Raw genomic sequence first — 56,156 nt, forward strand, 5'->3', positions numbered from 1 at the left:
GCGGGCGGCTGTCGTACGTCGGATCGCCGCCCACCCGGCGCTGGCCGCGCTGGCCGAGCCGCCCGCGTACCCCGAGGTGTTCGCGCCCTGGCTGGCGCTGACGCCGCGGGTCGGTCACGCGCTGGAGCACCTGCTCGGCGCGACCCCGATGCCCGGCGTGGACATCGCCGCGCTGGTGGGCGCGGCCGCCGAGGAGGTCGCCGACGCGGCAGCCCGGCAGGTGCCCTGGGGGGACCTGCACCGGCTGGCGCCGTGGCGGGCCCTGCCCGGCCCGGACACCGGGCCCGGCCCCCGGCTCGACGGTGACCACGACTGTGTGTTGGCCACCTCCAGCGTGCCCGGGGTCACCCACTGGTGCTTCCGGGGGCCGGCGGCGCGCTTCGTCTGGGACCTGGCCCGCCGCTCGGACAGCCGCTGGGTGGTCCCCCTGGGCACGTGCGGGGTGCCCGGCGACAGGCACCACGACGACCAGAGCGCCGCCTGGCTGGCCGGCGACCTGCTGCCGGTCATCACGGACTGGGACCAGCTCGCCGAGGAACGGGGCTGACGGCGCCGGCCGCCGCCGGGGTGCGCGAGGCACCCCGAGCGACGGCCGGCCGCAGTGCTGTCAGCGCAGGCCGAACGCCCGGCTGATGCTCTGACTCACGGTGTTGCCGGCGTTGTCCCGCGCCGTGGCGCGCAGGCTCACGAAACCGGCCTTCGCCGGCGCGGCCAGCGAGGTACGCCAGCCGTCGCCGTGCCGGGTCAGCCGCTGCTTCTGCCAGGTCGCCCCGTCGTCGTAGGACACCTCGACGGTCACCGCGTTGATGGTGCCGGTGACGCCGGGCAGGTGGGAGGCGACAACTGTCAGCGGCGCCCGCCGCGACGCAGTGCCGGCGGAGTCGATGGCCACCTGGTAGTCCAGCTGGATCATCGGCAGCGCCTCGGCCGACTCCTCCCCGGTGACCGCCGAGTGGAAACCCCACTCGGTGCGGGTCTGCCGGGAGTACGGGTTGGTCCACGCGGCCCTGTCGTTCTCCACCACCAGCCGGTACGGCAGTCGCTGAGACGCCAGCCCGGAGACCTGGAGGTACTCGGCGTTGCCCCAGTTCAGCTCCTTGTCGCCCTGGTAGAGGGTGGTCCGGTTGACCATGTCGTAGTTCGCGTACGCCTCACCGATGTGTCCGCCCCCGTCGCCCCACCCGGGCGCGGGCAGGTAGACGGTGTCCAGGTACCGGACCGGCACGTAGCTGCCGCCCATCCGGGGTCGCTGGATCGGCCCGAACCAGGTGACGGTGCTCGGCTTGCCGGCGGGGTACGTGGTCGCCGCCATCAGGTGCTGACCGGTCTCGCCGGCGATGAACGCGTCGTCGATCCACAGTTGGTCGGCGCTCACCCAGTCGGTGCGCCGGCCCTGCGCCGGGGCCGGTTCCTGGTTGCTCGACGCCCAGCCGCGCCAGACGTCGGTGCGGAACTCCAGCGCCTTGCCCTGCCGGTAGTTGCGGAACTCCACGTCGACCCGGGCCAACTCCCGCTTCGTGGGCCGGTAGGTGGGGTCGGCCGGCACCGTGCCGGTCCAGTGGTGCGCCACGTCGTACAGGTAGTCGGTCTGCGGGTGCGACTCGACGGTGAGCCGCACCGCGCCCCGCTCCAGCGCGGCGATGAGCTGCCCACCCTCGTCGGCACCGAGGGTGGCGACGGTAACCGGGGCCGGGCTCTCCGGGCTCCACGCGAACTCGTCCCAGGGCTGGAGCCGCCCGACGCCGTCGTTAACCACGAGCAGCAGCTTCGCTCCGGCCGCCGCGGCGACCTGCGCCTGGGTGGCGATGTCCACACTGTCACTGCGGCGCACCACCACGGCCCGGTCCCGGACCGGACGCTTGGCCAGCCCCGCCGCCGAGGCGTCGGCGACGTAGACCGCGTCGAGCTGGCGACGACCGGCCGGCAACGCCGGGGTCGCCCGCTTCACCAACAGATCGTCGTACGAGCGACCGCCAGCCGAAACGGTCAGGGCCGGCTGCTCCAGCCGCCACCGGGCACCGAACTCGAACTCGCCGTCGGTCACCGGACGGCTCGTCGGCAACGCCCACATGCTGTCGTACGAGTCGTCGGGCAGCACCTGACTCTCGGTGAGACCGTTCTTCGTGGACCGGTGGATGTCCATCCGCAGCGCGCTGGCGGTGGCCTCCTGCGGCATCCGGGCCTGCACCTGTCGGGCGGCGCGCGCGTCCAGGGTGACGGTGCGGTCGCGGTCCAGGTTCACGTCGGTGAAGCTGAGCATCGCCATGCCCTTGGAGTGCGGCCCGTGCGCGCCGCGCACGTCCGCGGAGATCCAACCGTTCCAGCTTCCCACCGGTAGCCGCAGCGTGGCGGTGCCGCTCTCGGGCAGGTCCACGGCGGTGAAGAGGGTGTCGGCGGTGAGGATGACCTTGCCGACGAGCGGCTTGCCGTCCCGGTCCTTGGCGACAAGCGTCAGGTTCTGCCGCTGACCCTCCTTGCCGGCCCCGATCAGGGTGCGGCCACGCACCGCACCGGTGTCGTCGGTGGCGACGACCATGCCGCTGACCTGCTTCTCCACCGGCAGCTTGTCGTACTCGGCGGTCACCGTCACGGTGGCGGTGCCGCCCGCGGGCACTGTGACCCGGTCGGCGGAGAGCGCGAACAGTCCGGCCGGCGCGGTGGCCGCGTCGACTGCCAGCTTCAGGGCCACCGACGTGCTGCCGATGTTGGTGTAGGTGACAGTACGGTCGACGGTAGCGCCCGGCTGCTGCGGCCACGCCTGGAAACCGGAGTAGGCACTCGGGGTGGCGAAGACCGTGGCGTGCGCGGCGGCGACCGCGTCGACCCGACCGGCACCCGCCTGGTACGGGGTGTACTCGGGGGTGGCCTTGACCGTGCTGACCAGCGCTTCCTTGATCCGCTGACCGGTCCAGTCCGGGTGCGCGGCGGCGACCAGCGCGGCAGTGCCGGCAACGTGCGGGGTGGCCATCGACGTGCCGCTCATCAGCGTGTAGTCGCCGGAGCCCCGCACGAGGTGCGAGCGGGCCGCCAGGATGTCCACGCCCGGGGCGGTGACCTCGGGCTTGAGCCCGCCGTCGCCGGCGCGTGGCCCCTGGCTGGAGAAGTCGGCGAGGTGGTCGGTGCTGTCGACGGCACCGACGGTGAGCGCGGAGTTGGCCGCACCCGGGCTGCCGATGCTCGCCGGGCCGCTGTTGCCGGCGGCGATCACGAAGAGGGCACCGGTCTCGGCGCTGAGCCGGTCGACCGCCTGGCTCATCGGGTCGCTGCCGTCGGTGGACTCGCCGCCCAGGCTCATGCTGACCACCCGGGCCTTCTGCTCCCGGGCCGCCCACTCCATGCCGGCGATGATCCAGGAGTCCTGCCCGCTGCCCTCGCTGTTGAGCACCTTGCCGATGTGCAGCCGGGCACCCGGGGCGACGCCCCGCTCGGCGCCACCAGACGCGGCGCCGGTGCCCGCGATCGTCGAGGCGACATGCGTGCCGTGGCCCTTGTAGTCGAGGATGTCGGGCTCCTCGGGCACGAAGCTGCTGGACTCGGCGATCTGACCGACGAGATCAGGGTGTTCGGCGTCCGCACCCGAGTCGAGCACCGCGACGTCGACACCGGAGGCGGTGTTGCCCTCGGCCCACAGCTTCGGCGCGCCGATCTGCGCTGTCGACTCGGCCAGGTCGGCGTGCACCCGACCGTCCAACCAGACCTTGGCGATGCCGCCTGCCAGGGTCGGGGCGTCACCCGTACGCCGGGTCGAACCGGCGGTCAGCGCGGTCCAGAACCGGTCGGCGGTGGCCCGCTGGCGGGTCAGCGCCGCGCCCTGCACGCTGTCCAACTGGCGGACCAGTTTGGCGCCGTCCACGGCAGGACGGGTGCGGTTGCGGGCCGCCGCGTCGGTCATCGTGACAATCAACGGAAGCGCGTCGGTGTGCGCGTCGTCGTAACCGTCGGCGATGAGGTCGGTGACGTTGAACAGTTGCCGGTCCAGCACGCCGCTGGTCACATAGGACAGCGCGGCGTCCGGGTAGACGTAGGTGTCGCCGTCGCGCACGGTGCGGTGGAAGCTCGGGGTGCTGCCGTCCGGCCGGCGCACCGTCGACACCGTGCTGCCGTCCGCCGCTGTGGTGACGGTGACCGTGTCACCGGTGATCAGGGTGACGGTGGACGCGCGCCCGGCGGCGGCCGGGGGTTGACCCGCCGGGCGGTCGGGGTTGTTCGGCGGGGCGGCGCCCGCTCCCGTGCCGGGTGGTGTGAACCCGGCCGCCAGGGTGAGGGCGGCGCCGAGGGCGATCAGCCCGGATCGGCGACGCCGGTGAGACAGAGCCACGATGACCTCTTTGTGTCGAGAAGTGGTACGCACCACAGCATCGACGCAGACCCCACCCCAACCCCGCCCCCAACCCCGACGCACTTACGCCATGGCACAACCCCGCCACGACCCCGCCCCCTCCCCGCGCGCCACCACCCCACCTCGCGCGCCGATCTTGCACTTTGTGTCGCGACCAACGTGGCGAATCAGGACGTATCGGCGACCGTAAGTGCAAGATCGGCGCGGCGGGGGGGCCGGGGCGGGGCGGGTTAGAGGGTGGGGCGGGTTAGCTTGGCTAGGGCGTCGAGTTGGGTGGGGTCGGAGAGGGCGGATCCGACGGCCACCACACGTACGCCTGCTTGCAGGAACGCGTCGGCGTTGCCGGCGTCGAGGCCGCCGGTGGCGACGAAGCGCAACTGCGGCAACGGGCCGGCGACGGCCTTGAACCAGGCCGGCCCGAGCGAGATCGCGGGGAACGCCTTGAGCCAGGTAAGGCCGTGCCGCAACGCCTGCTGGGCCTCGGTCGGGGTGGCCACACCGGGCAGGTGCGGCAGGCCACGCGCGGCGGCGGCGTCGGCGACCGCGAGGTCCAGGCCGGGCGCGACGGTGAACCGGGCGCCCGCGTCGGCCGCCGCGGCGACCTGTTCGACATCGAGCACGGTGCCGGCGCCGACGATCCGGTCGCGCTCGGCGCCTGCCTCGACGGCGGCCCGCAGCGCCGGCACCGCGTCGGCGGTGGCCACCGGCACCTCCACCACGTCGATGCCGAGATCCCAGGCACGCTCGGCGAGCCGAACGGTTTCGGCGACCGGCAGGCCGCGCAGGATCGCCATCACCCGGGCGCCGCCGAAGATGTGGTCGAAGTCCGGTGTGGTCATGGTGCACTCCATCCGAGGTCGCGGTGGGGACTGTTGCTGCTCATCGGGTCGCAACCCGAGGACCCGACTCAGGTCGTCGCCCCCGGGCCGGTCAGGTCGAGTGGCGACCAGGCGTCGGCGGGGGCGTCGATGAGTTTCTCGAACCAGGCCCACTGCGGGACCGGGGCGTTGTCGCCGCTGCTGGTCAACGCCTGCGCCGCGACGAGGTGACCGAGGCGCAACCGCCGCACCGGGTCGAGGCCGCGCAGCAGCCCGGCCAGGTAGCCGGCGGCGAAGGCGTCTCCGGCGCCGACCGGCTCCACCACGGTCACCCGGGGCGCGGGCACGAAGACCGGTTCGGCGTCGCGGACCAGTGCGGTGGCGCCCACCGCGCCGTCCTTGACCACAACCGTCTCCGGATCGGGCAACAGCTCGCGTACGGCCGCCGGGTCGGTGGTGCCCCACAGGGTCTCCGCCTCGTCCTGCCCGACGAAGACGAGGTCACAGCGGTTGGCGAGGTCGCGCAGCACCGGCGCGGCCTGCTCGGCGGGCCACAGCCGGGCCCGGTGGTTGACGTCGAAACTGACCAACGCCTGCGCCAGCGGCCGGTCGGTCACCGCGTGCTCGACCAGCGCCCGGCAGGACGCGGACAGCGCGGGGGTGATTCCGGACAGGTGCAGCACGTGGGCACCGGCCAGCGCCGGGTCGGCCAGCGTAGCGGGGTCCATCCGGGCGGCCGCCGACCCGGCCCGGTAGTAGTGCACGGCGGTCCCCTCCGGGCCCGGGTCCTTGACGTACAGGCCGGTGGGGGCGGCCGGGTCCACGCACACCTGGTCGACGCGGACGCCGGCGGCGGCGACGTGCCGGATGACGGCCCGACCGAAGGGGTCGTCGCCGACCCGGCTCACCCAGGTCGTCAGGTGTCCCAGGCGGGCCAGGTAGCCGGCCACGTTGGACTCGGCCCCACCGACCGAGACGGCGACCCGTTCGGCGTGCTCCAGCGGCTCACCCGGCGCGGGGCAGAGCACCACCATCGTCTCCCCCACGGCGGCCACCTCGATCGACGGGAGGCCTGCCGGAACACTCGGCCGGTCAGGTCGGGGGGCGGTCGGCATCGGGCACACGTCCTCGCGGCGGGGGTGCTGGGCGTCGCCGAGCCTAGGTGTCCCGCGCGGGACGGGCAACCCGTCGCACGTCACACCTCTACGCTCAGGGCAACGTCAGCCCGTACGCGGCCAGCACCTCAGCGATCGGCTGGTAGTAGGTGGTGCCGCCGGCGGTGCAGTTGCCGGTGCCACCGGAGAGGATGCCGAGGATCCTGCCGGTGGAGGCCACGTAGAGCGGTCCGCCGCTGTCCCCGGGCTCGGCGCAGATGTTGGTGCGGATCAGGCCGTAGATCACCCCGGTGGCGTAGTTGACCGTCTGGTTGAGGCCGGTGACGGTGCCGCAGCGCACGCCGGTGGTGCTGCCGCTGCGGCACACCGCCTGACCGATGTACGCGTTGCCGGGGCCATTGATGGTCAGCAGACCGGGGTGGGTGTAGACCGCGCTCGGATGGGCGATCAGGCCGCTGTAGCGGATCAGCCCGTAGTCGTTGGTGGGGTAGCTGGTGGCGGTGCGGGTGCCGAGCACTGTGGTCTGGGCGCTGTCGGCGTACCAGGTGGTGGCGGCGGCGGTGCAGTGCCCGGCGGTGATCACGTAGTAGGTGCTGCCGCTGCGGGCGTTCGCGCCGAGCGAGCAGCGCGCGCCACCGCCACCGTAGATGCTCTGCCCGCCGGCGATCAGGGGGCGCAGCGTTCCGGGTTCGCGGCGCAGCAGCACGCCGGCCCGGTCGGTCACCGCCCGCAGTGCGGCCAGTTCGCTGGAGGTCACGGTGTCGTCGACGGTGAGGGTCATCCGGCCGGTGGCGGGGTCCAGACCCCAGGCGGTGCCCGTGGTGCGTACCCCGCTCAGCGTGGCCGTCGGGTCCGCGGCGGGCGCGGCGGCCCGGTCGGGGACGGCGGCCTGCGCCGCGCCGGGCGCGACGAGCAGCAGGGTGCTCAGGACGAGGGCGGCCAGCGGGGAGCGGCGCATCCGAACCTCCAGGGAGATCGAAATTGATGGATGCAAAAAAGCATCGCCCGGTGCCCGACGTCGTGGCAACCTCCGGCCGCCCTCTTCCCCGACCGGCGGGAATCGCCGATCCGGGGACGGGCCGCGCCGGCACCGCCGATAATCCTCGGAGACACGGCGGGAGGCCGGGCATGACCACCGGAGGAACCGCGGCACTGGTACGCCGGCCGGACGGTTCCACGCGGGCCACGCTGCTGGAGTTGCTCTTCGACGTGGTCTTCGTGGCCTCGCTCGCGCTGACCTCGACCCTGCTCGCGGAGGTCCACAACTGGTCCGCCGCGGCGATGGTCCTGCTGATGCTGACGGCGATCTGGTGGACCTGGTCGGTCACCTCCACCACCACCGAGTTCTACGACCCGCAGCAGCGCCCCATCCAGACCATCCTGATGGTCGCCATGGTCGGTTCGGTGGGGATGGCGGCATCGTTGCCGATGGTCTCCAGCGGGCACGCGATGGTCTTCGCGATCTCCTACGTCGGCACGCACGTGATCCGCGGCGTCATCCTGGTCACGACGTTGTACCGGAAGCGACACCGGTTGGCCATGGTCCGGGCCACCCGGTTCTTCTTCTGGTTCGTGGTGTCCGGTGTCTTCTGGATCACCGGCGCGGTGTCCGGCACTGTGAACTGGGCCCTCTGGACCATCGCCATCACGATCGACCTGATCTCCGCGGCGGCCCGCTACCCCACGCCCTGGCTGGGCCGGGTGCCCTCCGAACAGTACGAGCGAACCACAGCACATCTGGGCGAGCGGTACCAGCAGTTCATCATCCTGGCCCTCGGCGACATCATCCTGGTTCCCACGCTGCAGGTCAGCCGGGGCCCGCTGGCCGGGCTCCGGGTCACCGCGCTGTTCTGCGCGTTCGCCATCATGCTGCTGCTCTGGCAGGTCTACGTCTTCCGGGCCGGCGAGCTGCTGGAGGCCGGGGCCGGGCCGAAGTCGGGCAAGCCGGCGCGAGTGGCTCCGTACACCCATCTGGTGATGCTCGCCGGGGTGGTCGCCACTGCGGCCTCGTTCGACCTGGTCGTCACCCGGCCGACCGGCACCACGCCGGTGGGGTGGCTGTTACTGATCCTGGGCGGCCCGGCGCTGTTCGTGATCGGCCGCGTCCTGTTCACCCTGCTGGTGTCCAGGCTCGTGCCGTGGCGGCGAATGCTCTGCCTCCCCCTGCCGCTGCTGACGCTGCCGTGGGCCGGCCGATGGCCGCCGCTGCTGGTCACCACAGTCGTGGCGCTCACGTTGGCGGCGCACATCCTGGTTCCCGGAGCGGTCCGGGAGACCACACCGGGCCTGCGGCTGCGGCAACCCGACGACTGACCCGCCGCGCTCAGCCGAAGTGTCGACCGGCCCAGTCGGCCAGGTCCCGGGCGCACGCGTCCACCGACTCCTGCCAGGTCCGGGCCGCGCCCTCCCCCGCCTCGTCGCTGACCTGCTTGATCAGCCGGCACGGCACGCCGGCCTGCGCCGCGGCCCAGGCCACCGCGTACCCCTCCATGTCGACCAGGTCGGCGCGCTGCGCCAACCGGTCCCGCTCCGCGTCGTCGGCCACGAAGGTGTCACCGGTGGCCAGCACCGCGCCCTCGGCGGCCAGCGACAGCGGCGCCCCGTAGGTCTCGCCGGTGAGCGTGCGCAGCAGGTCGGTGTCCAGGTCGTGCTGGAAAACCGTGGCGACCTCGTGGATGCCGGCCCAGCCGGGACGCAACGCGCCCGCCGTACCCAGGTTGAGCAGCAGGGTGGGGCGCGGCCCGGCGGCCAGCACCGCTGCCACCGCGCTGGCGGCGTTCACCTTGCCCATGCCGGTGAGCAGGACCGGCAGCTCGGGCGGCAGGTAGCGGGCCTCCTCCCCAACGGCAAGAACCACCAACGGACGATCGGCGCGGACCGTACCTCGAAGATTCACCGGAGCATCGTACGAGCCGACCGGTGGGCCGTTGACGTCAGTCGTCGGAGAAGCGGTACAGCACGAAGTCCTTGTCCGCGCCGCAGGCGATCACGTGGGTGTTCCACGAGCAGGACGAGCTGCGCACGTCCTTCAGCTCACCCAACTCGTCGACCTCCCCGGACTCGGCCCACACCCCGGCCAGCACCCGGTTGTCAGCGACCACGCTGGGCGCCTTGGCGAAGACCAGCAGGTTGCCGGCGTCCAGACGGACAGCCACCCCGCCCCGGTCCCGCAGCACCGGCTTGCCGGCGGCGTCGAAGACGGTGACGGTCGGCTCCGGCAACTCCCGCTGGGCGAGCACCTGCTCACCCAACGGGACCAGGCCGGTCACGCCCGGTGCCGACCACCTGATCATGCGCTCGCCCTCGGTGGCCGCGACCACCTCGGTGCGCGCGACGTCATTGTCCGGAACCTGCAACAGGCAGGCCCGCCGCTCACCGCAGGCGACCAGCTCCTTCGGGCGGAACGCGTCGTTGCCGGAACGGTGCAGCACCACCGGCTCGGCGTCGGAGCCCAGGTCGTACGAGAGCAGCTGGTAACCACCCTCGTTGGCTGCCACGTACAGGCGGTCCTCGTGGGCGACCACCAGGTCGTCGAGGTCGGCGACGCTGCCCCACTGGCGCAGCACCACGCCGGACGCCATGTCGAGCAGCCGCACCGACCGGTCCGCACCCACCTGCACCAGTCGCCGCCCCTTGCTCACCCACGGGTTGCGGGGCGTGCCGTCGAGGAAGGCCGGCCCGCCCGCCGCCGCGTCGGTGCCGACCGGCCGGACCACGGTACGGCCACCGGCGTACTGGCCGCGGGGGTTGGGCTGCTTCCACTTCGCCGAGCCGTTGGTCAGGCGCAGGCCGACCAGTTCGTCAGCGGCCCGGTCCACCACCACCGCGGTGTCGTCGGTGAAGTAGACGTCGTCGTCACCACGCAGAGCGCGTTGCCAGCGCTGCTCGCCGCTACGACCGTCGAGGACGGCCAGCGGTCGGGGGGTGCTGTCGCCCGGCGCGTCGGCGAGGACCGCCACCGCCCCGGGGACGGCGATGATCGCCTCCCAGTCGTCGGCCCGCACGTCGGTCTGCTCGCGCCACACCTCGCGGCCGTTGCCCGCGTCGACGGCCACCACCTCGAGCCGGTCGTCGGGCAGCGGAAACGCCAGGTAGGCCCGGTCGTCGAGCACAGCAGTCCACATGCCGACCGGCCGTTCGGCGCCGGCCGACAGCCGGGACAGCTCGCGCAGCGAGGCGAACTCCAGATCCGGGTAGCGGTCCCGGGTCAGGTAGAGCGTCGCCGCGGTGGCCACCCCGCCCAGGGCCAGCACCGCGCCGAGCACCACCCAGCGCGCCCTCCGCCAGTGGGTCGCGCCGACAGGTGGCGTCGGGCTGGCGCCAGCCAGGCCCGGCCCGGGGGGCGGACCCGCCGGTGGGGTGGGTCCCGGCCAGGGCTGCGACGGTACGACCGGCGCGGGCGCTCCGGCCGGGGCGGGCGGGCTGACCGGAGCAGGCGAGGGTGGTGCGAGCGACGGTCCCGCGTACGCCGGGACGGGCAGCGGCAGGTCGGTCAGGGCGCCCTCGGCCACCGGCAATTCGGGCTGGTCCAGCACCGTCGGCGCGATCCCCAGCTCGGCGTGCAGCATGCGGGCCACCAGCGGGATCCGCGACGACCCGCCCACGAGGAACAGCCCGTCGAGCTGATCGGGGCGCAGCCCGGCGGCGGCGATGACCTCCCGGGCCCGCTGCACCGCCCGGCGCAGCAGCGGTGTGGCCACCCGCTCGACGTCCGCCCGGGTCAGCTGGATCGTCTCGGTGACTCCCGGCACCGCGACCGGGGCGACAGCAGACCGGGACAGGGTCTCCTTCGCACCCCGTACCTCGTCCCAGAGCCGGACCTGGTCGCGGCGCTGCGCCGGATCCACCGGCCGGGTGAGCCGGGCCCACTGCGCGGCGTGCCGCTCACCGACCAACTCACCGACCCGCCGCACCAACGCGGCGTCGAGGTCCAGGCCGCCCAGGTCGGGCAGGCCACCGTCGGCTACCACGCTGAAGCCGGAGTCCCCCCAGGGGTCGGCGCCCTCGTTGCGCAGCACCGCGACGTCGAGCGTCCCGCCACCGAAGTCGAAGACCGCTATCGCCCCGCCGACCGGCACCGGACGGTGCAACACCTGCGTGTAGTAGCGGGCGGCGGCCACCGGCTCCCGCAACAGCCGGGTGCCCGGCGGCGTCGGCCCGGCCAGTGTGTGCTCGGCCGCCTGCGGCCAGCCCGCCCGCAGCAGCGCGTCGGCGAGGACCTGTCGCCGCGTCGCGTCCCAGGCGGCCGGGTAGGTCACCACGGCGGGCGGCAGGAAACCCACAGCGCCCACGGCCGCGCGGCCGACCGTCGCCAGCACCGCGGCGAGCAGGTCGGCCGGCGGGTACGCGCGGTCGCCGAGCTGCACCGTCGGCTCGTCCACCCGACGCTTCGGGTTCGCCTCGAACCGGGCCGGGTCGGCCTGCGCCAACCGGCGCGCGTCCCAGCCGGTGTGCAGGGTGCCGTCCGCGTCGGCGTAGACGGCGGACGGACTGAGCGGTTGACCGTCCATCAGCAGCGGACGGGTCCGCCCGTCCGGCCAGCGCAGCACCGCGACCGTGTTGGACGTACCGAGGTCGACGCCGAGAGCGAAACCCTCGTGCTGGCCTGCCATTGCCCGATACCTCCGCCGCGACGAGGGGAACTCGACCCCGCATCGTACGCAGGCCCCGCCGCACTGCTGATCACTCGGTCCGGGGTGGTCGACGGCGTCCGATCAGTGGGTGGAGTGCTCGCCCACCACCTCGTCCTCGCTGGTCTCCCCGGTCAGCCGGAACCCGAGCTTCAGGTAGAACCGCTCCGGGCCGTCCGGCCCCGGCTTCCACGTGGTGTAGACGCGGTAGTGCCCACGTCGGCGGGCCTCGTCGCGGACGGCCTGCACCGCGAAGCGGCCGTATCCCCGCCCCTGGTGCTCGGCGGCGATGTTCAGCCGCCACAGCCCCGAGCGCCTGTCGTCCGGGTGGGCGGGATCCCACACGATGTCGAAGAAGCCCATCAGGAAGCCGACGATCTCGTCATCCTCGACGATCAGACGCGGCCACGCGATGTCGGGCTGCACGTACGCCTCGGCGAGGGACCAGGCGACCGGAGACGCGAACTTCTCCTGGTCGGGCCGCACGCTCACCCGGCACGCGGCATCCACATTGTCTTGAGTGACCTTCACCAGTCGCGGCACGCCGGCAACCCTACCGAGACGGGCCGCGCAACAGGCCGTCGAGCAGCCCGCGCAGGCCGAACTGGAACCACGTGTCCAGGTCGGTGTCGGGTCTGGTCTGCCCGGCCGCGACCAGCCACTGTCGGTTGCGGGTACGACCGGTCCGTTCCAGCCGGGTCAGGGTCGCCGACCACCAGGCGTGGTAGGTGCTGTCGACGGGATCGCGCCGGATGAGCAGGGCCATGCCCTGGATGTAGCCGCTGAGCGCCAGGTAGGCGCGGAACGCCTCGGCCGGGTCGTATCCGGCGCTGCCGAACGCCGCGACCACCCGGTCGACCATGGCGAGTACCGCCGGTCCGGTCGGCGGTCGGTCGGTGGCGAGGATGGCCAGCAGCCAGGGATGGCGGCGGTACATCGCCCACTCGTCCTCGGCCAGCCGTTCGAGCCGTTGTCGAGAATCAGGCGGTAGTGGCGCGGCGCCGGGCGGGCGGGTGGCGGTGATCCGCTCGGCCATGGCGGCGAGGAGGTCGGCCCGGTTCCGGACGTGCCGGTACACGGCGTGGGCGGGCAGGCCGGCGCGTTGGGCGAGGACCCGCAGGGAGACGGCGTCCAGGCCGCCGGCGTCCGCCAGCTCGACAGCGAGGGCGACAAACCGGTGGCGCGGGTCGCCGCCGGTCGGCGCGGGCAGGTCCGGCAATCGACGCGGCGTGCTGGTGGGGCCGTGCTCACGACGCCTGCGGTACGCGCGGGCCTGGCAGCGCCGGGAGCAGTAGCGGCGCGGGCGTCCCCGGCCGGCGCCGGCCGGCAACTCCGCCTCGCACTCGACACACCGGACACTGAGCACGCCGCCTCCAGTTCCTCACGGCACCGCCTGTGCCGAAAGTACTACCGGCGAGCAGCCGGGCCACCCCGATCGGTCCATGCGGCGCGGAGCAGTCGGAGCTGGCCGATCTCCGCGACGTTCTTCATCAGCTCCGAGTTGACCCAACCGACGGTGTGCGTGACGGTGTGGTCGGTCCCGTCCGGCCAGGGGAACGTCGCGATGCGGTCGAGGTCGCTGTCACCGAGCTGGTCGAGCAGACCCAGCCACTCGGTGCGCAGGCCCCGCAGCCAGGCGACACTCGGCTCGCCCGGGCCGGGCCAGACAACAGCCGTGCGCTGCCGGGCTGATCCACCCCGGAGATGGTCCATCGCCACTGTCCACCACCAGCCGACATGCCAGCTGAGCCAGCCGATCGTCGGCACCGGGACCGGGTCGGGTTCGGTGTCGGCCCAGTCCGGGGTCCACCTGCCGTCGGCGCTCTGCCGCACCGACCAGCAGTGGTCGGCCGGCTCCCAGAGGAAGTCAGCGGGATCGAGTCGCTCAAGGTGGTACTCGAACAGCGACCACGTCAGGTCGAACTGCGAGCGCAGGATGGCCAGGGGCGCTACGGACATCCGGAGATTCTGTCGGGGTACCGCACTGCCGTCCACGAAATAACCCCACCCACCCCACCCGTCGGCGTGATCCTGGGTCGGCGGGTTCCGCGGAAATCGGATCACCCGCCAACCCATTATCAACCGAGAGGGCGGGCAGGCTCGGCCGGGCAGCGGGTGGAGAGGGCGTAACGGAGCAGGACCACGTCACCGATCTGGCGGGCCTCGGCCAGGCGGGCGCGGCGGCCCGGGTGCCAGGGGAAGCGACCCTCACCGACGAACCGGGGCGCCCGGCCGTCGCCGACGAAGAACGGGGCGACCACCAGGTGCAGTTCGTCGGCGAGACCGGCGGCGAGGAACTGGGCGTGCACCGTCCCGCCGCCCTCCACCATCAACCGCTGAACACCCCGCGCGGCGAGGTCGGTCAGCATCCACCCCGGGTCGACGGGCTCACCCGCGTCGACCACTGTGGCCAGTCGGCCGACCCGCTCCTCGGTCTTCTCCAGCGCGCCCGTGGCGCAGTACACGAGCCGGGCCGAATCACCGGCGGTGAAGAAGCGGGCGGTCGAATCGAGGTCACCCTGGGCGGTCAGGGTGACCTTGGTGGGCGAGGCCGGCCGACCGGCCGCCACCCGCTCGGCCCGTCGGCTCGGGGAGCGCACCAGCAGCCGAGGGTCGTCTCGTCGGACGGTGCCGGCGCCGACCAGGATGGCATCGCAGCTGGCCCGGACCGCGTCGACGCGGTCCAGGTCCTCCTCGTTGGACAGCAGTAACCGCTGCTCGGAGGCGTCGTCGATGTACCCGTCGATGGAGGCGGCACAACTCAGCAGCACGTACGGCCGCGCCGGCCCCGGCCGCCAACTCATCGGGACACGGGCCGCTCAGGAGCACGACCCGCGAGCACATCCGCCGCCTCGACCGCCTCGGCCGCCTCGACCTCCGCCGCCTTGGCCGCCTTGGCCGCCAGGTAGTCGGCGTTGGCCGGCGAGAGGAAGACGCTGGTGAGCACCCGTTCGACAACGTCCACGCCCAGCCGGGTCAACTGCTCGGCCTTGTCCGGGTTGCTGCTCAGCAGCCGGACCCGCGGCACGCCCAACGTGGCCAGCATCTGCGCGGCGGCCGTGTAGTCCCGCTCGTCCTCGCCCCGGCCCAGCGCGACGTTGGCCTGGTAGGTGTCCAACCCGGCGTCCTGCAACGCGTACGCGTCGAGTTTGGCGTACAGGCCGATGCCACGGCCCTCCTGTCGCAGGTAGAGCAGGAAACCGCCGGTCTCGGCGATCCGCTGCACCGCCTCGCGCAGTTGCGGCCCGCAGTCGCAGCGCTGGCTGCCGAACACGTCGCCGGTCAGGCACTCGCTGTGCGGACGGACCAGCGGGGCTGCTCCCCCGGCGGCCAGCCGGTCCAGGGCGCCCGCCCAGTCGCCGAGGCCGAGGGCCAGGTGCTCCCGACCGTCCACCAGGCCCTTGAAGGTGAACACCCGGGCGGTGGTGGTGTAGCCATCCGGAAACGCCAGCGGCACCGTGACCTGCGTGCGGATCGTGGCAACCGGCAATGCTTCGGGCATGGGACTCCTTCGTCCGGCGTCACCGTCGTCCGGCGACGCGTACCGTCTCACAACCGACTCAACATCCGCCGCCGGAGGCGGCTTCCCGAGCGGCGGCCGGAATTCGACGCCGACGGGCCAGCAACACGGCGGCCCCGGGCAGGCTGGCCACCAGCACCAGTGCACCGTAGACGGTGGCGGTGGCGACGCCCTCGGCCGCGCTGAGGCCGGCCGCACCGAACACCCATGCCGCCACCCCCTCGCGAGGACCGAAGCCGGCCACGTTCAGCGGGAGGCCCATGGCGAGCAGAGCGAGCAGCGTCAACGGCAGCAGTCGGGACAGCGGGGCGTCCGACCCGGCGGTGCGCGCCGCCACCAGGAAGGTGGCCAGGTGACCGGCGACCATCACGGCCGAGGCGACCAACACACCGAACCAGGTGCGCCGGGCCAGCAGCCCCGACCGCACGTCCGCCACGGCGGTACGCAGTGCCGTCGCCCAGCGCGACCCGCCACCGTTGGGAAGGATCCGGGCCACCAGCACGACGACCAACCCGCCGGCGACGAGAAGCGCGGCGGCGACCGGCAGGTACCGCCGTACCGGGGACGGGAAGGCGGCGAGCACCACCAGCGCGACCCCGACCAGGACCACCTGGCCGGCGGCACGCTCCCAGACCACAGCCCGGATGCCCCGGCTCACATCACCGGCGTCGCGGCCGTGGCGAACCGCCCGGTGCACGTCGCCGAGCATCCCGCCGGGCAGTGTGGCGTTGAGGAACACGGCCCGGTAGCAGTGCGCCACAGCGGTCGCCAGTGGCAGGCGTACGCCGAGGCCGCCGGCGACCAGGCTCCACCGCCACGCCGCGCAGACGGTGGTGAGCACCCCGATGACCAGCGCCGCGGCCAACGCCGGCGCGTCGATCAGTCGTACTCCGGCGAGGAACGGGCCGCTGCCCACCTGCCACAGCAGGACGGCGAGCAGACCCACCCCGCCGACCACTCGTGCCCAGGCCCAGAACATCGGCGCCGGCCTCCCCTTTGAAGATCGTCCACTTGCCCTAGTGCACGTACCCAGGGGGTGAACGGTTCATCCACCGGCGAGGAGGTCAGTGTGTTCGACAAGCACTGTGAGTCGGCCGGCCGCCGCGTCAGCCAACCGACGGCGGGCGTACGCCTGGGCGGGATCGGCCAGGTCGGGGCGCTGCTCGCAGGCCGCCGCGAGCCACCCTCGGAACCATTCGGCGGTCAGCTCGGCCTGCTCCGGGCCGAGACGCCACGGGCTGGGCCGTTCCCGCACGTCGACGCCGCGCCGGGCGAACGCGGCGGCGGTGGCGGCGGCGGCATCCGGGCCGAGCAGCCGCCGGCCCTCGACGGTACGCCGCTGGTGGTCGTTGAACGCGGCCTCGACCGCCTCGTCGAGCGGGTCGGCCGGGGTGAACCGGACCCGACCGGTCACCGAGATGGCGAACAGGGCGGGCCGGCCGACGCAGGCGTCCGCCACCCGTTCGACCTCCTCCGCGGTGAGCATGTCCAGCAGCGCGGACGCGGTGACCAGGGAGCCGTCGGCGAAATCGGCGGCGGTCAGCCGGGTGAGGTCGCCGCAGCGGGTGTGGACGGTGACCGGGGCGCCGTCGGCGGCGGTCACCCCCTTCATGCCCTCGGCGGCACGAGCCAGCAGGTCGGCGTCCCGGTCGTGCAGCACCCAGTGCTGTGGTCCGGTCAGCCGGGCGGCCAGCCAACGACTCATCGACCCGGTGCCGCTGCCCAGGTCGTGGATCACCGTCGGGCCCTCCCCGGTCAGCCGGGCCCGGACGGCATCCAGCAGTTCCTCGGCGCGTGCCGCCGCGTCGGCCGGCTCACGCAACCGCAGCCAGTCGGCGAACGGCAGGGTCTCCTCGGCGGTCATTCCGCCACCTCCTTCAGCACGCCGGCCAGTAACGCGGTGGTCACCGGCCAGTCGGTCAGGGTGTCGCGCCGGGCGAGAGCGGCACGCCGCAGCCGGGCGCGCAGCGCGTCGTCGTCCAGCCAGCGGATCAGCGCGGCGGCCAGCGCCGCCGGGTCATCGGGTGGGACCAGCAGTCCCGGGCGCTCACCGCCGAGCGCGTGACCCAGCGCCTCCGGCAGCCCGCCCACAGCGGTGGTCAACACCGGCAGGCCGCGGGCCAGCGCCTCGGTGACGACCATGCCGTACGTCTCGCCTCTCGACGGCAGCACCAGCAGGTCGGCGGCGGCGTACGCGTCGTCCAACGCGGTGCCGGTCAGCGGGCCGACCAGCCGCACCCGCTCGGTGAGGCCCGCTGCGGTCAACCGGTCGCGCAGCCGGTGCACAAGGTCCGGTTCCCGGGCCAGGGTGCCCGCACAGACCATCGTCCACTGCCGGCCGACCAGCGTGGCCATCGCGTCGACCAGCACGTCGTACCCCTTGTGGTGGGTGACAGCCGCGACGCAGAGCAACCGGTCGCCGGCCAGCGAGCCGGCCACTGGCGGCGCGGGCCGCACCCCGGGCGGCGCGGCCCGGACCCGGCCGGCGAGGGCCGGGTGGCGGGCCAGCAGTGCCCGGCATGTCCAAACGCTGGTGGTGACGACGGCCCGGGCGGTGGCCAGGGCCCGGGCCTCCGGCTCGTCGTCGAGCGGCAGGTGCACCAGGATCACCAGGCGCAGCCGGCTGGCGTGCGGGGCGAGCAGGTCCGGCACCGCCGAGGCGACCAGGCCGTCGATCAGCACCACGGCGTCGTCGGGGACGGCGGCGAGCACCCCGCCCAGCGTCGCCCGGTCGGCCGGGCCGGGGTGCGGCCACGCGCCGGGCACCTGGTGCTCGTGCACCGACCACCCGCGCTCGCCCAGCCCCGCGCAGATCCGCCGGTCGTAGGCGTTGCCGCCGCTGGGCGTGGCCGGGTCGTCGATGTCACCGGGCAGGACGACGTGCACCGCCCGGCCCGCATCGGTCACAACGACCGCTCGTAGCTCGCCCAGGCGATGTGCGACTCGTGCAGGGTGACAGTGATGCCGGTCAGGTCGCGCGCCCCCGCGCCCAGCTCACCGGCGTGCACCCGCTCGACCAGCCGGTCCGCGACCGTACGGGCCAGCACCTCAGTGGTGGTGTTCACCCCGGCGAAGGCCGCCTCGTCGTCGAGGTTGCGGTAGGTCAGCTCGCTCAGCACGGCCCGCAGCTGCTCGGTGGCCAGGCCGATGTCCACCACGATCCCGTCGCCGTCCAGGTCCGGCCGGCGGAACGTCGCGTCCACCACGAACGTCGCGCCGTGCAGCCGTTGGGCGGGCCCGAACACCTCGCCTCGGAAACTGTGGGCGATCATCATGTGGTCCCGAACTGTCACGCTGAACACTGTCACTCTCCGTCTTCGTAGGTGATGAGGTGGCAGAGCGCGGGCAGGTCGCCCGAGGTCAGTCTGTCGAGCACGTCGGGCAGCTCCGCGAAGCGCGACGCGCCGGTGATCAACGCGTCGAAGGCCGGGTCGTCGAGCAGGTCCAGGGCGAGCGCCAGTCGGTCGGTGTAACTGCGCCGTCCCCGTCGGGCGGGTGCCACCATGCCGACCTGGCTGCTGCGCACGCTGAGTCGACCGGAGTGGAACGCGCCGCCCAGTGACACCTGCACCGGGCGGTCGCCGTACCAGCTCAGCTCGATGACGGTGCCCTCCGGAGCGAGCAGGTCCAGCGACTGTTGCAGGCCGGCGGCGGTGGCGCTGGCGTGCACGACCAGATCCCGGTCACCACTGGCGTCGGCCGGGTTGGCGAAGTCGACGCCGAGGGCCCCGGCGACGCCGGCCCTGCGCGCGTCGGTGTCGACCAGCTCGACGTGCACGCCGGGGAACCGGGCCAGAAGCGCCGCGACGCAGCAGCCCACCATGCCCGCGCCGATCACTGTGACCCGGTCGCCGACCAGCGGCGCCGCGTCCCACAGCGCGTTGACGGCGGTCTCCACAGTGCCGGCGAGCACCGCTCGGGCGGCCGGCACCCCCTCCGGCACCGGCACCACGGCACTCACCGGCACGACGTACGCGCTCTGGTGCGGGTGCAGACAGAACACCGTCCGTCCGAGCAGCTCCGGCGGGCCGTGCTCAACCACGCCGACGCTCAGGTAGCCGTACTTCACCGGGCCGGGGAACTCGCCCTCCTGAAACGGCGCGCGCATGGTGGCGTACTGGTCGGCGGGCACCCGGCCGGCGAAGACCAGCGTCTCGGTGCCCCGGCTGACCCCTGAGTAGCGGGTCCGGACCAGCACCTCGTCGGGGCCCGGGGCGGCCAGCGACACCGGCTGGATGTCGGCCACCCCGGGTTCGCGCACCCAGCAGGCGTACGCCTCGCGGATCACCGTCGCGCACCTCAGCTCTGCTCCGGGCCGCATCGATCGGCCAGGTCGGATCCCCGGTCGGGGGTTGTCGATCATAAACACGGAAGTTCGGTGCGCACAGTTCGAAGCTCGCCCGGCAGGACCCACCATTGCGGCCTGCCTCGTTCCGAGGTCATCCGGTCGGGCCACGGTGCGGCGGACCGCCGGTGGGACGCTGCGGACGGGCGTCCGTCGGACAGCTACCTCATTGATACGTTGGGTCACGAAGGGCGGGCCGCTGCGGCTGCCCGTCGGCGGGTTTCGGCTTGCGCCGCGCCGGCGTCCGGAGGTCCGCCACCCCGGTGCTCCGGTCAGGTGACCGGCAGGTCACAGGTGTCCGGGCTGGTGTGAGCCTTGACGTCGCCCGCTGCGCGATTCGCGGGCCAGGACCGGGCCGAGACGAGAAGGATGGAGCAGAACATGATCGTTCCGCAGGGGTTCCGCGCGGTGGTCGCGAACGCCGGGCTCAAGGAGGACGAGGACGACTTCACCGCCCTGGTCTCCGAGGTGCCTGCGGTCAGCGCCGCGGTGTTCACCCGCTCCCGGTTCGCCGGCCCCAGCGTCGTGCTCAGCCGTTCGGCGGCGTCGACATCGTCCGCCCGTGGCGTCGTGGTGCTGTCCCGCAACGCGAACGTGGCCACCGGCAAGGAAGGGCTCGAGAACGCCCGCGAGGTGCGGTCCATTGTGGCTCGCGCCGCCGGCCTGGACGACGACGAGCTGCTCATCGCGTCGACCGGGGTGATCGGGAAGCAGTATCCGATGCCGCGGGTGCGACAGCGCCTGGCCGAGCTTCGGTGGCCCTTTCCGGCTGCCGACTTCGACCGCGTCGCACGGGCGATCATGACCACCGACACCACGCCCAAGGTGGTACGGGCCAGGTGCGCAGCGGCGAGCATCGTCGGTGTCGCGAAGGGCGTCGGCATGATCGAACCGAACATGGCCACCCTGTTGACGTTCTTCTGCACGGACGCCCGCATCGAGCCGGTCGACCTGGACCGGGTGTTCCGGTCGGTCATCGCTCGCACCTTCAACGCGGTCAGCATTGACACCGACACCTCCACCAGCGACACAGCGGCCATCTTCGCCAACGGCCTGGCCGGGCCGGTCGATCTGGACGACTTCGAGCAGACGTTGTACGCGGTCGCACTGGATCTGGTGCGGATGGTCGCCCGCGACGGCGAGGGCGCCAGCAAGCTCATCGAGGTACGGGTCAGCGGCGCCCGGGACGGCCAGCAGGCCAAGCGGGTCGGCAAGGCCGTCGTCAACTCACCGCTGGTGAAGACGGCCGTGCACGGCGCGGACCCGAACTGGGGCCGGGTGGCCATGGCCGTCGGCAAGTGCGAGGACGACGAAGACATCGACCAACAACGGGTACGGATCGGCTTCGGCGGTATCGAGGTCTATCCGACACCGGCCACCGAGGAGACCCTGGTTCGGCTGCGGCGCCACCTCGAAGGCGACGACGTGGTGATCGAGGTGGACCTGGGGATCGGCGCCGACGCTTTCACCGTGTACGGGTGCGACCTCACTGACGGATACATCCGGATCAACGCTGACTACACCACCTGAGCGACGATGCATCCGGGCGGTACCCCCGAGGTACCGCCCGGACGTTCGTAGCCGAGCCGCGCGGGTCAGCGAGCAGCCCTGCCCCGTCCGGGCCGTTGTCGTCGTACGGCCTCGGTGGTGGGAAGACGATGCCGTCGCCGGCGTGCCAGCGATCGCCCTCCGCCAGCCGCCACAGCACCGTCGTCGCGACGGGTTGCCCGTCCTCGTCGCAGAAGGCCGGTTCCGTCACGTGTGGACGCAGTGTGGGCGTAGTAGGGGAAACCGCCGTCGATGATGCGCTCGAGCACGGCCAACGCCTTGCAGCGCTGCCGCAGCAGGTCGATGTCGGGCAGTTGGGCGGCGACGTCGTAGGCGGTCACCCTAGTGAGGCGGCAGCGCCGCGGTGTCGGGGGCGAGGACCCGGGTGAAGAACGCCAGGGTGTCGCGGATCAGGGGCTCCACCGGCACTCCGGCGAAGCAGTGGTCGGCCCCCCGCACCACCGACAAGTCGACATCGGCGCCCGCCGCGGTCAACGCCGCGGCAAGTTCCTCGCTCTGCCCCACCGGTACGACCCGGTCCTGGTCACCGTGGATCAGCAGCATGGGTGGGGCCTGCTCGGTGACGTGGGTGATCGGGCTGGCCGCGCGGCCCAGGCCCGGGTTGTCCGCCAACGGGGCGCCGATCAGCAGCGACTCCGGCGAGTCGGCGGCGTCGTGGTCGATCGTCCCGGCCGGGTGTGCCTGCGACTGCATGGTCAACAGGTTCGACGGCGCGTACCAGCAGACCGCCGCCTCGACGCGGCTGTCGTCCTGGGCGTCGCCGGTCAGCGCGAGCATCGAGGCCAGGTGTCCACCGGCGGACTCACCCCACACCCCGATCCGCTCGCGGTCCACGCCCACAGTGTCGCCGTGTCGGCGCAGCCAGCGCACCGCCGCCTTGACGTCGTCGAGTTGGGCGGGGAAGTGCGCTTCGCCGCTGAGCCGGTACTGGGCGGAGGCGACAGCGAACCCGGCACTGATGGCGGCCGTGAACGGGTCTACTTCCATCAGCCAGTCCGCCGGGTGTTTGGGCGAACCGAACAGCCAGGCGCCCCCGTGGATCCACACCAGGACCGGGGCCGGTTGGGGCGCCGCCACCGGCACGGCGAGGTCCAACGTCAGCGGGCGGAAGCCCGGGACCTCGTTGACGACGATGTCGCGGTGCTCGGTCCGGTCGGTCGAGCCTCGGGATGCCGCATCGATCATCAGGCCATCTTCGCACCGACGGCCGCGGCGTACCCGCTCAGGAAAGCCGAGTTGATCACTGCTGCTTGTCGGGCGCGGCGGGGCGGGCGCGGACGTGCAGTCGCTCGCCCTGCGGCCCGAAGAGACTGAGGGCCTCCGCGGTGCCGGGGCCGGGGTTGAAGAAGAGGTGCGGGATGCGGGTGTCGAACTCGGCCACCTCCCCCGGGGTCAGCGTGAGATCACGGTCGCCGAGCAGCAGGCGTAGCCGGCCGGAGAGCACGTAGAGCCACTCGTACCCCTCGTGGGCCTGCGGGATTCGGCCCCCGGCGGACGGGTCCGGCGGGAAGATCTGCTTGAACGCCTGGACACCGCCCGGTCGGCGGGTCAGCGGCAGGTGCGTCACACCGTGGATGACTATCGGTTTCGGGCGTACCCGGGGGTCGCCGGTGGCGGGGGCGTCGACCAGTTCGTCCAGCGCCACCTGGTAGGCCCTCGCCAGCGGGAGCAGTAACTCCAGGGTGGGGCGACGGCTACCCGACTCCAGCCGGGACAGGGTGCTCACCGAGATGCCGGTCAAGTCGGCGAGCTGGGTCAGCGTGGTCCCACGTTGGTGACGCAGGGCACGCAGCCGGGGGCCGACGGCCGCCAGCGCGGCGCTGTCCTCGTTTGCCATAACGGCAAGGATAGTTGCCACCTTGCCGACGGCGACGGATGGTGGGCGCAGCCGACAGAGCACGAGGGAGACATACCGGTGGACGAGACATATGACGTGGTGGTGGTGGGTGGCGGTGCCGCAGGGCTCAGCGGAGCCCTGGCGCTGAGCCGGGCCCGACGCTCGGTACTGGTGATCGACTCCGGTGAGCCGCGCAACGCGCCGGCCGACCGGATACACAACTACCTCGGCCGGGAGGGGACGCCGCCGGGCGAGCTGCTCGCGATCGGCCGAGCCGAGGTGGCCGGGTACGGCGGGCAGTTCCGCACCGGACGGGTGCAGGCCGCGACCCGCGACGACGACGGGTTCCGGCTGAGCCTCGACGGCGGCGATTCGGTGCGGGCCCGCCGGCTGCTGGTGACCACCGGTCTGACCGACGAACTGCCCGACGTGCCCGGCCTCGCCCAGCGGTGGGGTCGCGACGTGCTGCACTGCCCGTACTGCCACGGCTGGGAGGTTCGGGACCGCCGGATCGGCGTCCTGGCGACCAGCCCGCTGAGCGTGCACCAGGCCGAGATGTGGCGACAGTGGAGTTCCAGCGTGCTGCTCCTCCTGCACGACGCCCCGACGCCGGACGCGGAGACCGCCGAGCGGCTCGCCGCCCGCAGCATCGCGGTGGTGCCCGGCCCGGTCGCCGCGGTGGAGGTGACCGACGACGCGCTGACCGGTGTCCGGCTCGCCGACGGCCGGGTGGTGGCGCTCGACGCGGTAGTGGTGGCGACCCGGCTGACTCCCCGCGCCGACATGCTGGTGGGGTTGGGTCTGGCCCCGGAGGAGGTGACGATGGGCGAGCACGTCATCGGCGCCCAGATCCCGACCGACGCCACCGGCGCGACCACCGTCACTGGTGTCTGGGTGGCGGGCAACGTGGCCGACATCCGCGGTCAGGTGATCACGTCCGCCGGGGCCGGCCTGAACGCGGCGGCGGCGATCAACGCCGATCTCATCGCCGAGGAGACCCGCGACGCGGTGGCCGCGTACCGGGAGTTGGTGGCCACGACGTTCGAGGAGCCGGCGTGGGAGGAGCGCTACCAGTCCCGCCCCTCGGTCTGGAGTGGCCGGCCCAACCCGCAACTGGTCGCCGAGGTCACCGACCTGGCCCCGGGGCGCGCCCTGGACGTGGGCAGCGGCGAGGGGGCCGACGCGGTGTGGTTGGCCGAGCGCGGCTGGCAGGTGACGGCGGTGGACATCTCCACCACCGCGTTGAGCCGGGCCGCCGCCCACGCCGAGACCGCCGGCGTGGGCGACCGGATCGAGTTCACCCACGCCGACCTACGGGAGAAGCCGCCCACCGAGGAGGCGTACGACCTGGTGTCCGCGCAGTTCATGCACCTGCCACCGACAGAGCGGCGGGAGTTGTTCGGCCGGCTGGCCGCCGCAGTGGCACCCGGCGGCGTTCTGCTGATCGTCGGGCACCACCCGTCGGATCTGTGGGGGTCGGCGCACCGGATGCACATGCCGGACATGATGTACACCGCGCAGGACGTGGCCGCCGATCTGGAACCGGCCCGGTGGGAGGTGCTGGCGGCTGAGGAACGCTCCCGCCTCGCCACCGACCAGAACGGTGGGGACATCACCCTCCACGACGCGGTACTGGTCGCCCGCCGGCGCTGACCTCGCACCACCGACAGGCGTCGATCATGGAGTTGTGGTGGATGACAAAGGTGGCGGAGCACCACAGTTCCGGCACCACGACTCCATGATCGGCGCGAGAACAGTGGCACACGGGACGGCAACGTGAGAGGTGATGGGGCAGGACTTCGCATGAGGTCCGCTCGGCGGTAGCGTTGCGCCACACTGACGGCCAGTGGGGCAGGCGACCGCCGACCCTGACGCCCCGATCGTACGGAGGATGGTGCATGTCCATCGGCGCTGAGCCGCACGCAGCACGCGACGATGCGGCCTCCCGGCCGAGCTTCGAGCTCGCCCTGCGCGGATACGACAAACGCCAGGTGGACCGGCACCTGGAGCAGCTCGACGGCCAGATCGCGATGCTGAGCGGAGAGCACGGGCGCTCCGCCGTCCGCGTCCGTGAACTGACCGCCGAGGTGCAGCGGCTGCGCGCCGAACTGGCTGAGCTTCAGGAGCAACCCGTGCAGGTGGACCGCGCTTCGTTCCACGATCTGGGCCCGATGGTCGGCGAGATCATGGCGCTCGCCGAGAAGCAGGCCGGCATCATCACCGAGTCGGCCACCGACCGGGCCAACGAGCTGCGCAGCGAGTCCGAGCGGATCCTCGCCGACACCCGTGAGCGGGCCGCGCAGGCACGTCAGGATCTGGCCGAGGAGCTGGCCGCCCGACGGGCCGAGCAGGAGCAGGCGCACGAGGAGCGGCGCACCCTGGCCGAGGCGGAACTGACAGCGATCCGCGAGCACGCCGAGCAGTTGCGGGCCGACGGTGAGGCAGCGCACGAGCGCGCCCAGGCCGAGGCCAAGCGGATCACCGAGCAGAGCGCGCAGCAGCTCAACCAGACCCGGGTGGCCGCCGACGCGCTGATGAAGTCGGCCCGTACCCAGATCCAGCAGGAACTCCAGTCGACCCGCTCCAAGCACCAGCAGGAGCTGGCCCAGTGGCAGGCCAGCGTGGAGCGAGAGGTCAACGAGCGGCGTACCGCCGCCGAGCAGGACATCGCCGAACAGCAGGCCGCCGCCGAGCAGGAGCTGGCCGAGCAGCGCAGCGCGACCGAGCAGCAGATCGCGGCGCTGCTCGCCGAGGCGCAGCAGCACGTGACCGAGCTGCGCAACCGCGCCGACGAGCAGGCCGCCAGCCATCAGCAGCAGCTCGCCGCCCTGCAGAAGGAGCTTGATGAGCGCCGGCAGGAGGCCGCCGACCTGAACGCCGAGCTGGACACCGGCCGCCAGCAGCTCGCCGAGATCCGCCAGGAGGGCGAGACGCTGGAGAACGAGCTGTCCCGGATGCAGCAGCGACTCAGCGAGGTCCGTCGGGACCTGACCGCCGAAAGTGCCCGGTTGGACGAGGCCCGGCGGGCCGGGGACTCCGCCGAGCGGCACGCCAAGGAGGTCCGCGCCCGCGTACAGCGGGAGGCGAAGCGGGTGGCCGACCTCGCCGCCGCGGCGGTCATGGCCGCGGCAGCCGGCGGTACGGAGACCGCCGAGTACCCGATGGTGGGTTCCCGCTCCAGCGCCGACCGGCCCGCCCCGGAGCGGGTGGGCGTCGAGCGGCTCACCGTCGACCGCGTCAGCGTCGACAGGTACTCCGCGGAGCGCGCCACCGTGGACGATGCGGACGCTGATCGCGCCCCGCTCCGCCCCGCGCCCGTCGACCGCACCCCGGTCGAGCAGGCGAACGGCGACCGGGCACCGGCGGAGCAGGCGAACGACGAGCATGCGGACGCACCGGCGGTGGCGGACCAGCCGACGACATCCGAACCTACGGCGGCCCGCGAGGTTGGCGCCGACGACGCCGAGCGGACCTTCCCCCGGCACATCGGCACTGACGCACCGACGCCAGTGCCGTTCCTGGCCTTCGGGCAGCCGGTCAGCGAGAACGGCGCCGCCCGACACTAGCCCTCGGCAGCGTTTACACCCGGGCCCGAAGCAAATCCGCACGGGCCCGGGGACGGCATCCGGCCGGACCGTCCGGCAGGGCCATGAAGCCGTGCCGGCGGTAGTTGTACGGGTGGACGGCGAGTCGATCAGTGTGAACCGGTGCACTTCCTCTTGCAAGCTCCCGGATTGCCGGGTTGGGTCGATCCATGCCCTTGATCGCGTACGACAGCGTGAACGCGGCGGCGTTTCAGATGACCCGCCACCTGCGCGATGACGACCTTGCGACCTGGCGTGAGGCGATCGGCCGGCACTTCGAGCCTCAGTCCGGGATGCGACTGCTCGACCTCGGCTGCGGTACCGGCAGCTGGGCACGGGCGTTTCGCGAGTGGTGGCCCGAGTTGGACGTCGTGGCGGTGGAACCCGCGGCGGCGATGCGCGAACGCGCGGTGTTCCAGCCGGTCATGCCGGGGTCCGCCGAGGACATTCCGTGCGAGGACGGGAGCCTCGATGCGCTGTGGCTCTCCACCGTGATTCATCATGTTCCCGACCTCGCTGCGGCTGCCCGAGAAATCCGGCGGGTGCTGAAACCGGGCGCGCCGGTGCTGATCCGGTCCGCATTCGCCGGCCGGCACGAGGCGATCAGCCTGTTCCGCTGGTTCCCGGAGGCCGTCGCCGTCCTCGACCGCTATCCGAGCATCTCCGACGCCGCGGCGGCGTTTGCCACCGCGGCGTTCACGACCGTGGCCTGCGAGCCGGTTTCGCAGGTGACCGCCCTGTCGCTCGCCGAGGCTGCCGCCGGACTTCACCGCGAAGCCCACACCCCGCTGCAGCTGATCAGCGACGAGGAGTACGTAGCGGGTGTCGTCCGCATGAACGATGCCGCGCGAATGCAGTCGGGACCGGTCATCGACGCCCTCGACCTCCTGGTGCTCCGGTGAGCTTCCTACCTAGCTGGCCGTGCTGCCGCGATGTCCCTGAGCAGGGGGCGGCACCGACGGACAGGACGCCTTCCGATTCGGTCGCCATCACTGAGCCACCCACGATGAGGACGGGGCTGACCGAGCGAGATAGTTTTGCAGCTCGGCGACCTCCTCGTCGGTGAGGACAGGGGCGAAGTCGAGGTACTCGCTGGGATAGATGGCTGTGCCGGAGCCGGCCACCGTGACGAACCAGGCGCCCTCGTGGCCGAACCAGTGCGCCTGTCCGGCCCTATCGAGATCAACCGAGTCGTCCGGCGCGGCGGATTCGCCTGCCGAGATGATGCGCACCCACTGCCCGTCGCGCCCGTACGGCGGCTGAGGAATCACCACGTCCAGGCAGTCCCCCGCGATCCGTTCCGTCGTCACCCCGAAAAGACGGGCCGCACCCTCGCGGGCCACAGTGCGCACCTCTCTCAGGCTGCCGGTGACACCGACCAGCACTTCCCCGTCAGGTCCTTCGACCAGCACCGCGTACGAGCGGTCCGGTTCATGGCGGACCCGTGCACGGAACCGCAGCGGCAGGTCTGGCATCCCACGATGATCCCTCACCGAGCCTCAAGCAGCGCCCCCACCCGCGTCGATCTTGCACTTTCGGTCGCCGGAATGCGAGGAATGCCAGCTACGTCGGGACAGTAAATGCAAGATCGCGGGAACTGGGGGTGGTCCGGGCGGATTCTGCCCGGAAGCGGGTCGCCGTAGCCGGTTGAGCTGGCAGGCTGGGCTGGCCGCCGCGCACCAGCGGTGGCCGCCGGCCTGGCCGGTGACCGAGAGGAGCGCCCGGTGACCGACCAACCGGAGGAGTTCGACCTTCTCGTCGTCGGTGGCGGCAAGGCCGGCAAGACGCTGAGCATGGACGTCGCCCGCTCCGGTCAGCGGGTCGCCATGGTCGAGCGCGGCATGATCGGCGGCAGCTGCATCAACGTCGCGTGCATCCCGACGAAGGCGCTGGTGACCAGCGCGCGGGCCGCACGACAGCTGCGGGACGCGTCGGCGCTCGGCCTGACAGTGGAGGGTGGCCGGGTCGACATCGACCTGTTGCGCGCGCACAAGCAGGACGTGGTGGAGGGAATGGTCGCCGCCAACCGGCAGCAGTTCCTCGACTCCGGTCTGCACCTGGTGATCGGCGAGGCCCGGTTCATCGCCCCCCGGACCGTACGCGTGGCACTCGCCGACGGCGGCGAGCGGCTGTTGCGCGGCAGCGACGTGGTGATCAACACGGGCACCCGCCCCCATCTGCCGTCGGTGCCCGGGATGGCCGAGGCCGGAGTTCTCACCAGCGACGAGTTGCTGCGCCTGGACCGGCTGCCGGCCCGGCTGGTGGTGCTCGGCGGCGGCACCGTCGGGGTGGAGTTCGCGCAGATGTTCGCGTTGTTCGGCAGCGCGGTGACGCTGGTCGAGGGTGGTCCACGGCTGCTCACCCGCGAGGATCCCGACATCAGCGACGCGGTGATGCGCGTCTTCCTCGACGACGGCATCGACGTACGGGTGGGTGTGGCTGTCGCGCGGGTCGACCGGGACGCCGACGGCGCGCTCCGGGTGACGCTGGACGACGGCAGCGTGGTCATCGGGGACGACGTGCTGGTGGCGGCCGGGCGGGAACCGGTCACCGACGGGCTCGGCCTGGACGTGGCCGGCGTACGGCTGAGCGAGCGGGGCTTCGTGGACGTCGACGAGCACCTGCGCACCAGCGCCGAGCGCACCTGGGCGGCCGGGGACGTCGCCGGCAGCCCGCAGTTCACCCACGTCTCGTTGGACGACTACCGGATCATCCGCGCGAATCTCGCTGGAGGCCAGCGCAGCACCGCCGACCGGCTGATCCCGTACACCGTCTTCACCACACCGGAGCTGGCGCGGGTCGGGCTGACCGAGACCGAGGCGCGCCGCGCCGGGTACGACATCCAGGTCGCCCACCTGCCGGTCGCCGCCATCCCCCGGGCCCGAACCCTGCGCCAGACCCAGGGCATGTGGAAGGCGGTCATCGACACCAGCAGCGACCGGATCCTCGGCGCGGCGTTGCTCGGCGCCGAGGCCGGCGAGGTGATCACCTCCGTGCAGCTGGCCATGCTCGCCGGGATGCCCTGGACCGCCCTGCGGGACGCGGTCATCACCCACCCGACGATGACCGAGGGTCTCAACCTGCTCTTCGCCTCGCTGAAATCCAGCCCGGTCCGCTGAGCGCCGCGAGGCCGACCGGCAACCGCGCGTCGGCTACCCGGCGATCTCGTCGCGTACCCGTTGTTGGAAGGCGCGGGCCTGCGCCCCGGTGGGCGGGGGCCCGCCGTGGCGTGCGGCGACCGCCCGACGGATCACCTCAGCCCGGTCGCCGGCGTCGATCAGCCGCTGGCCGGCGGCCACCTTCGCCAACCAGACGCCGTCGCGGTGGCGCACCAGTGACCGGCAGGCGCCCAGTACGGCGTCCTCGCTGCCGGGCGCGGGTTGGTCGGCCGGGGGTGTGGGCAGGGCGAGCCACCAGGACAGCGCCTCGATGAGCAGCCGGCGCAGGTCGGCCGGGGCGAGGTCGGCGAAGGCCTCCCCGGCCGGCGGCCCGAGCAGTGGGAGTCCACTCTGGTGCAGGATGCTGCGATCGAGGCCGTACCAGAATCGGCCGTCGGCGGCCGGGCGGTCGGCGGGGTCGAGGGTGCGCCGGAACGGCATGCCGGCCCCGGTGTTCAGTTCGACCTCGAAGCCGGGCTCCGGGGTGCCGGCGGCGGCCACCGCCCGGTCGTAGACGACCAACTCCAGTCCGCGTGCCGGGCAGGGCAGCGCCTCGTGCCGCAGCCGGGCGACCAACGTCTGCTTGGCGGCCTCGGTGAGCGGCCCGGCGCTGAGCAGCGCCACGTCCACGTCGCTGCGGCCGGGCTGGTACGCCCCGAGCCCCACCGAACCGGCCGCGTACGCGCCGACCAGGTCGGGGCCGAGCACGTCCCGGGCAGTGCTGACGAGGTCGTCGAGGTAGCGCTGAAGATCGGAGTCCACGGGACATCATGGCGCACGGGTCGGAGCCTGGGCGGGACTACCCCGCGTAGAGCAGCAGCAGGCCGGCGACGGTGTAGGCGACCATCAACGCCAGCAGGGGTAGTTGGCCGGCCACCGCCCGGGCCCGGGGAAACAGGTACAGGGCGCGGTCGTGGGCGAGCAGCGTGCCGAGCAGGTGCCCGAGGATGATGACGGTGATCTGGAAGGTCGCCACCCCGGAGGGCGTGATCAGCGCGGTCCGGGGCTCCCAGCCGGCGGTGCCGAGCCAGTTGGCGCCGGTGCCCAGGGGGTCGGAGAGCAACGCGACGGTGCGTTGACCCTCCAGGATCAGCAGCGAGTAGTAGTGCGCCACCACGTACCCCACGGCGATCGGCACGATGGAGTGGGCGATCTCGCCCGGCGCCGCACGGGCCTCGGCCGCGTCGGCGCGACCGATGCGTGCCGCGGCACCGGTGGCGGCGAGGTACGCCACCGCGACGGAGGCGATGACGAGGCTCAGACCGGCGCTGCCGGTGACCGCCGGGTGCAGGCCGCTCTCCTGGCTGAAGCGCAACCAGGCCGGCGCGTTGGAGAGGCTGTCGTACATTGTCGAGCCGAGCAGCACGACCACCAGGGCGACCAGCCCGGGGCGGGGTCGCAGGCCGGCGATCCCGTCGAGCGGGTTGCGCCAGACCAGAACGCCGTCGGCGGCCCGACCGAGCGGGGCGAGTTGACCGATCACCGTGCTGTACGCCTCGAACGGGTCGGCGTGGTCGAACCAGCCGGCACCGAACAGCACCGCGCCGGCCAGCAGGACCACCGCGTAACCGGCCAGCCAGGCGGTGATGACCGGCAGGGTGGCCCGGTCGGGGGCGACCAGCTCCAGCCAGACGAACCCGAACACCGTGGCGGCGGCCGGCCACCAACCGACGCTGTCGGGCAGCTCACGCAGCCCTCGGTTCGGGTCGCGCCGCGCCGCCAGCGCCGCGAGCAGGTGCACCGTGCGCAGCGGGTTGACCGCCCGCCAGATCGGGCCGAGCAGCAGCGACAGCGGGGCCAGCCCGACCCAGAGCAGCACGTAGAGCGCGCCGGCGGTCGGGTTGTCCGCGGTGTCCGGCCCGCCCAGCAGACCGAGGCAGAACCAGGCGGCGGCGAGCAGGCCGAGCCCGCGCAGCGCCCACCGCAACGGTGGCGCGTCGACGAGTCGGGCGAGCCAGCGCGGCACCGGGCGACCGCCGGTGGCGTCCCGGTCGAGCCGGGGTTCGCGCCAGAGCAGGCCCAGCGCCACGAACGTGACGACGAGGGTCAGCGCGGCGGCGACGACGAGCTGCGGCAGTGTGATCGGCAGGTCCTGGCGGCCGCCGACGCCGTGTGCCAGCAGTGCGGGGGCGGCCGTCATGTCGTTCAGCGGACGACGAGCTGGAAGAGCACCAGCTCGGACTCGTGCGTCTCCACCTCGAACAGTCCGGTCTTGTCGGCGCGGAACTCCACCGAGCCGGGGGTGCCGGCCGGCAGCCGGGCACCCAGGTCGTAGCCGTGCACGTGCAACTCGTCGGCCACGTCGGAGGTGACGGTGATCCGGACCAGCTGGCCCTTACTGACGGTGACCCGTCCGGTCGGCGGGTCGACCCGCTTCTTCGCGATCGTGACGGTGATCTGTTGGTCCACCGCGGCGGTGCTGGCGGAGGCGCTGGGCGTGCTGGTGGCTGTCGGGGTCGGCGCGGTGGAGGTGGCGTTCGACGGGGCGACGGCCGTGGGCGCCGGCGAGGGGGTGGCCACGGAGGGGTCGTCGTCCTGCCCACAACCGGCGAGGAGCAGCGCGGCGACGGTGGCGGCGGCGAGGGTGGCGACGGTCCTGGCGGCGGGGGTGGTGACGAGCACGGGCGGACTCCGAACGACGCGAGGGGGACGGGTGTCGGGTTGATCGTCGGGGAGGAGAACTCTACGTCTTGTTCGCTGCCGGGGAAATGACCATGATGAACGAATGCGATCGAAGCTGGTCACTGTGCGTAGGGTCCTGAACCGTGTCGTGGCCGCGCTGGCGGCGACGGTGATGGTGTCGCTGCTGCTGCCTGTCGCCCCGGCGTCCGCGCACGGCCAACTGGCGACCTCCACCCCGCTGAAGGGCACTGTCGTACGCGAGCCGCTGACCCAGTTGGCGTTGTACTTCACCGAGAAGCCGGCGTCCAACGCGCACTTCGCCATCAGTGGTCCGGACGGGTCGCGAGTGGACAACGGGTGGTCCTACGGTGAGCCGAAGCGACTGGACAAGCCGGTCACCGAGTACTTCATGGTCAACGGCGTGTTCGAGCCGCGGCTCTACCACACCGGCTTCCCGGCTATGGTGACCGTCGCGCACTGGCCGGCGAAGGGCCGCTACACCGCCAGTTACCTCTCGGTCGCCTCGGACGGTGAGGCGGTGCGGGGCGAGGTGACCTTCGACTACCAGGGCCCCGGCACGCCGGCCCCGGCCGGCTGGTCGGCACCCACGGCGGGGCCGGATCCGGCGCTGCTCGCGCAGGCCGAGGGCGAGGGCTCGACCAACTCCGGGGCCAGCGGCAGCCCGGTCGCCCCTACCGGCGCGGCGGCGGACAACCCGTCCGGTGCGGCGCAGGAGCAACGCGGCGGCGGCGGGTTCCCGGCCTGGTTGATCCCGGCGCTGATCGTCGTCGTGGTCTCGGCGATCGTGCTGGTGGCGGCCCGCCGTCGACCCGCCACGGGCGGAGCCACCACGCCGCGCCGTCGGCCGGCCGGCTCGGCAGGCAAGGGCGGCACCCCGGGCCGCAGGGCCGCCACGCCGGCCCGCAAGCCCGGCAATCGGTCCAGCGGTCCGCGCGGACGGCGGTAGGCCGGTTCGACGCGGGCCGGCACCTGGCAGGGTGTCAGGATCGAGCCGTCTCCCAATGCGTTGGGCGGCCGCCTGCTCCGCCCAACCACGTCGACAGCGGCCCCTGACTCCGCCCTACGGATCGACGCATGGCATTGACCAAGGCCAGTTGCGCCCGGGTCGGCGCCACCATCGCCTGCTCGAGCTGTTCCTGCGAGAGCGGCGCGGTCGTCGTGTCCACCGCCGCGGCGAAGTCCAGGAGTCGCTGCACCGCGTGGCCGAACTTTTCGATCTCGGCGGTGACCGCGGTCGGGGCGACGAGGCTGGCTGACATCAGTGCGGCGCTCCACGCCCCCCAGTCATAGTCCCAGGCCGTGCGTCCCAAGTGAGCGCGCCGCAAGATCATCGAGAAGGTGGCGTACTCACGCAGCAGGTCCTGGTAGGCCACGAGTTGCCGGTCCCGTAGCCAGTGTCGGTCCTGCGCACGGCGGGTGAGCATCCCGCCGACGAGAACCCCGACGGTCGCCGAGAGCGCGCCGCCAAGCGTCGTGACAGCGATATCCAGCAACGCCATGACACCTCCCCGGTGACCGCCCGGCACGAGCATCGATGATCGAGGGCCTCGTCGTCAACGCGGCACACGCGGCGTTCCACGGCGTTGGGCTTGCGATGGACCGCCTTGTCGACGGCCGCTGGGGCGCTACCCCTGCCGGCCCCGGGCGGCAGGCCGGTGCACCCGACATTCTTCGCGTACCCCCGCGAACTTTCGCACGGACATTGGAAACTTTTGATGCATCGAGGCGAAGCCATGGACACTCCAATCGAAACACCTTAATGTTTCGAGCCATCCACCCGGTGTTTCCGCAACGTCACTCGTCGGCGTCGAGGACGTTACGGAGCCGGGCCGACGGTCATCCTCACCGCTGATCCACGCCGGCCGTCGGACACTCCACTGCCTCCTGGAGGAACGATGGGCACACGCCTGCTACGCCGACTCCACCATCCCGTCCTGGGTGCGCTGGCACTCGTCCTCGCCGCCGGTCTCTGGGCCGTCCCCGCCAACGCCGCCCCCGCGCAGGAACCGGGCGTCACGCTGCGCGTCTTCGACGTGCAGGTGGCGCTGTCCGAGTTGTGCACCCTCAAACCGGCCCAGACCCCGAACGTGGACAAGCTGATGTCCACAATCAACTGGACCTCGGCGGCCGACTTCGGCTTCGAGGACAACTTCGTCTCGCAAGTGCTCGGCAACATCACCACCACCCAGGCCGGCAGCTACACCTTCCGGCTCAGCAGCGACGACGGCTCCAAGCTGTCGATCGACAACGCCGTGGTGATCAACCATGACGGCCTGCACGGCGCGACCCCGCCGAAGGAGGGCAGTGTCACCCTCACCGCCGGTCTGCACCCGCTGCGCATCGACCACTTCGAGCGTGGGGGCGGGCAGCAGATCACCCTGGAGTGGAAGACTCCCGGTTCGTCGGCCTTCGTGGTCGTACCGAACTCGGCGCTGAGCACCGACGCCGGCGTGGTCCGGGTGACCGCGCCCGGACGCAAGGAGTGCGAGGGGATCTCCGACACCCCCGGTGACGGCCTGCCGCTGACCGGCGTGCACCCCGGCTACACCCTGACCAACCTGCGGCCCAGCGGCTTCCAGCCGAAGGTCACCGGGATGGACTGGCTGGCCGACGGCCGGCTGGTCATCAGCACCTGGGGCGGCAGCGACCAGTCCGGCACCTCCCAGGACGGCGAGGTCTGGATCCTCGGCAACACCGGCGGGTCGACGACCCCGGGCACCGTGACCACCAAGAAGATCGCCGGCGGCCTCAAGGAACCGATGGGGCTCAAGGTCGTCGACGGGGTGGTCTACGTGACCGAGAAGCAGCGGCTGACCCGCCTGGTGAACACCGGCGGTGACGAGGCGGCCGAGCGCCTGGAGACCGTCGCCACCTGGCCGTACGGCGGCAACTTCCACGAGTTCGCGTTCGGCCTGCTCTATCAGGACGGGTTCTTCTATCTGAACCTGTCGGTGTCGATCAACTCCGGCGGCGCCACCACCAACCCGCAGCCCGCCACCAACCGCGGCACCACCCTCAAGGTCAACAAGGACACCGGCGCGGTCAGCTACGTCGCCGGCGGTCTGCGGACGCCACACGGCATCGGCTGGGGCCCGGAGGGCGGCATCTTCGTCACCGACAACCAGGGCGGCTGGCTGCCCTCGTCGAAGCTGGTGCACGTCAAGCAGGGCCGGTTCTTCAACCACTTCACGAACCCGGCGGGTCCGTTCGACACCGCACCGGTCACGCAGCCGGTGCTCTGGATGCCGCAGAACGAGATCGCCAACTCGCCCAGCACGCCGCTCTACCTGACCAGCGGTCGCTACGCCGGCCAGTTCGTCATCGGTGACGTGACCTACGGCGGCCTGCAACGCGCGAATGTGGAGAAGGTCAACGGCGAGTACCAGGGCGCGCTGTTCCGGCTCACCCAGGGCCTGGAGGCGGGCGTCTCCGAGGTCAACGTCGGCCCGGACGGCGCGATCTACGTCGGCGGGCTCGGCGCGGGCGGCAACTGGGGCCAGACCGGCAAGCTCTCGTACGGCCTGCAGAAGCTCACGCCGAACACCGCCACCACGTTCGAGATGCTCGCGATGCGCGCCACCACTACCGGCTTCGAGGTGGAGTACACCCAGCCGGTGTCGACGGCGACCGCCACCGACCTGGCCGCGCGCTACAAGCTCAAGCAGTGGCGGTACGTGGCGACGTCGAACTACGGCGGTCCGAAAATCGACGAGGAGACCCTGACAGTCACCTCGGCCACCGTCTCGGCGGACGGTAAGAAGGTCAGCCTCACGGTGCCCGGTCGCAAAGCCGGCAGGGTGGTGCACCTGCGGTCACCGCGCCCGTTCACCTCCAGCAGCGGCCAGTCCCTGTGGAGCACCGAGGCATGGTACACGCTCAACTCGATCCCGGGCAGTCCCCCGCCGCCGACCGGCGGCACCATCACCGGCGTCGGTGGCAAGTGCCTGGACGTCGACAACGCGGGCACCGCCGACGGCACGAAGATCCAGCTCTGGACCTGCAACGGCACCACCGCACAGTCGTGGACGAAGGTCGGCGACACGTACCGGGTGCTGGGCAAGTGCCTGGACGTGGACAACGGCGGCACCGCCAACGGCACGAAGGTTCAGCTCTGGACCTGCAACGGCAGCGGCGCTCAGGTCTGGCAGCCGCAGGCCGACGGGTCGATCCGCAACCCGCAGTCCGGCAAGGTCCTGGAGGCCGCCGGCGGCAGCAGCGCCGACCGCACCCAGATCCAGCTCGGCACGTACGCGGGCGGCGCACACCAGAAGTGGGTGGTCAGCAGTGGGGTAACCGGCTGACCTCGGACGAGGGGGCGCGGACTGACCGGCGGGTCAGTCCGCGCCCCACCCGTCCGCGGCGCGAGGATCTCCGCTCAGCGGAACAGCACCGGCCGGTTACCCCGGGCGCCGACGAGGTGGCCCCGGATGTTGATGTCCTCGATCGAGTCGGTCTCCCACACGCCCCGGGCGGTCAGGTCGGTCATCACCCCGTTGCGCCAGAGGAACGGGTGCCACGCCACCGCGGTGGTGCTCTGACCCACCACCTCGCCCCGGTCGTTGATCGCGGTGGCGCGACTCCAGTCGCCACCGAGCGTGCCGAGGTCGGTCAGTGTCCCGTTCTGCCAGCGGAACGCCCGCCCGTTCGCAGCACCCACCACCTGGCCCCGGTTGTTGATCCCGACGGCCTCGCTGCCGATCTGTGTGAGCACCCCGTCGCGCAGCCGGCCACCGACGCAGGTGCACGGGTAGTCCTGCGGCGGCACGTTGAACCCGCCCACCACGTCGCCCGCGTTGTTGAAGTCGGCGGTGAACTCGTAGAAGTACTCCCGACCCAGGTCGGTGAAGACGCCGTTGCGCCACAGGAAGCGGTGCGGCATGTCGCCGGCCGGTTCACTGGTGCCGAGCACCTGCCGCCGGTCGTTGACGCCGATCGCCACGCTGTTCTCCCCGCCCAGGGTGCCCAGGTCGTGGAGTTGGCCGTCACGCCAGAGCACCGCGCGGGTCAGGTAGTCCGGGCCGAAGGAGGTGATCGCCACGTCACCGAACTCGTTGACGTCCACGGCGCTGGAATCCGTGTCGCCCGGCAGCACGCCCAGGTCGGTGATGACACCGTGGCGCCAGAGCACGGCGTGCCGCGCGCCGCTGGCGACGGTGCTCCAGCCGACGACGTCGCCGCGGTCGTTCATCGCCGTGGCGGCGCCGTCACCGCCGCTCAGGGTGCCGAGGTCGACGACCCGGTAGTCGTGCGGCGACGCGGCGGCGGGGGCGGGAGCGAGCGTGATCAGCGCGACGACGGTCGTCGCTGCGGTCAGCAGGGGACGCGGGGACACCATGGACGCCAAGGGGGACGCTCCTCGGATCGGAGCGGCGACGACCCGGCGGACGGGCGCGGGGCCACCACCACTGCGCGTTCGATCGGTAACGCACAGTAGATCCGGTGTCGTGGCGGCGCGCCAGGGACCGAACGGTCACCGACGCCCGAGGCGTGCGGCGGTGGGGCGTCGGTCAGGGGCCGTGTGGCAGCGGCTGCGCCAGTGCCCGTAGGTCCGCCGGCAGTTGGGCCAGGGCGTCCTCGAACTCCCGGTGCCCGACCACCCGGTGCATCGTCTGGAGCACCGCGCGGGTGCCCCGCTCGGCGGCCGGACGGTCGATCCCGGCGCGCTCGGCCACCCGGCGCAGGAACTCGTCGTAGCCGAACGTTTCCGGCGGCTCGGCGGCCTTGACCAGCAGCGGGCTCAGCTCGTCGGCCAGGTGGGGGGCCAACGCGCCCGCCTCCCCGCCGCTGAGCCGCTCGGTGAAGGTCCGCAGGACCGCCTCGGTGAGCGGGCGCGCCTGCTCCGGCGGGAGACCCGCCCGTGCCGCAACCTTGTCGACGAACGCCAGTTCGGCCATGCCCCCGCCCTTCGCTTTCGGAAACGCGTGGCTACCCGGGCCCACCGGCAGCAAACCCGGCGGCCGGAGCGGGATGGTTCTGCTTGTTGCTCCGCGCGGTGCCGTCCGCTTCTCGTACGGTGAGGTCGGACCGGGAACCCGACGGCTGCCCGACGGCGGCCCGTGCCGCAGGAGGAGCAGATGGCCCTCGACCTGCCCGACGTGATCGACCGGTACTTCCGGGCCGTCAACGACCGGGACCTCGACGCCTTCGTCGCCTGCTTCGCGGACACCGCGAGCGTCGCCGACGAGGACCGGCTGTACGACGGGCGGGCCTCGATCCGCGCCTGGCGGCAGAAGTCGATGGACGCCTACTCGTACACCGCCGAGCCGGTCCGGGTCACGTCGCAGGCGGGTGATTCGTTCCTGGCTCTCACCCGGCTGTCCGGTGACTTCCCCGGCAGCCCGGTCGAGCTGCGGTACCGGTTTACGCTGCGCGACGGGCTGATCGGCGCCCTGGACATCCGTCCCTGACGGCGAGTGCCCCACCGATACGAAGGGGCAACGCCGTGCCGCGAGGCTGGTCGGGCCCACCCGCAGGTGATCAACCGCCGAACGGACGAGACAGTCAAGAGGGCAGTGGGTGACATGATGTGGCGGCAACAGCTGTCGCTACGAGAAGGGTCCCGGCTGCCCGATGGCGCACTTCGAGGCTCGCACGCCCACGACACCCGCGCGGAACGCGGTGCCGCTGGCCGGGCAGCCGTACCGGGCGGACTGATGCCGGGCGAGCGACGGGAGACCGTGGCCGAACAGAGTGTCCCCACCCATGCCGCGGACACCATGGCGTACCAGGTCGCGACCGACATACGAGCGCTGCGCGCGTTCGTCAGCGCCGGGGCACTGGCCCGTGGTTTGTCGGCCGAGCGGGTGGAGCTGTTGACGCTGGCGGTCAGCGAGCTGGCCACCAACACGTTGCAGCACACCACCGGTGGCGGCTGGGTACGCCTCTGGGCCGAGCCGGGTCAGTTGTTCTGCGACGTGGTCGACCACGGGCCGACGCGAGCGTTCGGCCGGAGCATGCCGGCCGCCGACTCGGTACGGGGTCGCGGGCTGGCCATCGTCGAGCAGATCTGTGACGAGGTCGCGGTGCTCACCGGCCCCGGCGAGACCGTCGTACGGATTCGTCTGAGTCTGTGAACGTCGACGGCGATCCCCGCCCGCGTAGGCTGCGTCGGCTGCCACAATGCGGACAGCCCGCGCCGATGGTGGCACCGGGTCGGACCCGAACGGGAGGACGGCACGATGCCGGACAGCGCACGCGAGGCCGAACTGCTCGATGCCGAGCGCACCCTGCAGGCCGCCCAGCGGGCCGGTGACGTCGCCGCGCTCGATCAGCTGCTGGTCGACCAGCTGATCGCCATCGGCCCGGACGGGCGTGTCCAGACCAAGCAGGATGACCTGGCCGCCCATCGGGACCGCCGCTTGGTCATTGAGGAACTGGTGGAGGAGGAGCTGGACCTGCTCGTCGTCGGCGCGACGGGGGTGACGTTCTTCCTGGGCCGGGTGTCCGGCGTCTCCGAGGGGGCGCCGTTCGCGGCGCGGCTGCGCTACACCCGGACGTGGGTGCACGACGACCCGCACGGCTGGCGGATCCTGGCCGCACACATCAGCCCGGTCTGACTCAGCTGCCGTCCTCGTCGTCCTCATCGAGCAGGCCCTGCTCGTCGAGGAACGCGAACCACCTGTCGTCGGCGGGGGTCAGGTCGGCGTAGCCCGGCCCGAGCAGGTAGTAGTCCACGAAGGATTCCACGTCGGGGGCCAACTCCTCGAACGCGTCGGACATGAACCATTCGGTGCCGTTGGGTGGGAAGTACCAGATCGCTCCCGTGCCGCGATCCATGAAGATCGGCTCGTCGCTGCGGGTGCCGACCACCAGCCAGCCGGCCCGGTCCTGCGGGATGGACGAGAAGTCCGGCGCGTAGTCCAGGTGGTACTGCATCCCGGTGAGGGTCGATGAGGACGCCAGCTCGACCCGACCCGCCCGCAGCCCGTCGGCAACCAGCAGGAGGTCCCGCAGGCCGGCCGGGAGCCCCGCCGGCACGGCGTCGATCCCCGCCCCCTCGCCGAACTCGGCGTAGGCCAGGCTGTCCGGCACATCGGCCAGCTCAGCCCGCAGCTCCTCGATGAGCTGCCGCAGCTCGAGGTTCAACGCACCACCTCTGTTTCGGATGAGGTCCTGTCGGCACTGCCCCCGGCCGCCCGGAGACCTGGGAGCCGATGCGCGGTTTGGTTCTACCACGCACCAGCTCGCCGGAGCGTCACCTCGCCGAATCCGCCAGTTCGGCCGTCGACGTCGAGCCCCGTCCTCAGCTCACTACGGCGTCGAGGGCGCCGACGCGCAGGGTTCCGTCGTTGAGCGGCGTACAGCGGATGCCGCCGGTGGTGCGCAACGCCTTCCACGTCCCCGGCCCGACGGTGACGTCCATCCAGGCGCACGGTCGGGCCGCCCGGTTGACCCGCAGGCTGACCGGGCCGTCGCCGGAGTCCAGCACCAGCACCCTGCCGATCAGCTCGTCCACGGCGATTCCGGTGGTGAGGATGTTGCGCCGCACCTCGGCCAGGCCGATGCCGACCGGCAGCGACTCCTGGGCGATGACTGTGACGCTGGCGTCGCGGTGTGCCTGCTGGCCGAAGTACCTGTCGCCGACGATGCCGAGGCCGGCTCGGATCCGGACGGCTTCCACCAGCTCACCGGGCGGGGCCGGGGCCGGGCCGTCGGCGGGCCGGCCCAGGAAGCGGTGCACGGGCGAGGCCAACAACTCGACGATCTCCGGCATGGCAGGAATTCTACGAACCGGACCGGGCCCACCGGGGCAGGTCGACGGATGAGCCGGTGGGGACGGCGACGCGAGCGTTGTCGTCCCCACCGTGCCCCCGGTTCAGGCCGGCGTGCCGGTGACGGTCAGGTTGCGCAGTCGGCCCACGTTGTCGAACGAGCCGAAGCCGACCCGGCCCGAGCCGAAGGTGGTGTCCTTCGCGGTGAGCAGCGGGTCGCGGTGCCCGTCGAGGTAGACGGCGATCTCGCCGGTGGTCGGCAGGTGCACCACCCGGACGTGGTGCCACAGGGCATCGGTGATCGCCGGATTGGCCCCCCGGGAGCGGCCGTTCCACTGGTGGTCGATGCGCTCCCGGTCGGCGTTGTCCACCTTGAAGATGCCGTTGTGCGGATAGATCGTGTTGTCGGTGGAGAGGTGGGCGTAGTAGAACTCGGTGTCGGAGCGCCAGCCGAAAACGATGATCACGTCCCGGTTGGTGACCTCCACCGGGGTGTCGAGTCGCACCTCGGCGTCGACCCGCACCGACGACCACTGCGGGCCGTTGGTCAACACTGCGTACTCGAAGGGCCGGCGCGGGCCCGGCCGACTCTCCCCGGCCTCGGCCAGGATGACCTGGTCGCCTGTGAACTGCCACTTCGCCGGCGTCACCGGCGCCCAGTTCGCGGCTCCGGCGGTGCGGCGGACTGTGACGTCTCCGACGTCACCGCTGGCGAACTCCCGGGTACCGGTCACCTTCCAGACCTTTCCGTTGGCCTTCGCGACGACGTAGAGCTCACCGGCGGCGTCGGTGCCGAAGCGCAGGTCCACCCGGTTGGGGTCACCGGGCGCGCCCGGGGCGGACAGGTCGCGCATCCGGACCGGGGTGCCAGCCGTGTTGAAGAGCGCGAGCTGGTGGATCGTGGCCAGATCCCGGCCCCGGCGCATCTCGTTGGCCTCGGTGTAGAGCACCCGGCCGTCGACCAGGTCACCGAAGATGTACTTGCCGCGCAGCGCGGGCAGCGCCCGCCCCCGGTAGACGAAGCCACCGGCCACCGCGACACCGACGTCGTCGGTGCAGTTCCAACCGGCGGCGGGGTCGTGGTCGTACGCGGCGACCGGGTAGGTGTAGCCGTACCTGTCATCGTCGGCGGGCAGCGGGAGCAGCCGGTCGCACTGGTTCGTTGCCGCCTTGTCGAAGACGAAGGAGCCCTCGCGCTCGCTCCAGCCGAAGTTGTCCCCGGCGCGGACCTCGTAGATGGCCTCGACGGCGTGTTCACCGATGTGCCCGAGGTACATCCGGCCGGTCGCCCGGTCCCAGCTGAATCGGTGCGGGTCCCGGAAACCCACCGCGTAGAGCTCGCCGAGCGCGCCGGCCCTGCCGACGAACGGGTTCCCGGCCGGGATGCCGTAACGCCCGTTGGCGGAGTTGGTGCCCCGGGGGTCGATCCGCAGCAGCTTGCCGTGCGGCAGGGCAAGGTTCTGCGGGTCGGTGTTGCGCGCGCCCTGGCCGCCGTCGCCGACGGCGAGGTACAGCAGGCCGTAGTCGCGGTCGTGGCGCTTGGCGGTGGGGTTGAAGTTGATTTCCTGGATGCCGTGAACCTGACCGCCGAAGCCGATGCGCAACACCTCGCGGTGCGTACCGGCGAAGGTGGCGGCGGCCGGATCGGTCGCCGTCCACTCGGTGATGACGCCGTGGAAGAGCGTGTTGGGCTGGGCGTAGTCGGCAGGGGCGGTCGTCGTCGACGCCAACTCGGTGTGGATGGTGTAGAACCGGCCGTTCACCCCGAACTCCGGGTGGAACGCGACGTACCCGAAGCCCTGGCCGAGCCCACGACCGGAGAAGAACCGCGGCGCGAACGTCGCGGCCACGTCCAGGTAGACGTGCGGCACGCCACCCTCGACCAGGTAGAGGCTGCCGTTGAGGTCGGGCACCGCCCGGCGGCCGGAGCCGTCGGGCACCTCCATGATGGTGTTGATCCGCGCGGTACGCATGAGCCGCGCGTCGGTCGGCGCCGGCGTGGGGTACGACTGCGGGAAGCTGGCGTACTCGCTGAGGACCAGCCCCAGTCGGGACTGGACCGGCATCTCGGGGATGGGGTCGTAGACCGCGTCGGCGGCGCGCGCGGGCGTGGCGACCAGTGTGGACAGGATCAGCACGAGGGCGGTGAGGCCGGCCCTCAGTGCGGGCCGGCGGACGATGCCGGCGCGGCGATGCAGGGTGCGCACGCGTGTCTCCTTCTCGGTGGGACGGTGCCGAGGGTGGTCAGCGGGCAAGGTGGCGGTACTGCCTCCGCACGTCGTTCGCGGAGACCACACTGTCGAGGAACATCAGGCCGTCCATCCGGCAGTCGCACGGGTTGCGTTCCACCGTGTCCTGCGGGAAACTGCCGCCGATCTTGATGCCCCGGGGGTCGGACTCGGTGGTCACGTGCGGGCCCGGCCCGGACACCAGCCACGGGTCGTCGGTGCGGGTGTAGAAGCCGTCCACCGGTTCGCCGTTGCGGTAGAGGGCGAGCGCGCCGGTGTTGAAGTCGAAGGTGGCGGCGAGGTGCACCCACTCCCCCACCGGCAGCAGCTCACGCCAGTCACGGGTGGCGGCGAAGGTCTGTGAGTTGCCGCCGTCGAGCCGCCGGCCGAGCGCGACGAGGCGCAACTCCCCGTCGACGTCGATCAGCTCCAGCAGGGCGCGGACGCCGTGGCCGTCGGAGTCCCCGGTCAGCACGCCGGCCAGCCCGATCGCGTTGTACCTGTCGTCCGGGTCGGCGGTGGTGGAGTTGGGTAAGGGGCTGTCCATGTTCAGCTTGAACCAGCCCATGACCGTGGTGCCGGCGGTAGCGCTGAAGGCACGCAGGGTCCGCACGCCGCTGGCCGACCAGGTGCCGGCCTTCCAGTCGTCGTTGCCGGCGACGGCGGGGGCGACCTGCCGGGTCTGCACCGCGTTGCCGCTGCCGCGGTAGGCGCGGTCCGGCACCCGCATGGCGGCACCGCCGTTGATCAGCTCGATCTCGGTGCCGGAACGACCCTTGTCGCGTTCGAGGGCGGGGTCGCCGGGCACCGGGTGATCGAAGTCGTACGCGGCGACCAGGTGCGCGCGCAGCGCCGGGTGGACGTCGGGCGACATGCGGCGATCCGCCTGCGCCGCTGGTGCGCTGGCGGCGGTCAGTGCGCCGATCGCCAGGAGGGAGACGGCCGCTCGTCGGGCCCTGGACATGGCTGTCACCTCGTTTCGCGGCATGCCGGATGCCGGTCACGTAAGCGCTTACGAAAGCGCTTACGTACCCTAGGCTTCGATCGATGCCGCTCGCAACAGATCGGGCGACATGGATGTTTCTGGAAGGTTGCCGATGCCCAGGGCCAGCCAACGGCCGCGCCTCGTGGACGTCGCCCGACACGCCGCCGTCTCGCTGGCGACCGCCTCCCGCGCCCTCGCCGGCCGTGAGGGGGTCAGCGCCGAGGTGGCCGACCGGATCCGGCAGGTCGCCCGCGAACTGGGCTACGTGGCCAACCCGTACGCCCGCACCCTGGCCAGCGGGGCCACCTCCACTGTGGGGTTGATCGTCCATCAGGTCGACGACCCGTACTTCTCCGAGATCGCCGCCGGGGTCATCCAGCTCGCCGCCGAGCAGGGGCTGCTCGTGCAGATCTGCCAGTCCGGCCGCGACCCCGACTACGAGCTGCAACAGCTGCGCCACCTGATCGCCCAGCGGGTCGGCATCGTCCTGATCAGCGGTTCCGGCTACGACGACCCACGGATGGAGAGCGCGGCGCGCGCCGAGCTGGCCACGTTCCAGGACCACGGCGGCCGGGCCGCCGCCATCGGACGGCACGCGCTCGGCGTCGACGCCGTGCTGCCGGACAACGAGGCCGGTGGCTTCGCGCTCGCCCAGCACCTGATGGATCTCGGCCACCGGCGGATCGCTGTCGCCGCGGGCAGCGCCGGCCTCACCACCGTCGCCGACCGGCTGGCCGGAGTGTCGTCGGCTCTGCGGGAGCGCGGGCGGTCCCCCGCCGACCTCGCCGTCGTGCACAGCGACTTCACCCGCGGCGGTGGACGCGCCGCCGCCGAGCAGATCCTCAACGACCATCCCGAGACGACGGCGATCATCGCGCTCAACGACGCGATGGCCATGGGCGTGCTGTCGACGTTGCGCTCCCGCGGCGTGCCGGTGCCCGCGCGGATGTCGGTCGTCGGCTTCGACGACGTCTCCGTGGCTGCCGACCTCGCACCCAGCCTCACCACCATCCGCCTGCCGATGACCGAGATGGGCCGCTCGGCACTCGCCCTCGCGCTCAAGCCACGCACGACACGCCCTCGCCGCCGCCCCACCGGGCACCTGCTGGTGGTCCGCGACTCGACCGGGCCGGCACCGAGGACCTGACCGACGCCACCCCTGTCACACCGCCAACGCCGCCCGGACCTCCCGCTCGGCAGCGGAACCCCCGTCGCCGTGCGAGGTGACCCGACCCGACTCCAGCACGTGGTAGCGATCCGCCACCCGCAGCGCGAAACCCAGGTGCTGCTCGACGAGGAGCACACTGAAGCCGGACTGCCGGGTCAGCTCGACGATCCGCTCCTGGATCTCCGCGACCACCGACGGTTGGATGCCCTCGGTCGGCTCGTCGAGCATCAGCAGCCGCGGCCGGGTGATCAGGGCCCGGGCGATGGCCAGCTGCTGGCGCTGACCGCCGGAGAGCAGCCCGGCCCGTCGCCGCAACAGCTGGCGCAGCGCTGGAAACAGATCCAGCACCTCCGCGGTGGCCACCGCCCCGTCGCGCCGACCGTCGGCGACCAGCCGCAGGTTCTCCGCAGCGGTCAGGTGCGGGAAGCACTGCTGACCCTGCGGCACGTACGCCATCCCCCGTGCCACCCGTTCGTGCGGCCCGGCGCGGGTGACGTCCTCACCGTCCAGCTCGACGGTGCCGGCACTCGGGCGCAGCAGCCCCGCCGCAACCCGCAGCAGTGTGCTCTTGCCGGCGCCGTTGTGCCCGAGCACGGCGGCCACCCCGTCTGGCGGGACCGCCAGGTCGACCCCGTGCAGCACCCGGGAACGCCCGTACCCGGCGTGCACCCCGCGCAGCGTCAGCATCATGCCTCCAGGCCGGTGCGGGCCGACCCGGCGTCCACCGGGTGGCCAAGGTAGACCTCCTGCACGCGCGGATCCGCCTGGACCTGCGCGACAGTGCCCTCGCTGAGCACCCGGCCGGCATGCAGCACTGTGACGCTGCGCGCGAACCGACGCAGGAAGTCCATGTCGTGCTCGATCACGACGACGGTGCGATCCCGGCTCACCGTCTCCAACAGGGCGCCGGTGGCGTCGCGTTCCTCGTGGCTCATCCCGGCGACCGGCTCGTCCAGCAGCAGCAGCCGCGCGTCCTGCACCAGCAGCATGCCGATCTCCAGCCACTGCTTCTGGCCGTGCGCCAGCGTCCCGGCGAGGTCAGCGGCCCGCTCGGCCAGACCGATGGTCTCCAGCGCGGCGGCGATCTCGTCGGGCACACCACGGCGGCGGCGGGCCAGCGTCGCCCAACTGCGGCGAGCGCCCGCCGCGATGTCGAGGTTCTGCAACACCGACAGCTCCTCGAACACCGTCGAGGTCTGGAAGGTCCGCCCGATGCCGAGTCGGCTGATCCGGTGCACCGGCCGGCCGAGCAGTTCTTCGTCACCGAACCGGACCGAGCCGGTGGCCCGGACCAGACCGGTGACCGCGTCGACAACCGTGGTCTTGCCCGCGCCGTTCGGCCCGATCAGGAACCGGATGTCACCGGCGGGCACCTCCAACGAGACGCCGTCCACAGCGGTGAAGCCGTCGAAGCTGACCCGCAGGTCACGGACGGACAGCCCGTCCAACCGCTCGCCGCTCATGCCGTGCTGGCTGGGCATGCGCTCACGGCCCTCCCTGCGCTCGGTGCGTTCGCTCATGCCGCCGGCACCTCCGTCCGCTCGGCGCGTCGTCGGCCCAGCGACAACCACCCGCGCCGCCGCAGCGGCTGCGCCGCGACGTCGCGGCGGCGGGCCAACGCCCACAGCGACGCCAGGCCGCCGGGCAGGAACGCCACCACGACCACGAAGAGCAATCCCTGAAGGTACGTCCAGGTGCCCGGGAAACGCTCGGACAGGGCGGTACGCGCCCAGGCGACAGCCACCGCGCCGAGCACCGGCCCGAGCAGTGTCGCCCGGCCGCCCACTGCGACGCCGATGACGAACTCGATCGACGGGACGATGCCGATCAGCGCTGGCGAGATGATGCCCACCGCCGGCACGAACAGCGCCCCGGCCAGCCCGGCCATGCCCGCCGCGACCACGTACGCCACCAGCTTGACAGTCGCCGGGTCGTAGCCCAGGAAGCGGACCCGTTCCTCACCGTCGCGGACCGCCACCAGCAGCTCGCCGTAACGGCTGTGGATGAGTTGACGGGTCAGCGCGAGCAACGCCAGCAGCGTCCCGGCGATGATGAAGTACACCATCCGCTGGTTGACCGGGTCGTCCAGGTCGTAGCCGAAGAAGCCGGTGATGTCGGTGAGCCCGTTGGTGCCGCCCGTGGTGCCCTGCTGGCCGATCAGCAGGATCACCATCGCGGCGGCGAGCGCCTGGCTGAGGATGGCGAAGTACGCGCCACGGACCCGGCGGCGGAAGACCAGCGAGCCGAGCCCGAAGGCCACCGCCATCGGCAGCAGCACCGTCGCGGGCAGCGCGAACCACGGGCTGGCGAACGGCCGCCACCACAGCGGCAGCTCGTCGAGTTGCCCGTACAGCTGCATGAAGTCGGGCATCCCACCCGGGCCCGCGTCGGCGAGCTTGAGGTGCATGGCCATCGCGTAGCCGCCGAGGCCGAAGAAGACGCCCTGGCCCAGGGTGAGCATCCCGCCCCGGCCCCAGGCGATCCCGATGCCGACAGCGACCATGGCGACACAGAGGTACTTGGCGAGCAGGGCCAGCCGGAAGTCCGACAGCACCAGCGGGGCGACGGCGAACAGCAGCGCCGCGCCGAACGCGAAGCCGGCCAGGGCGCGGAGCCGCGAGCGGCCGGCGGGGCGGTTCGGTGGCACGGCCCCGGCAGGCGCCGGACGGACGGCGGTGCTGGGCGGCGCGGGGGTGACGGCGGTCATGCGAGGCTCCTGGTCCGCAGCGTGAACAGGCCCTGTGGCCGCCACTGGAGGAACGCGACGATCGCCACGAACACGATCACCTTGGCGACGCTGAGGGTGGTCAGGTACTCCCCGGTGGCCTGGAGCACGCCGAGGGCGAAGGCGACGATCACACTGCCCTTGAGCTGGCCGATCCCGCCGACCACGACGACCAGGAAGGCGTCGATGATCAGGTTGGTGCCCATTGTCGGGCCGATCGGGCCGAGCAGGGTGAGGGCCACCCCGGCGAGCCCGGCCAGGCCGGAGCCGAGGAAGAAGGTCGTCCGGTCGACCCGGGAGGTGGCGATGCCGGACACGGCGGCGAGGTCGCGGTTCTGCACCACCGCGCGGATGCGACGCCCGAGCGGGGTGAGGCGCAGCGCCAGGGTGAGCGCCGCGACGGCAGCCAGCGCCAGGGCCAGGATGAACAGCCGGTTGTTGGCGATGGTCAGCCCGCCGGGCAGCGCCACGTTGCCGGTGAGCAGCTCGGGCGCGCGGGTCTGCACGTTCGGGCTGCCGAAGATGTCCCGGGCCAGTTGTTGCAGAATCAGTGAGACACCCCAGGTGACCAGCAGGGTGTCCAGTGGTCGGGCGTACAGCCGGCGGATGAGCAGCACCTCCAGCAGGACACCCATGGTGCCGGCGACCACGAACGCCACCGGCAGCGCGACCGCCAGCGAGAGGCCGGCGCCGGTGATGCTCTGCTGCAGAACGTAGGTGGTGTACGCGCCGGCCATGATGAACTCACCGTGCGCCATGTTGATCACGTTCATCTGGCCGAAGGTCAGCGCGAGGCCGAGCGCGATGAGCAGCAGCACCGCGCCGATGCTGATGCCGGTGAAGAGTTGACCGAAGAGGACTGTCACTGCGGAGACTCCGAACTGCTGGTCGGGTGGCCCGGGCGGAGCGCGCGGCAACGCGTTCCGCCCGGGCCGGCGGCGTCAGCTCAGGCCGCTCGCCCACGGGTAGGTCTTGAGGTACGGGTCCGGCGCGACCGGCTTGCCGGAGTTCCACACCTCGGTGATCAGACCGTCCGCGCCGATCTTGCCGATCCGGGCGGTCTTGGCGATGTGCTGGGTCTTGCCGTCGACGGTGACCAGACCCTCCGGCGCGTCGAAGGTGATCCCGTCCGAGGCGGAGCGGACCTTCTCCACGTCGAAGGCGCCGGCCTTCTCGACCATCGCCTTCCACAGGTGCACGCCGACGTACGCGGCCTCCATCGGATCGCTTGTCGGCTTGTCCGCGCCGTACTTCGCCTTGTACGCGGCCACGAACTTCGAGTTCGCCGCGCCCGGGGTGGTCTGGTAGTAGTTCCAGGCCGTCAGTTGGCCCTCCAGGTACTGGGTGCCGATGCCCTTCACCTCTTCCTCGGCGATCGACACCGATACCACCGGCATCGCGGCGGCGCTCAGACCCGCGGACTTGTACTCCTTGAAGAAGGCCACGTTGCTGTCACCATTGAGTGTGTTGAACACCGCGTCCGCGCCGGACGATTTGACCTTGTTGACGATGGTGCCGAACTCGGTGGAGCCCAGCGGTGCGTAATCCTCACCCAGCACCGTCATCCCGTTCGCGGTCGCGTACGCCTTGATGATTTTGTTCGCGGTCCGCGGAAAGACGTAGTCGCTGCCGACCAGATAGACCGACTTGGCGCCCTGCGACTTGAGGTAGTCCAGCCCGGGAACGATCTGCTGGTTGGTCGTCGCTCCGGTGTAGAAGATGTAGGGCGACTGCTCAAGTCCCTCGTACTGCACCGGGTAGAACAGCAACGCCTTGTTCTTCTCGAACACCGGCTTGACCGCCTTGCGGCTGGCCGACGTCCAGCAGCCGAAGACGGCGGCCACGCGGTCCTCGGAGATGAGCTTCTCGGCCTTCTCCGCGAACGTGGGCCAGTCCGAGGCGCCGTCCTCACCGACCGGCTGGATCTTCTTGCCGAGGACACCGCCGGCCGCGTTGATCTCATCGACGGCGAGCATGATGGAGTCGCGGACGGTGACCTCGCTGATCGCCATGGTCCCGGAGAGCGAGTTGAGCAGGCCCACCTTGACGGTGTCACCGGAGACGTCGGCGGTGACGCCGGTCGCGCCGCCCTCGTCGGTGGTCTTGCTGCCGCACGCGGTCATCGCGGCCGCGGCGACCAGGGTCATGGCACCCGCCAGGATGCGGCGGCCCCGGAATAATGACATCTACTCTCCCTGCGGACTCAAGTGGCGAAAGGACGGTCGGTGCGGTCCGATGGAGCTGACGTGGGCGATGCCAGGGTCGACGGGTGGACGCCGCGCAGGGCACCGGATCGGATATGGGCAGGGAAAGCGTTGACCGGCATGATTGCGCGGGTGTTTCCCAGTCCTTAATTGACTGTTTCCGAGGGACCGTCTAGGCGCGCACGGAAAACGGCCGACACCGTTGGGGAGGAGGCGGTGTCGGCCGTTCGGAAAAACGCAGAATAAGTGCCACCACAATGGTCGGCGGACGAATCCGCCAACGGTGGGCACGCAATGGTGAGATCTGACCCCATGGCAGATACTTCACGCAGGAAGCATCTTAGGACGGGATCGGGTGGCGCTGTCAAGGGTCGGCTGGGCCGACTGCCGTGCTCGGCTCAGAGCTGGGCGAGCACTGTGAAGTCGAGCCCGTCGGCCTCGGCGAGGTAGATGCGCTGCCGGACGTGCCGCTGGCGCAGCCGCAACCGCCCACGCGGCCCGTGGTAGGCGACCGTGTCGGCGGCCGTCTCGATGGCCCGTACGTCGAGGGTGCGGGCCTGGCCGATCAGCGCGGCAAGCAGCATGACGCCCTCGTAGCAGGACTCCCCCAGGCTGCCCAACGGCGGCGCCTCCACCCCGAAGCGCCGCGCGAACTCGCCGTGGAAGTCGAGATTCTCCTGTGTGACCAGCCCGGCGAAGAAACCCGCCGTGCTGTACAGCCTCCGGGTCGCGCCGGCGCCGCTGGCCAGCAGCATGTTCTCGTCCATCAGGGTGCTCAGCCGCAGGCAGCGCTGGTCCAAACCGGATCGGGCGAACGCGCGGTTGAACCGGACCGCGTCGGCACCGACCAGCAGCATCAACACCGCGTCCGCGTCACTGTGCTCGATGCGGCGCAACACCTCGGTGAAGTCGTGCGCGTCCAACGGCAGGAAGTGCCTGCCCACCACCTGCCCACCGGCGCGCAGCGCGTACCGCTGGGCCGCCCGCGACGTCCGGCGCGGCCACACGTAGTCGTTGCCGACCACGAACCAGCGGCGCACGCCCTGCTCCGCGGCGAGCAGCCGCATCGCGGGCCACAGTTGGGCATCCGGCGTCTCGCTGGTCAGGAAGACACCTTCGGTGCGTTCGCCGCCCTCGTAGAGTGCGGTGTAGACGTAGGGCACCCGGTGCGCGACGCGGGGCGCCAACGCCTGGCGCACCGAGGAGATGTGCCACCCCGTCACCCCCTGCACGGCCCCCACCGACACCAACGCCTCGACCTCGGCGGCCACCTCGGCCGGCGGTGCGCCACCGTCGACCGGCACCAGCCGGACCTCCCGACCCAGCACGCCACCGCACCGATTGATCTCCTCGACCGCGAGCTGCGCGCAGAGTTCACAGGTGGGGCCGAACATGCCGGCCGGCCCGCGCATCGGGTAGACCAGCGCGATGCTGACCACGGCACTGTCGACGGTCAGCCACGGCGGTGCCGGCGCGGACATGACCACATGATTGCCCGGCCCACGACGGAAGACCAGCGCTCACCACTGTCCGGGACGACTCGCTACCATGACAGGGCCACCGGCCCAGGGAGTTTCATGTCAGACGTGCCCGGGGCGCCAGCCGACCTGCTGCGCTCGCTCACCCGCGCCGAACGGCTGCTCGCCCGCCGACTGGGCGCTGTTCTGGCCGACGACGCGATCAGCATCGAGGCGTGGCGGGTGCTCTGCCTGCTCGCCGACGGACAGGGTCACCCGATGAGCGAGGTGTCCGTCGAGGCGTCGCTGCCGCCGGGCACGCTCACCAAGCTGGTCGACCAGCTCGTCGACCGCAACCTCGTCTTCCGCCGGGTCGATCCGATCGACCGCCGACGGATCCGGGCGTACCTGACAGTCCGCGGCCGCCGCGAGCATGCCCGCCTGGACGAGCGAGTCCGAGCCAGCATCTCCGAACTGGGCATCACGGAGATGGGCGTCGCGAAGACCAGCGATCCGGGCACGCTCCCGGCCGCCAACCTCGTACGCCAGCTCGACGACCTGATCGGCCGCCTCGACCCGGCCCGGCAACGAGTGCACGCCGACGCGGCCGGCCCACACCGCTGACCCCTTGAGCGCGCCCCGACCTCCCACCCCCTCCCCCACGGCAGAGAGCGTGATGTCTGTGAGTCATCACGATGACTCACAGACATCACGCTCTCTGGAGTTCACGCCGGCCGGGACCATCGTGCCCTGCCCCAACCCGGCGTCGGGAACGGTCGCGGCGGCCGAGGCCAGTGCCCGCTCGGCCGCCGCGGGTGACACGGGTCATTGCCGCGTCCCGGTAGCGGCTCCTTAGACCGTTAGGTGCGCGCGCAGGGTGTGCGCGTCGGGAGCTGTCGCCGTCCACAGTGTTGCCGGGCCGCCGGCCAGCGGTAACCGGGCGACACTGCCCTCGGCCGTTGGAGCTTCGGCGGGTCGCGACGGGTCGACCACCAGCAGTGAACCGGTGGCCGGGGCGCCGCCGAGCACCGCCGGGCCGGCCCAGCCCGGCGCGTGCGGTCCCACCGCGAGGGACTGGCGCAGCAGTGGTCGACCCGCGTAGTCGACCTGGGTGTGTACGACGGCGCCGCCGGGCGCCTCGCCGTACCGGCCGCAGATCAGCTCGTCGCGCCACAGCAGGCTCGCACCGGCGGCCAACTCGATCCGGGACTCGGCGAGGTGCGCGCAGCCGGCCGCCGCGACCAACTGTTCCGGAAGCCAGTGCAGCGTGGCGTCGGCGTGCACCACCGCCCGAACCGCCATCCGGGAGACGGCGCCCACGCGACCCGGTAGGGCGATCGACGCGGCGACGCTGTGCACCCGGACGGCCGCGCCCGGCCCGACCTCGATCTCCAGGCGCAGATCGTCGCCGGCGAGCGGTCCGGCCGCCCCGCCGACGAGGTGCACCGTGGCGACACCGCCGTCGGTCGGGGTCTGGCGCAGCAGCAACGGCGTTTCGCCGTGCAGCTCGACCAGGGCCGTGCCACCCCGACCGTCGGCCCGGGCGACCAGCCGAGCGAGCGCTCGCATCACGCCGGGCCGACCGGCACGGTCAGTGGGTGCACTGCGGCGTGGTGGGCCAACTCGTGCCGGATCCAGTCCGCTACCGACGTGGCAGTGGGGTCTCCCACGATGGACAGGAAGAGGGTCGGGAGGTCGCCGCGCCGGGCCCGCGCGTCACGATCCATGACGGCGAGGTCGGCACCCACCATCGGCGCCAGGTCGGTCTTGTTGATCACGAGAAGGTCGGCGGCGGTGACCCCCGGCCCGCCCTTGCGGGGCACCTTGTCCCCGCCCGCCACGTCGACCACGAAGATCTGCCGGTCGACCAGCCCCCGGCTGAAGGTCGCGGTCAGGTTGTCCCCACCGCTCTCCACGAGGACGAGGTCCAACGGGCCGACCGCCTCGGCCAGCTCGTCGACGGCGTCCAGGTTGGCACCGATGTCGTCGCGGATCGCCGTGTGCGGGCAGCAGCCGGTCTCCACAGCGCGGATCCGGGCCGGGTCCAGCACGCCGGCCCGCCGGAGGAAGTCGGCGTCCTCGGTCGTGTAGATGTCGTTGGTCACCACGCCGAGCCGCAACTCGTCGGCGAAGGCACGGCAGAGCGCGGCCACCAGGGCCGTCTTGCCGGAGCCGACCGGGCCGCCGATGCCGACGCGCAGGGCACGGCCGGCACGCGCCAACGGCGGATGGGGGTCCACCCCCGGCTCCGGATGGGTGTGCGGAACGCTCTCGTCGTGGGGTGGGGTGGCCGGCGACGGCGTGATCGGTTCGACGGCTGGCACAGCGCTCGGCACAACGGTGTCAGGACGCAAAGAGACGCACCTCCCAGGTGGCATGGATCTCGGCATGGATGTCGGCGAGTGGAGCGGCGGCGGCCGGCAGCCGCTCCGGTGGGTCATCGGCGGCCCGCGCCGCGTCGGCGGCAGTGCCGTCGCAGGCGTCGGCCAGGCCGACAAGCAGGGTCTGGACCTGGTACGGGTCGAGGCCGAGCAGACGTACACCGGCGCTGGCCGCCCCGGTCAGCGTCCCGTAGGCGGCGATCGTGGCGGTCTCGACGCGGGACAACCCGGCCGCGGCGCAGAGCAGCCCGAGCACCAGCGGTTGGTGCGTGCCGCCTGACGTCGCGGGCAGGTCGGCGAACGGGGCGTCCGACCAGATGGCCCGGCCGGCGCGCAGCAGTGCCCGGCCCTGCCGGCGCGAGACCGCCCGTAACGCCGGGGCGGTGGTACGCGCGTCCAGCTCCGCGTCGAGCCGGGCCAGCGCCGCCGACCGGGCGGCGGACCCAGCCGGCGCATCCGCGCGAGCTGCGGATCCAGCCGGCGTGTCCGACCGTCGGGCGGACCGGGCCGGATCGGCCGAGTCGGCGGTCCCGGCCACCGCCGCCCGGTGTGCGGCCGCCGCGAACGCCGCGCCGACAAGACCGGCGGTGGCCAGCCGTCCGGCCAGGAACGCCTCCAACGACGCCAGGTCGGTCACCCGGCCGGCGGCGACGGCCGCCTCCAGACCACCGGAGTGCGCGTGCGCCCCGGCCGGGAAGCGCCCGTCGGCCAACAGCAACAGCAGGCTCGGCGTCGCCATCAGAACAGGAAGTACCGCTGGGCCATCGGCAGCCGGGTCACCGGGTCCGGCTCCACCACCTGCCCGTCGATCCGCACGGTGAAGGTGTCCGGGTCCACCTCGATGCGCGGCATCGCGTTGTTCTCCGGCAGGTCGGCCTTGCCCCGCGACCGTACGTCGCTCACCGGCACCACCCGGCGACGCACGTCAAGGCGGAGTCCGGCGTCCAGGGCCGCCGGTGCCACGAAGGCCAGGCTGGTGGCGGCCGCCGCCGCGCCGTACGCCCCGAACATCGGCCTCGGCAGCATCGGCTGCGGCGTCGGGATCGAGGCGTTGGCGTCGCCCATCTGGGCGTACGCGATCATGCCGCCCTTGAGCACCAGGTGCGGCCGTACGCCGAAGAACGCCGGGTCCCACAGCACCAGGTCGGCGAGCTTGCCCGGTTCGACCGAGCCGATCTCCCGTTCCAGGCCGTTGGCCATCGCCGCGCAGATGGTGTATTTCGCCACGTACCGTCGGGCCCGGTTGTTGTCGGCGGGGCCGTCACCCGGCAGGGCCCCGACCCGGTCCTTCATCACGTGGGCGCTCTGCCAGGTCCGCATGATCACCTCGCCGACCCGGCCCATCGCCTGCGCGTCGGAGCCGATGATCGAGATCGCGCCGAGGTCGTGCAGCAGGTCCTCGGCGGCCATCGTGGACGGTCGGATCCGACTCTCCGCGAAGGCCAGGTCCTCCGGGACGGACGGATTGAGATGGTGGCAGACCATCAACATGTCCAGGTGTTCGGCCAGGGTGTTTGCGGTGTACGGCCGGGTCGGGTTGGTCGACGACGGCAGCACGTTCGGTTCGCTGGCCACTGTGATGATGTCCGGCGCGTGCCCGCCACCGGCTCCCTCGGTGTGGTACGAGTGGATCGCCCGTCCACCGATCGCCCGCAGGGTGTCGGCGACGAACCCGGCCTCGTTGAGCGTGTCGGTGTGGATCGACACCTGGACTCCGGACGCGTCCGCCACCCGCAGGC

53 protein-coding genes (2 of these 53 cut by a window edge) are annotated in these 56,156 nt (G+C 72.1%); 14 read left to right on the plus strand and 39 right to left on the minus strand.

Annotated features, from left to right (window positions below):
• On the plus strand, nt 1–547 hold the final stretch of the coding sequence (locus AB0B94_RS26740) for a penicillin acylase family protein (RefSeq protein WP_357286102.1). The gene continues 1,511 nt to the left of window position 1, outside the view; 547 of the gene's 2,058 nt are visible here — the last part of the coding sequence; the start codon falls outside the window, past its left edge; its stop codon occupies nt 545–547.
• A gap of 60 nt (nt 548–607) precedes the next feature.
• Here AB0B94_RS26740 and AB0B94_RS26745 read toward each other — a convergent pair whose 3' ends face one another.
• From AB0B94_RS26745 to AB0B94_RS26760, 4 genes are all read right to left on the minus strand, one after another.
• On the minus strand, nt 608–4,318 hold the full coding sequence (locus tag AB0B94_RS26745) for a S8 family serine peptidase (RefSeq protein WP_357286105.1): 3,711 nt from the start codon (nt 4,316–4,318) through the stop codon (nt 608–610).
• 251 nt (nt 4,319–4,569) lie between these two features.
• Nucleotides 4,570–5,178 (minus strand): bifunctional 4-hydroxy-2-oxoglutarate aldolase/2-dehydro-3-deoxy-phosphogluconate aldolase, encoded by a 609-nt coding sequence (locus AB0B94_RS26750; protein WP_357286108.1) that lies wholly within the window; start codon nt 5,176–5,178, stop codon nt 4,570–4,572.
• Between the two features lie 68 nt (nt 5,179–5,246).
• A complete protein-coding gene (locus tag AB0B94_RS26755; protein WP_357286111.1) occupies nt 5,247–6,203 on the minus strand; it encodes a sugar kinase in 957 nt (318 codons plus the stop codon).
• A gap of 163 nt (nt 6,204–6,366) precedes the next feature.
• The gene (locus AB0B94_RS26760; protein WP_357286114.1) at nt 6,367–7,230 is read right to left on the minus strand and encodes a S1 family peptidase; all 864 of its coding nucleotides are present in this window, start codon (nt 7,228–7,230) and stop codon (nt 6,367–6,369) included.
• 170 nt (nt 7,231–7,400) lie between these two features.
• Between AB0B94_RS26760 and AB0B94_RS26765 the strand changes: the two genes are divergently transcribed.
• Nucleotides 7,401–8,585, plus strand: a complete 1,185-nt coding sequence (locus tag AB0B94_RS26765; RefSeq protein WP_357286117.1) for a low temperature requirement protein A — start codon at nt 7,401–7,403, stop codon at nt 8,583–8,585.
• A 10-nt stretch (nt 8,586–8,595) separates the two neighbouring features.
• Here the strand turns inward: AB0B94_RS26765 and AB0B94_RS26770 are convergent, their stop codons facing one another.
• The 12 genes from AB0B94_RS26770 to AB0B94_RS26825 form a co-directional block, all read right to left on the minus strand.
• Nucleotides 8,596–9,168, minus strand: coding sequence for a nucleosidase (locus AB0B94_RS26770; RefSeq protein WP_357286120.1), 573 nt, complete (start codon nt 9,166–9,168; stop codon nt 8,596–8,598).
• Between the two features lie 37 nt (nt 9,169–9,205).
• The gene (locus AB0B94_RS26775; RefSeq protein WP_357286123.1) at nt 9,206–11,884 is read right to left on the minus strand and encodes an Hsp70 family protein; all 2,679 of its coding nucleotides are present in this window, start codon (nt 11,882–11,884) and stop codon (nt 9,206–9,208) included.
• Nucleotides 11,885–11,986: 102 nt separating this feature from the next.
• Entirely contained in the window at nt 11,987–12,445 is a 459-nt protein-coding gene (locus AB0B94_RS26780) for a GNAT family N-acetyltransferase (RefSeq protein ID WP_357286126.1), read from the minus strand.
• 10 nt (nt 12,446–12,455) lie between these two features.
• On the minus strand, nt 12,456–13,268 hold the full coding sequence (locus tag AB0B94_RS26785; RefSeq protein WP_357286129.1) for a TetR/AcrR family transcriptional regulator C-terminal domain-containing protein: 813 nt from the start codon (nt 13,266–13,268) through the stop codon (nt 12,456–12,458).
• A 41-nt stretch (nt 13,269–13,309) separates the two neighbouring features.
• Entirely contained in the window at nt 13,310–13,861 is a 552-nt protein-coding gene (locus tag AB0B94_RS26790; protein ID WP_357286132.1) for a DinB family protein, read from the minus strand.
• A 119-nt stretch (nt 13,862–13,980) separates the two neighbouring features.
• Nucleotides 13,981–14,706 (minus strand): dihydrofolate reductase family protein, encoded by a 726-nt coding sequence (locus tag AB0B94_RS26795; protein WP_357286135.1) that lies wholly within the window; start codon nt 14,704–14,706, stop codon nt 13,981–13,983.
• Nucleotides 14,703–15,404, minus strand: a complete 702-nt coding sequence (gene ribA / locus AB0B94_RS26800; RefSeq protein WP_238669138.1) for a GTP cyclohydrolase II — start codon at nt 15,402–15,404, stop codon at nt 14,703–14,705. The genes AB0B94_RS26795 and ribA overlap by 4 nt, the downstream gene beginning before the upstream one ends.
• Before the next feature lie 58 nt (nt 15,405–15,462).
• Nucleotides 15,463–16,401 (minus strand): lysylphosphatidylglycerol synthase transmembrane domain-containing protein, encoded by a 939-nt coding sequence (locus tag AB0B94_RS26805; RefSeq protein WP_357286139.1) that lies wholly within the window; start codon nt 16,399–16,401, stop codon nt 15,463–15,465.
• A gap of 66 nt (nt 16,402–16,467) precedes the next feature.
• Nucleotides 16,468–17,286 (minus strand): class I SAM-dependent methyltransferase, encoded by an 819-nt coding sequence (locus AB0B94_RS26810; RefSeq protein WP_357286143.1) that lies wholly within the window; start codon nt 17,284–17,286, stop codon nt 16,468–16,470.
• Nucleotides 17,283–18,329, minus strand: coding sequence for a glycosyltransferase family 4 protein (locus tag AB0B94_RS26815; protein ID WP_357286147.1), 1,047 nt, complete (start codon nt 18,327–18,329; stop codon nt 17,283–17,285). Before AB0B94_RS26815 ends, AB0B94_RS26810 begins: the two co-directional genes overlap by 4 nt.
• Nucleotides 18,326–18,724, minus strand: coding sequence for a 6-carboxytetrahydropterin synthase (locus AB0B94_RS26820; protein ID WP_357286522.1), 399 nt, complete (start codon nt 18,722–18,724; stop codon nt 18,326–18,328). The genes AB0B94_RS26815 and AB0B94_RS26820 overlap by 4 nt, the downstream gene beginning before the upstream one ends.
• Nucleotides 18,725–18,726: 2 nt before the next feature.
• Nucleotides 18,727–19,710, minus strand: coding sequence for a zinc-binding alcohol dehydrogenase (locus AB0B94_RS26825; protein WP_357286151.1), 984 nt, complete (start codon nt 19,708–19,710; stop codon nt 18,727–18,729).
• A gap of 438 nt (nt 19,711–20,148) precedes the next feature.
• Here AB0B94_RS26825 and argJ point away from each other — a divergent pair, with 438 nt between their 5' ends.
• Nucleotides 20,149–21,297 carry a bifunctional glutamate N-acetyltransferase/amino-acid acetyltransferase ArgJ gene (argJ, locus tag AB0B94_RS26830; protein ID WP_357286154.1) on the plus strand — a complete coding sequence of 383 codons (1,149 nt, stop codon included), beginning with the start codon at nt 20,149–20,151 and terminating at the stop codon, nt 21,295–21,297.
• 360 nt (nt 21,298–21,657) lie between these two features.
• On the opposite strand, the gene AB0B94_RS26835 is transcribed toward argJ, so the two are convergent.
• Together AB0B94_RS26835 and AB0B94_RS26840 are read right to left on the minus strand one after the other, a co-directional pair.
• Complete coding sequence (locus AB0B94_RS26835; RefSeq protein WP_357286157.1) at nt 21,658–22,521, minus strand: alpha/beta hydrolase; 864 nt, start codon at nt 22,519–22,521, stop codon at nt 21,658–21,660.
• A gap of 55 nt (nt 22,522–22,576) precedes the next feature.
• Nucleotides 22,577–23,173, minus strand: a complete 597-nt coding sequence (locus AB0B94_RS26840) for a helix-turn-helix domain-containing protein (RefSeq protein WP_357286160.1) — start codon at nt 23,171–23,173, stop codon at nt 22,577–22,579.
• Between the two features lie 78 nt (nt 23,174–23,251).
• Between AB0B94_RS26840 and AB0B94_RS26845 the strand changes: the two genes are divergently transcribed.
• From AB0B94_RS26845 to AB0B94_RS26855, 3 genes are all read left to right on the plus strand, one after another.
• Nucleotides 23,252–24,826 (plus strand): bifunctional NAD(P)/FAD-dependent oxidoreductase/class I SAM-dependent methyltransferase, encoded by a 1,575-nt coding sequence (locus AB0B94_RS26845; protein WP_357286164.1) that lies wholly within the window; start codon nt 23,252–23,254, stop codon nt 24,824–24,826.
• A gap of 245 nt (nt 24,827–25,071) precedes the next feature.
• The gene (locus tag AB0B94_RS26850; protein WP_357286167.1) at nt 25,072–26,739 is read left to right on the plus strand and encodes a hypothetical protein; all 1,668 of its coding nucleotides are present in this window, start codon (nt 25,072–25,074) and stop codon (nt 26,737–26,739) included.
• Between the two features lie 188 nt (nt 26,740–26,927).
• On the plus strand, nt 26,928–27,659 hold the full coding sequence (locus tag AB0B94_RS26855) for a class I SAM-dependent methyltransferase (protein WP_357286170.1): 732 nt from the start codon (nt 26,928–26,930) through the stop codon (nt 27,657–27,659).
• Nucleotides 27,660–27,746: 87 nt separating this feature from the next.
• On the opposite strand, the gene AB0B94_RS26860 is transcribed toward AB0B94_RS26855, so the two are convergent.
• The gene (locus tag AB0B94_RS26860) at nt 27,747–28,232 is read right to left on the minus strand and encodes a hypothetical protein (protein ID WP_357286175.1); all 486 of its coding nucleotides are present in this window, start codon (nt 28,230–28,232) and stop codon (nt 27,747–27,749) included.
• A gap of 249 nt (nt 28,233–28,481) precedes the next feature.
• On the opposite strand from AB0B94_RS26860, the gene AB0B94_RS26865 reads away from it, so the two are divergent.
• Nucleotides 28,482–29,876: an FAD-dependent oxidoreductase gene (locus AB0B94_RS26865; RefSeq protein WP_357286179.1), complete on the plus strand. Its 1,395-nt coding sequence runs from the start codon at nt 28,482–28,484 to the stop codon at nt 29,874–29,876.
• Between the two features lie 33 nt (nt 29,877–29,909).
• Here the strand turns inward: AB0B94_RS26865 and AB0B94_RS26870 are convergent, their stop codons facing one another.
• From AB0B94_RS26870 to AB0B94_RS26880, 3 genes are read right to left on the minus strand one after another with little or no spacing between them, the layout of a single operon-like run.
• Complete coding sequence (locus tag AB0B94_RS26870; RefSeq protein WP_357286182.1) at nt 29,910–30,677, minus strand: nucleotidyltransferase domain-containing protein; 768 nt, start codon at nt 30,675–30,677, stop codon at nt 29,910–29,912.
• A 37-nt stretch (nt 30,678–30,714) separates the two neighbouring features.
• A complete protein-coding gene (locus tag AB0B94_RS26875; protein ID WP_357286185.1) occupies nt 30,715–32,055 on the minus strand; it encodes a hypothetical protein in 1,341 nt (446 codons plus the stop codon).
• Nucleotides 32,056–32,060: 5 nt separating this feature from the next.
• The gene (locus tag AB0B94_RS26880) at nt 32,061–32,537 is read right to left on the minus strand and encodes a hypothetical protein (RefSeq protein WP_357286188.1); all 477 of its coding nucleotides are present in this window, start codon (nt 32,535–32,537) and stop codon (nt 32,061–32,063) included.
• 103 nt (nt 32,538–32,640) lie between these two features.
• Between AB0B94_RS26880 and AB0B94_RS26885 the strand changes: the two genes are divergently transcribed.
• Nucleotides 32,641–33,504, plus strand: a complete 864-nt coding sequence (locus AB0B94_RS26885; protein ID WP_357286192.1) for a copper resistance protein CopC — start codon at nt 32,641–32,643, stop codon at nt 33,502–33,504.
• A 34-nt stretch (nt 33,505–33,538) separates the two neighbouring features.
• Here the strand turns inward: AB0B94_RS26885 and AB0B94_RS26890 are convergent, their stop codons facing one another.
• Nucleotides 33,539–34,057 (minus strand): hypothetical protein, encoded by a 519-nt coding sequence (locus AB0B94_RS26890; protein ID WP_357286195.1) that lies wholly within the window; start codon nt 34,055–34,057, stop codon nt 33,539–33,541.
• A 396-nt stretch (nt 34,058–34,453) separates the two neighbouring features.
• On the opposite strand from AB0B94_RS26890, the gene AB0B94_RS26895 reads away from it, so the two are divergent.
• A complete protein-coding gene (locus AB0B94_RS26895) occupies nt 34,454–36,859 on the plus strand; it encodes a ricin-type beta-trefoil lectin domain protein (protein WP_357286198.1) in 2,406 nt (801 codons plus the stop codon).
• Nucleotides 36,860–36,933: 74 nt separating this feature from the next.
• On the opposite strand, the gene AB0B94_RS26900 is transcribed toward AB0B94_RS26895, so the two are convergent.
• Complete coding sequence (locus AB0B94_RS26900) at nt 36,934–37,893, minus strand: hypothetical protein (RefSeq protein ID WP_357286525.1); 960 nt, start codon at nt 37,891–37,893, stop codon at nt 36,934–36,936.
• Nucleotides 37,894–38,065: 172 nt separating this feature from the next.
• The gene (locus AB0B94_RS26905) at nt 38,066–38,452 is read right to left on the minus strand and encodes a DUF2267 domain-containing protein (protein WP_357286201.1); all 387 of its coding nucleotides are present in this window, start codon (nt 38,450–38,452) and stop codon (nt 38,066–38,068) included.
• 180 nt (nt 38,453–38,632) lie between these two features.
• On the opposite strand from AB0B94_RS26905, the gene AB0B94_RS26910 reads away from it, so the two are divergent.
• From AB0B94_RS26910 to AB0B94_RS26920, 3 genes are all read left to right on the plus strand, one after another.
• Entirely contained in the window at nt 38,633–38,965 is a 333-nt protein-coding gene (locus AB0B94_RS26910; protein WP_357286205.1) for a nuclear transport factor 2 family protein, read from the plus strand.
• Between the two features lie 246 nt (nt 38,966–39,211).
• Nucleotides 39,212–39,631 (plus strand): ATP-binding protein, encoded by a 420-nt coding sequence (locus AB0B94_RS26915; protein WP_357286210.1) that lies wholly within the window; start codon nt 39,212–39,214, stop codon nt 39,629–39,631.
• 105 nt (nt 39,632–39,736) lie between these two features.
• The gene (locus AB0B94_RS26920; protein WP_357286213.1) at nt 39,737–40,114 is read left to right on the plus strand and encodes a nuclear transport factor 2 family protein; all 378 of its coding nucleotides are present in this window, start codon (nt 39,737–39,739) and stop codon (nt 40,112–40,114) included.
• 1 nt (nt 40,115) lies between these two features.
• Here the strand turns inward: AB0B94_RS26920 and AB0B94_RS26925 are convergent, their stop codons facing one another.
• The 4 genes from AB0B94_RS26925 to AB0B94_RS26940 form a co-directional block, all read right to left on the minus strand.
• A complete protein-coding gene (locus AB0B94_RS26925) occupies nt 40,116–40,643 on the minus strand; it encodes a hypothetical protein (RefSeq protein ID WP_357286216.1) in 528 nt (175 codons plus the stop codon).
• A gap of 157 nt (nt 40,644–40,800) precedes the next feature.
• Nucleotides 40,801–41,271 (minus strand): molybdenum cofactor biosysynthesis protein, encoded by a 471-nt coding sequence (locus AB0B94_RS26930; protein WP_357286219.1) that lies wholly within the window; start codon nt 41,269–41,271, stop codon nt 40,801–40,803.
• Between the two features lie 102 nt (nt 41,272–41,373).
• The gene (locus tag AB0B94_RS26935) at nt 41,374–43,476 is read right to left on the minus strand and encodes a PQQ-dependent sugar dehydrogenase (protein ID WP_357286223.1); all 2,103 of its coding nucleotides are present in this window, start codon (nt 43,474–43,476) and stop codon (nt 41,374–41,376) included.
• A gap of 37 nt (nt 43,477–43,513) precedes the next feature.
• Complete coding sequence (locus AB0B94_RS26940) at nt 43,514–44,461, minus strand: LamG-like jellyroll fold domain-containing protein (protein ID WP_357286226.1); 948 nt, start codon at nt 44,459–44,461, stop codon at nt 43,514–43,516.
• Between the two features lie 133 nt (nt 44,462–44,594).
• On the opposite strand from AB0B94_RS26940, the gene AB0B94_RS26945 reads away from it, so the two are divergent.
• A complete protein-coding gene (locus tag AB0B94_RS26945; protein ID WP_357286229.1) occupies nt 44,595–45,629 on the plus strand; it encodes a LacI family DNA-binding transcriptional regulator in 1,035 nt (344 codons plus the stop codon).
• A gap of 15 nt (nt 45,630–45,644) precedes the next feature.
• Here AB0B94_RS26945 and urtE read toward each other — a convergent pair whose 3' ends face one another.
• The 6 genes from urtE to AB0B94_RS26975 all read right to left on the minus strand — a co-directional run bounded on the left by urtE (nt 45,645) and on the right by AB0B94_RS26975 (nt 52,060).
• Entirely contained in the window at nt 45,645–46,337 is a 693-nt protein-coding gene (urtE, locus tag AB0B94_RS26950; RefSeq protein ID WP_357286232.1) for an urea ABC transporter ATP-binding subunit UrtE, read from the minus strand.
• Nucleotides 46,337–47,170 carry an urea ABC transporter ATP-binding protein UrtD gene (gene urtD, locus AB0B94_RS26955; RefSeq protein WP_357286235.1) on the minus strand — a complete coding sequence of 278 codons (834 nt, stop codon included), beginning with the start codon at nt 47,168–47,170 and terminating at the stop codon, nt 46,337–46,339. The genes urtE and urtD overlap by 1 nt, the downstream gene beginning before the upstream one ends.
• Nucleotides 47,167–48,357, minus strand: coding sequence for an urea ABC transporter permease subunit UrtC (gene urtC, locus AB0B94_RS26960; RefSeq protein ID WP_357286239.1), 1,191 nt, complete (start codon nt 48,355–48,357; stop codon nt 47,167–47,169). Before urtC ends, urtD begins: the two co-directional genes overlap by 4 nt.
• Nucleotides 48,354–49,241, minus strand: coding sequence for an urea ABC transporter permease subunit UrtB (gene urtB / locus AB0B94_RS26965; protein WP_112605839.1), 888 nt, complete (start codon nt 49,239–49,241; stop codon nt 48,354–48,356). Before urtB ends, urtC begins: the two co-directional genes overlap by 4 nt.
• 75 nt (nt 49,242–49,316) lie before the next feature.
• On the minus strand, nt 49,317–50,561 hold the full coding sequence (gene urtA, locus AB0B94_RS26970) for an urea ABC transporter substrate-binding protein (protein ID WP_357286244.1): 1,245 nt from the start codon (nt 50,559–50,561) through the stop codon (nt 49,317–49,319).
• Between the two features lie 416 nt (nt 50,562–50,977).
• Nucleotides 50,978–52,060: a substrate-binding domain-containing protein gene (locus AB0B94_RS26975; protein ID WP_238669112.1), complete on the minus strand. Its 1,083-nt coding sequence runs from the start codon at nt 52,058–52,060 to the stop codon at nt 50,978–50,980.
• Between the two features lie 96 nt (nt 52,061–52,156).
• On the opposite strand from AB0B94_RS26975, the gene AB0B94_RS26980 reads away from it, so the two are divergent.
• Entirely contained in the window at nt 52,157–52,660 is a 504-nt protein-coding gene (locus tag AB0B94_RS26980) for a MarR family transcriptional regulator (RefSeq protein WP_357286249.1), read from the plus strand.
• 228 nt (nt 52,661–52,888) lie between these two features.
• On the opposite strand, the gene AB0B94_RS26985 is transcribed toward AB0B94_RS26980, so the two are convergent.
• The 4 genes in view from AB0B94_RS26985 to AB0B94_RS27000 are tightly spaced (at most 37 nt apart) and all read right to left on the minus strand, a layout consistent with a single transcriptional unit that may run on beyond the window.
• Nucleotides 52,889–53,605 (minus strand): urease accessory protein UreD, encoded by a 717-nt coding sequence (locus tag AB0B94_RS26985; protein WP_357286252.1) that lies wholly within the window; start codon nt 53,603–53,605, stop codon nt 52,889–52,891.
• Nucleotides 53,605–54,342: an urease accessory protein UreG gene (ureG, locus tag AB0B94_RS26990; RefSeq protein ID WP_357286528.1), complete on the minus strand. Its 738-nt coding sequence runs from the start codon at nt 54,340–54,342 to the stop codon at nt 53,605–53,607. The genes AB0B94_RS26985 and ureG overlap by 1 nt, the downstream gene beginning before the upstream one ends.
• Before the next feature lie 37 nt (nt 54,343–54,379).
• On the minus strand, nt 54,380–55,156 hold the full coding sequence (locus AB0B94_RS26995; protein WP_357286255.1) for an urease accessory UreF family protein: 777 nt from the start codon (nt 55,154–55,156) through the stop codon (nt 54,380–54,382).
• Nucleotides 55,156–56,156 carry the 3' portion of an urease subunit alpha gene (locus AB0B94_RS27000; protein ID WP_357286258.1) on the minus strand. It continues 703 nt past the right edge of the window, so the window shows 1,001 of its 1,704 coding nt (coding positions 704–1,704); its start codon lies beyond the right edge, outside the window — the gene reads right to left on this strand; it ends in the stop codon at nt 55,156–55,158. Before AB0B94_RS27000 ends, AB0B94_RS26995 begins: the two co-directional genes overlap by 1 nt.

It is taken from the genome of Micromonospora sp. NPDC048986, from assembly GCF_040649335.1.
GTDB classification, from domain to species: domain Bacteria; phylum Actinomycetota; class Actinomycetes; order Mycobacteriales; family Micromonosporaceae; genus Micromonospora; species Micromonospora alfalfae.

What these genes read in the sequence shown, in the direction of transcription:
- AB0B94_RS26805 (WP_357286139.1), bottom strand. Translation starts at nt 16,401, where the DNA reads ATGTTCTGGGCCTGGGCACGAGTGGTCGGCGGGGTGGGTCTGCTCGCC.
- AB0B94_RS26910 (WP_357286205.1), top strand. Translation starts at nt 38,633, where the DNA reads ATGGCCCTCGACCTGCCCGACGTGATCGACCGGTACTTCCGGGCCGTC.
- AB0B94_RS26765 (WP_357286117.1), top strand. Translation starts at nt 7,401, where the DNA reads ATGACCACCGGAGGAACCGCGGCACTGGTACGCCGGCCGGACGGTTCC.
- urtE (WP_357286232.1), bottom strand. Translation starts at nt 46,337, where the DNA reads ATGCTGACGCTGCGCGGGGTGCACGCCGGGTACGGGCGTTCCCGGGTG.
- AB0B94_RS26930 (WP_357286219.1), bottom strand. Translation starts at nt 41,271, where the DNA reads ATGCCGGAGATCGTCGAGTTGTTGGCCTCGCCCGTGCACCGCTTCCTG.
- AB0B94_RS26895 (WP_357286198.1), top strand. Translation starts at nt 34,454, where the DNA reads ATGGGCACACGCCTGCTACGCCGACTCCACCATCCCGTCCTGGGTGCG.
- AB0B94_RS26760 (WP_357286114.1), bottom strand. Translation starts at nt 7,230, where the DNA reads ATGCGCCGCTCCCCGCTGGCCGCCCTCGTCCTGAGCACCCTGCTGCTC.
- AB0B94_RS26750 (WP_357286108.1), bottom strand. Translation starts at nt 5,178, where the DNA reads ATGACCACACCGGACTTCGACCACATCTTCGGCGGCGCCCGGGTGATG.
- AB0B94_RS26855 (WP_357286170.1), top strand. Translation starts at nt 26,928, where the DNA reads ATGCCCTTGATCGCGTACGACAGCGTGAACGCGGCGGCGTTTCAGATG.
- urtD (WP_357286235.1), bottom strand. Translation starts at nt 47,170, where the DNA reads ATGAGCGAACGCACCGAGCGCAGGGAGGGCCGTGAGCGCATGCCCAGC.
- AB0B94_RS26860 (WP_357286175.1), bottom strand. Translation starts at nt 28,232, where the DNA reads ATGCCAGACCTGCCGCTGCGGTTCCGTGCACGGGTCCGCCATGAACCG.
- AB0B94_RS26905 (WP_357286201.1), bottom strand. Translation starts at nt 38,452, where the DNA reads ATGGCCGAACTGGCGTTCGTCGACAAGGTTGCGGCACGGGCGGGTCTC.
- AB0B94_RS26875 (WP_357286185.1), bottom strand. Translation starts at nt 32,055, where the DNA reads ATGACGGCCGCCCCCGCACTGCTGGCACACGGCGTCGGCGGCCGCCAG.
- AB0B94_RS26900 (WP_357286525.1), bottom strand. Translation starts at nt 37,893, where the DNA reads ATGGTGTCCCCGCGTCCCCTGCTGACCGCAGCGACGACCGTCGTCGCG.
- argJ (WP_357286154.1), top strand. Translation starts at nt 20,149, where the DNA reads ATGATCGTTCCGCAGGGGTTCCGCGCGGTGGTCGCGAACGCCGGGCTC.
- AB0B94_RS26945 (WP_357286229.1), top strand. Translation starts at nt 44,595, where the DNA reads ATGCCCAGGGCCAGCCAACGGCCGCGCCTCGTGGACGTCGCCCGACAC.
- AB0B94_RS26775 (WP_357286123.1), bottom strand. Translation starts at nt 11,884, where the DNA reads ATGGCAGGCCAGCACGAGGGTTTCGCTCTCGGCGTCGACCTCGGTACG.
- AB0B94_RS26940 (WP_357286226.1), bottom strand. Translation starts at nt 44,461, where the DNA reads ATGTCCAGGGCCCGACGAGCGGCCGTCTCCCTCCTGGCGATCGGCGCA.
- AB0B94_RS26915 (WP_357286210.1), top strand. Translation starts at nt 39,212, where the DNA reads ATGCCGGGCGAGCGACGGGAGACCGTGGCCGAACAGAGTGTCCCCACC.
- AB0B94_RS26980 (WP_357286249.1), top strand. Translation starts at nt 52,157, where the DNA reads ATGTCAGACGTGCCCGGGGCGCCAGCCGACCTGCTGCGCTCGCTCACC.
- AB0B94_RS26795 (WP_357286135.1), bottom strand. Translation starts at nt 14,706, where the DNA reads ATGAGTTGGCGGCCGGGGCCGGCGCGGCCGTACGTGCTGCTGAGTTGT.
- urtC (WP_357286239.1), bottom strand. Translation starts at nt 48,357, where the DNA reads ATGACCGCCGTCACCCCCGCGCCGCCCAGCACCGCCGTCCGTCCGGCG.
- AB0B94_RS26840 (WP_357286160.1), bottom strand. Translation starts at nt 23,173, where the DNA reads ATGGCAAACGAGGACAGCGCCGCGCTGGCGGCCGTCGGCCCCCGGCTG.
- AB0B94_RS26995 (WP_357286255.1), bottom strand. Translation starts at nt 55,156, where the DNA reads ATGGCGACGCCGAGCCTGCTGTTGCTGTTGGCCGACGGGCGCTTCCCG.
- AB0B94_RS26985 (WP_357286252.1), bottom strand. Translation starts at nt 53,605, where the DNA reads ATGCGAGCGCTCGCTCGGCTGGTCGCCCGGGCCGACGGTCGGGGTGGC.
- AB0B94_RS26975 (WP_238669112.1), bottom strand. Translation starts at nt 52,060, where the DNA reads ATGTCCGCGCCGGCACCGCCGTGGCTGACCGTCGACAGTGCCGTGGTC.
- AB0B94_RS26890 (WP_357286195.1), bottom strand. Translation starts at nt 34,057, where the DNA reads ATGGCGTTGCTGGATATCGCTGTCACGACGCTTGGCGGCGCGCTCTCG.
- AB0B94_RS26920 (WP_357286213.1), top strand. Translation starts at nt 39,737, where the DNA reads ATGCCGGACAGCGCACGCGAGGCCGAACTGCTCGATGCCGAGCGCACC.
- AB0B94_RS26810 (WP_357286143.1), bottom strand. Translation starts at nt 17,286, where the DNA reads ATGACCGCCGAGGAGACCCTGCCGTTCGCCGACTGGCTGCGGTTGCGT.
- AB0B94_RS26885 (WP_357286192.1), top strand. Translation starts at nt 32,641, where the DNA reads ATGCGATCGAAGCTGGTCACTGTGCGTAGGGTCCTGAACCGTGTCGTG.
- AB0B94_RS26790 (WP_357286132.1), bottom strand. Translation starts at nt 13,861, where the DNA reads ATGTCCGTAGCGCCCCTGGCCATCCTGCGCTCGCAGTTCGACCTGACG.
- ribA (WP_238669138.1), bottom strand. Translation starts at nt 15,404, where the DNA reads ATGCCCGAAGCATTGCCGGTTGCCACGATCCGCACGCAGGTCACGGTG.
- urtA (WP_357286244.1), bottom strand. Translation starts at nt 50,561, where the DNA reads ATGTCATTATTCCGGGGCCGCCGCATCCTGGCGGGTGCCATGACCCTG.
- AB0B94_RS26850 (WP_357286167.1), top strand. Translation starts at nt 25,072, where the DNA reads ATGTCCATCGGCGCTGAGCCGCACGCAGCACGCGACGATGCGGCCTCC.
- AB0B94_RS26835 (WP_357286157.1), bottom strand. Translation starts at nt 22,521, where the DNA reads ATGATCGATGCGGCATCCCGAGGCTCGACCGACCGGACCGAGCACCGC.